The following is a 55213-nucleotide window of genomic DNA, read 5'->3' on the forward strand; positions in this document are numbered from 1 at the left end:
CAGACACAGAGCCCGAGCCCGGCCGCGGCCGTCATCGCGGCTTCGAGCGCGGCGTCGCGCCGCCCGGGCGCGCCGATGCGCGCCAGCAGCGCGCGCCCGAGCCCCCAGCAGGCCACCGCGAAGACCGCCATCGCCGCATAGTGGGCGGCCCCGAACATCAGCTTTTGAATAGGAACTCCCGCTCGCCGGTCGTTCTCGCGACGGCTTGGCGCATCACAGGTTCGGCGCCAGCAGGCGCTCCAGCTCGGCCTCGCTCTGGTGGCGTCGCGCCGCCTGGTCCTGCAGCTGGTCGTGGCCGATCTTGCCGACGTTGAAGTAGGTCGAATCGGGGTGGCTCAGGTAGAAGCCGCTGACGCTGGCGGCCGGCATCATGGCGAGGCTTTCGGTCACGCTCATGCCGATCTCGGCGCAGTTCAGCAGCTCGAACATCGGGCCCTTGACGCTGTGGTCGGGGCAGGCAGGATAGCCGGGCGCGGGCCGGATGCCGCGGTACTTCTCGTCGATCATGTCGACGTTGCTGAGCGTCTCGTCGGGCGCGTAGCCCCACAGGTCGGTGCGCACGCGGTGGTGCATCGCCTCGGCGAAGGCCTCGGCCAGCCGGTCGGCCAGCGACTTCAGCATGATCGCCGAATAGTCGTCGAGGTCGTCGATGAAGTACTTCTCCTTCTTCTCGATGCCGATGCCCGCGGTGACCGCGAACATGCCCACGTAGTCCTTGAGCCCGCTCTCGCGCGGCGCCACGAAGTCGGCCAGGCAGCGGCTCGGGCGCGTCACGCCCTCGATCACCTGTTTCTCGGCCTGCTGGCGCATGCCCCACCAGGTGAGCGCGGGCTCGCTGCGCGACTCGTCGGTGTAGAGCACGATGTCGTCGTCGCGCTCGGTGTTGGCGGGCCAGAAGCCGATCACGCCGCTGGCCGTGAGCCAGCGGCCTTCGATCAGGCGCTTGAGCATGCGCTGGCCGTCGGCGTAGACCCGCACCGCCTCGGTGCCGACCACCTCGTCCTTCAGGATGGCGGGGAACGGCCCGGCCAGGTCCCAGGTCTGGAAGAAGGGCCCCCAGTCGATGTACTTGGCGAGTTCGGTCAGGTCGAAGTTGCGGAACACGCGCCGTCCGATGAACTTCGGCACCGGCGGCACATAGCCGGCCCAGTCGACCGGCGTCTTGTTGGCGCGCGCCTTGGCCAGCGGCCACAGCGCCACCTGCTTCTTGTTGGCGTGCTGGTGGCGCACCTTGTCGTAGTCGGCGTTGAGCTCGTCGATGTAGTTCGCCGCCTGGTCCGACAGCAGCGACTGCGCCACGCTCACGCTGCGCGAAGCGTCGGGCACGTAGACCACCGGGCCTTCGTAGTGGGGCGCGATCTTCACGGCCGTGTGGACCCGGCTGGTGGTGGCGCCGCCGATCATCAGCGGGATCTTCTTGATGCGGAAATGCTCGTCCTTCTGCATCTCGCCAGCGACGTACTGCATCTCCTCGAGGCTGGGCGTGATCAGGCCCGAGAGCCCGACGATGTCGGCGCCCTCGACCTTCGCGCGCGCCAGGATCTCGTGGCAGGGCACCATCACGCCCATGTTCACGACCTCGAAGTTGTTGCACTGGAGCACGACCGTGACGATGTTCTTGCCGATGTCGTGGACGTCGCCCTTGACCGTCGCGATGACGATCTTGCCCTTGGTCCGGACGTCGCGGCCGGCGGCCTCGTCCTGGCGCTTTTCTTCCTCGATGTAGGGAATGAGATGCGCCACCGCGGACTTCATCACCCGCGCCGACTTCACCACCTGCGGCAGGAACATCTTGCCCTGGCCGAACAGGTCGCCGACGATGTTCATGCCGGCCATCAGCGGGCCTTCGATCACGTGCAGCGGACGCCCCCCGGTCGCCAGGATCTGCTGGTAGGCCTCCTCGGTGTCCTCGACGATGAAGTCGGTGATGCCGTGCACCATGGCGTGCGACAGGCGCTGGTTGACGTGCACCGGCTGCTCGGGTGTGCCGCGCCATTCGAGCTTCTTGCTCTCGTCCTTGGCGCCGCTCTTGGCGGTCTCGGCCACTTCGACCAGCCGTTCGCCGGCGTCGGGGCGGCGATTCAGCACCACGTCCTCGACCCGCTCGCGCAGCTCGGCCTCGAGGTCGTCATAGACGCCGACCATGCCGGCGTTGACGATGCCCATGTCCATGCCGGCCTGGATCGCGTGGTACAGGAACACGGTATGGATGGCTTCCCGCACGGGGTCGTTGCCGCGGAAGCTGAAGCTCACGTTCGAGACGCCGCCCGACACCTTGGCGCCGGGCAGGTTCTGCTTGATCCAGCGCACCGCGTTGATGAAGTCGACCGCGTAGTTGTTGTGCTCCTCGATGCCGGTGGCGATCGCGAAGATGTTCGGGTCGAAGATGATGTCCTCGGGCGGAAAGCCGATCTCGTCGACCAGGATGCGGTAGGCCCGCTCGCAGATCTCGATCTTGCGCTCGTAGGTGTCGGCCTGGCCCTTCTCGTCGAAGGCCATCACCACCGCCGCCGCGCCGTAGCGGCGCAGCAGCCGGGCCTGGTGGCGGAACTGGTCCTCGCCCTCCTTCATGCTGATCGAGTTGACGATGCCCTTGCCCTGGATGCAGCGCAGGCCGGCCTCGATCACCTCCCACTTCGAGCTGTCGACCATGATCGGCACGCGGGCGATGTCGGGCTCGCTGGCGATCAGGTTCAGGAAGCGCACCATCGCGGCCTTGCTGTCGAGCATGGCCTCGTCCATGTTGATGTCGATGACCTGGGCGCCGTTCTCGACCTGCTGGCGCGCCACCGCCAGCGCTTCCTCGAACTGGCCGTTGAGGATCATCCGCGCGAAGGCCTTGGAGCCGGTGACGTTGGTGCGCTCGCCGATGTTGACGAACAGCGCGCCCTCGCCGATCTGCACCGGCTCGAGGCCGGACAGCTTCATCGGGGGCGGAATCTGGGATGCGGAAGAATCGGTTGGCATGGGCTCACCTGCAGGACGTTGGGGTCAGGCGAGCGTCGTTGCACTCCAGGGACTGGAAGCCCAAGCCTGACGCGGCCGTCCGGGCTGACGGCGGCGCTGCAACGCTCCTTGGGAGCCGGGGATTTTACGCCGGCTGGGCGGCGCCGGCGGCCGATGCCGGCAAGCCGAAGATGGCGTCGAAGGCCCAGTTGAAGACGAAGGTGTAGACCAGGAAGAAAACCACCAGCCCGAGGTCCATCACCAGCGCCTCCCAGAGGCTGACGTCCAGCCACCAGGCGAACATCGGCACCAGGAAGGCCACCAGGCCGCCCTCGAAGCCGATGGCGTGGGCGATCCGGCGGCGCACGCTGCGCCCGCGCACCGCCTGGCCGGACTCCCAGCGCTCGAACAAGGCATTGAACGTCAGGTTCCAGAGCACGGCGATGACCGACGCGATTACCGCCAGCACGCCCGAATGGCCCAGGCCCTGGCCCGACATCAGCGCCAGGCCCGCGCTGGCCGCCACGATGGCGATGCCCTCGTAGAGGCTGATGTAGACGACGCGGCGCTTGAGCCCTTGCATGAAATCGATCCTTTGTTGGTTGGCGTTGAAGAGGACTTTATGTTTGTTCGTCTGATATATAAAGTCATCTTCTTTCAGATATATTGATAGATTGGGGTGACCATGGGTTTTTCCAGCGACAACGTGGCGGTGTTTCTCGCGGTGGTCGACCATGGCTCCTTCTCGGCGGCCGCCCGGGCGCTGGGCCGGGTGCCCTCGGCGGTCAGCATGGCGATCGCCAGCCTCGAAGCCGAACTCGACCTCAGCCTGTTCGACCGCAGCGGCCGCGAGCCGCAGCCGACCGCATCGGCCCGATCGCTGGAGCCGCAGGCGCGCCTGCTGGCGGCGCAGCTCAAGCAGCTTCAGGTGCAGGCGCTGGCGCTGACGCAGGGGCTGGAGAACCGGCTCACGCTGGCCATCGCGCCCGAGCTGCTGGCCGCGCCCTGGAGCGGACCGCTGGCCGCCCTGGCGGCCGAATACCCGCTGCTGGAAGTCGAGGTGCTGGCCGCGCCGCAGGCCGATGCGCTGGCCCTCCTGCACAGCGGCCGGGCCCAGCTGGCCCTGGTGTTCGAGCGCCCCAGCCTCGACGGCCGGGAGGGTTTCCAGGAGGTGGCCAGCGACACCATGGTGGCCGTGATGGCGCCCGACCATCCGGTGCTGGCCGCGGCCGGCGGCCGGCTGCGCGAAGAGCACCTGACGACCACGCGGCAGATCGTGGTCGCCGGCCGCGACCTCGCCACCAGCGACCCGCGCTTCGTCTTCGCGCGCCATGTCTGGCGCACCGACAACGCGCTGGCCGCGCTGAGCCTGATCACCGCCGGCCTGGGCTGGGGCTGGCTGCCGCGCAATTTCGCGCGGCCGCACGTGGCGGCAGGCGCACTGGTCGAGATTCCGTTCGAGAACCTGTCGAACGGGCTCGACCTGTGGGTCGACGTGGTGTGGTCGCGCGAGCGGCCGCTAGGCCTGGGGGCGCAGCGCTTCGTGGCGCTGATCGCCCGCAAGAAGGACTGAGGCCGGCAGTCAGCTAGCCACCGCGGCCGCCGCCTCCACCGCCGTGACCGCCGCCGTGACCGCCACCTCCACCTCCGTGCCCCCCGCCCTGGCCGCCACCGTGGCCGCCGCCATTGCCGCCCCCATGGCCACCTCCGCGACCACCCCCATGGCCGCCGCCGTTGCCGCCCCCATCGCCGCGTCCGCCGCGATGGCCGCCGTCACCGTATCCACCCCCCGGCGGCCTGCCGCCGGTCTGGAAGCCCGGCCCGGGCGGACGTGCATCGGGCGGACGTGGACCGCCGCCATGCGGCGGCCGCACGCCCTGGGACGGCGGAGGCCGGAAGCCGGGAGCCGGCGGCGGCCGGAACCCAGGCGATGGCGGCGGACCGAAGCCAGGCGACGACGGCGGCCGGAAGCCCGGCGGATGCGGCGCATAGCCCGGCCAAGGATTGGGACGCCAGCCCGGCACCGGCGGCGGCGGTGGGCGCCAGCCGGGCGCCGGCGGCGGCGGCGGCCGGCCGCCCCACCAGCGCGGCTGGTTGTACCAGGGGCGGTCGCGGTAGTAGTTGGACCAGTAGCTGCCGATGGCGAAGGTCACGAGCGGCACGCCGATGACCGCGCCATAGGTCGCCAGCGGGACGCGCTGCTCCTGGTAGGCGTATTCGAGGCTGGCCGCATAGGACCAGCCGCGCAGGCCGTCCGGCAGCACCACGTCGCACCAGCCGTAGCCGGCGGTGCAGCCCATCACCTGCAGCGACTGACCGGGCCCGAGCGTGGCCACCAGCGGGTAGGTATCGCCGGGACCGGCGCGCAGGTTGACCGGCCCGCGGGTGAATGCCTGCTGGGCCGACACGGCCAGCGGCACCGCCAGCGCGATGGTGGCCAGGCCGAACCATCGCATTGCCTTGTTGTTCATGAAGATTTCCTTTGCGTGTCCAGGGTAGAGAGGGCTTGCGCCCGATGTCAATCAGCCACGGCCTTCATCCAGAACGCCGCAGCGCGCGTCTCCGCGCACACGCGGAACGTCTGGAGACCTTCTTCATCCCGGCTTCACATGCGCCGGGCGCGGCGAGCTCAGGCGGCTTCGCTGTAGAAGGCGGTGCGGTGCAGGCTGCGGCCGGCCAGCGGTGCCACCGCCTGGCCGATGGCCGCGATGTGCTCCGGCGTGGTGCCGCAGCAGCCGCCGACGATGTTGACCAGCCCCTCGGCCGCGAACTCGTGCAGCAGGCGCGAAGTGACGTCGGGGGTCTCGTCGAAGCCGGTCTCGCTCATCGGGTTGGGCAGGCCGGCGTTGGGGTAGCAGCTGATGAAGGTGTCGTCGGCGACGCGCGCCAGCTCCTGGATGTAGGGCCGCATCAGCGCGGCGCCCAGCGCGCAATTGAGGCCGATGGCCAGCGGCCGTGCATGGCGCACGCTGTGCCAGAAGGCGGTGACGGTCTGGCCGCTCAGGATTCGGCCGGAGGCGTCGGTCACGGTGCCGCTGATGATCAGCGGCAGCCGCTCGCCGCTGGCCTCGAAGTACTCGTCGACGGCGAACAGCGCCGCCTTGGCGTTCAGCGTGTCGAAGATGGTCTCGACCAGCAGCACGTCGGAGCCGCCTTCGACCAGGGCCTCGACCTGCTCGTAGTAGGAAGCCCGCAGCTCCTCGAAGTTCACGTTGCGCGCACCGGGGTCGTTGACGTCGGGGCTGATGCTGGCGGTCTTGGGCGTCGGGCCGAGGGCGCCGGCGACGAAGCGGGGCTTGTCGGGCGTGCTGAACTTGTCGCAGGCGGCGCGTGCGAGCTTGGCGGATTCGAGATTCATCTCGCGCGCGAGGTCGGCCATCTTGTAGTCCTCCTGCGCGATCCGGGTGGCGCCGAAGGTGTTGGTCTCGATCAGGTCGGCGCCGGCCGCGAGATAGCCCTCGTGGATGTCGCGGATGACGTCGGGCCGGGTCAGCGAGAGCAGTTCGTTGTTGCCCTTGACGTCGCGCGGGAAGTCCTTGAAGCGCTCGCCGCGGTACTGCGCCTCGGTCAGCCTGAAGCGCTGGATCATGGTGCCCATGGCGCCATCGAGGATGGCGATGCGTTGGGCCAGGATGGCAGGGAGTTGCTGGGCGCGGGTATAGACGACGGGCTTCATGACCCGATTGTAGGAAGCACCGCCGCACCCGCCGCGGCGGCGGGTCTTGTCAGGCCGGCGCGCCGGCGATCTCGGCCAGGGCGCCGAGGAAGCGCGCGTTCTCTTCCGGCGTGCCGATCGAGACCCGGATGAAGGTCTCGAAGCCGGACTCCTTCCACGGCTTGACGATGATGCCGCGCGCCAGCAGCGCTTCATTGACCGGGCCGTTCGGACGCGCCAGGTCGATGAACAGGAAATTGGCCGCCGAAGGCGCGACGCGCAGGCCCGGCCAGGCCATCGCACGCAGCGCCCGGGCCATCGCGTCGCGCCGCTTCACCGTCTCGGCGACCGCATGGACCATGAAGGCCTCGTCGCCCCAGGCGGCCAGCGCGGCGGCCTGCGCCGCCAGGTTGACGTTGAAGGGCGTGCGCACCCGGTCCAGCAGCTGGACCAGCGCGGCATCCGACGCGATGCCGTAGCCGACCCGCAGGCCCGCCAGCCCCCAGGCCTTGGAAAAGGTGCGCAACACGATCCAGGGCCGCTGCTGCGCGCGCAGCGCGGCCAGCGCGTCGGGAAAGCCGGGCGCGGTCCGCGCGTATTCGTAGTAGGCCTCGTCGAGCACCAGCAGCGTGGCCGGCGGCATGGCGGCGAGCAGCCGGTCGAACGCGCCCGCATCGAACATGCAGCCCACCGGATTCGACGGGTTCGCCAGCATCACCAGCTTCGGGCCGCGCGCCAGGGCCTCGCACCAGGCCTCGATGTCGAAGCCCAGCGCGGGCGTCAACGCCAGCGCTTCGACCTGCGCGCCCATCATGCGCGGGTAGATCTCGTGCAGGCCGAAGGCGGGCCGCTGCGTGAGCACCCGGTCGCCGGGCGACAGGAAGGCCTGGCACAGCATCTGGAGGATGTCCTCGGAGCCGTTGCCGATCACCACCTGCTCGGCCCGGGCGCCGCTGCCTTGCGCGATCGCGGCGCGCAGCGCGCTGCAGTTCGCATCGGGGTAGATGCCGACCTGCAGCGCCAGGTCGACCAGCGCGCGCGCCACCGCGGGACTGGCGCCGAAGGGGTTCTCGTTGCTGGCCAGCCGCGCGATCTCGCTGACCCCGTAGCGCGCGCGCACCGCCTGCGACGACGGGCCGGCGTTGTAGGCGGGCAGCGCAGGCACCTCGGGGCGCGCGAGCGCGTGGATGGCGGACGTGCTCATCGGTCTTGCTTGTGTTCGACGAAGTCCAGCACGGCTACGAGCAGCCGCCGCACATGCGGCTGCACGCGCTGCGCCACCTCGGGCAGGTAGTCGAAGGGCAGGGCTTCCTGCATGTAGCTGCACTGCGTCATCTCGAGCTGCACCGCGTGCACGCCCTGCCCCGGCTGGCCGTGGTGGCGCGTGATGTAGCCGCCCGTGAAGCGGCCGTTGAGCACCGCGCTGAAGCCGCTCGCCTCGCCGGCGATCTGCTTCAGCCGCTGCGCCAGCGCCGGGTCGCAGCTCGCGCCGTTGGCGGTGCCGAGGTTCAGGTCGGGCAGCCTGCCGTCGAAGAAGCGCGGCAGCACCGAGCGGATCGAGTGCGCGTCCCACAGCGCGGCGATGCCGTGCTCGGCCTTGAGGCGGGCCAGTTCGGCCGCGAGCTGGCGGTGGTACGGCTGCCAGACGGCCTCGCGGCGCGCGGCGATCTCGGCCTCGCCGGGCACATCGCCGGCCGCATAGAGCGGCGTGTCGTCGAATGTGTCGACCGGGCACAGGCCGGTGACGCTCTGGCCCGGATAGAGGCTGGCGCCATCGGGCGGGCGGTTCAGGTCGACCACGTAGCGCGAGTGCGTGGCGACCAGCACCGAGGCGCCGAGTTCGTCCGCGAAGTCGTAGAGGCGTTCCAGATGCCAGTCGGTGTCGGGTACCTGCCGCGCCTCGTCGGTGAGGCGCGCCGCGAGCTCGGGCGGCACGTGGGTGCCGACATGCGGCATCGAGATCAGCAGGGGGCGCCGGCCGGCACGGAAGCGGAACGGCGGCTCGGTGGTGATGAAGCGCATGGGTCTCAATCCTTCAGAAGTTGGCTGCGCGCGGCGACGAAAGCGGCCGCGGCCTGGTCGTGCAGGGCATGCCGGCCGGCGGCGACACGCGGCTGGCCGGCGACCCACACGGCATCGATCGCCGAGGTGCGGTGGCTCGCGAAGACATGGGCCGAGAGCATGTCGGGCGCGGCGAGGCCCTGCAGCGCGATGTGCGCGGCATCGAGCACCACGAAGTCCGCCTGCTGGCCCGGCGCCAGGCCGCCGATCGCGCGGCCCGCGGCCCGCGCGCCGCCGCGCAAGGCCGCCAGCGTGAGCGCGGTCGCGACCTGCGGCTGCGCCGCATCGGCGCCGACATTGCGCTGGCGCGTGGCCAGGCGCTGGCTGTATTCGAGCAGCATCAGCTCCTCGGCCGCGTTGACGCAGGCATGGCTGTCCGAGCCCACGCCCCAGGCGCCGCCATGGCTGCGCCAGGCCGCGAAGTCGAAGAGGCCGTCGCCGAGGTTGGCCTCGGTCGTGGGGCACAGGCCGGCGACTGCGCCGCTCATGGCCGCGCGCCGGTACTCCTGCGCGTCCATGTGCGTGGCATGCACCAGGCACCAGCGCGCATCGACCGGCGCATGGTCGAGCAGCCAGGCGACGGGCCGCTGGCCGCTCCAGGCGACGCAGTCGTCGACCTCCTGCGTCTGCTCCGCGATGTGGATGTGGATCGGCGCCGAGGCGTCGAGCGCATCGAGGCCGGCGAGCGCGGCGCGCAAGGCATCGGGCGGCACCGCGCGCAGCGAATGCGGCGCCAGGCCCAGGCGTGCGCCCTGCGCATCGCAGGCCGGCTTGAGCGCTTCGAGCAGGCCCAGCATCGAGTCGGTCGAGCGGATGAAGCGGTGCTGGCCCGGGTTCGGCGGCTGGCCGCCGAACCCGCTGGTCTGGTAGAGCACGGGCAGCAAGGTGAAGCCGATGCCGGTGCGCTGCGCCGCGCGCAGCAGCGCCAGGCTCAGCGTGGCGTCGTCGGCATAGGGGCGGCCGTCGCCGTCGTGGTGCACGTACTGGAACTCGCAGACGCCGGTGTAGCCGGCTTCGAGCATCTCGGCATAGAGCCAGGTCGCGATGGCTTCCATCGGCTCGGGCCCGAGGCGGGCGGCGAAGCGGTACATCAGCGTGCGCCAGCTCCAGAAGCTGTCCTGCTGCTCGGCGCGGTGCTCGGTGAGGCCGGCGAAGGCGCGCTGGAAGGCGTGCGAGTGCAGGTTCGGCATGCCGGGGATCAGCGGGCCGTGCACCGTGGTGGCCCCGGATGGCCGTGCCGCATCGGCTTGCACCTGCGTCAGCCGGCCGCTGTCGTCCCATGCCAGCAGCACGTTCTTCGCCCATCCGGTCGGCAGCAGCGCATCGGCCGCGAACAGGGTGCGCGTCATGCGGCCACCCCCGCGGCGATCCGGCCCTGCCGCACCGCGGTGCGCAGCGGGCGCTGGCCGAACCAGTACGCGAGCTCGGCCGCGTCCTCGACGTTCCACAGCACGAAGTTGGCCGGCTGGCCGACGTGCAAGGCGCCGTGCGTGTGCTGCAGGCCCAGCGCGCGGGCCGCATGGCGGGTCACGCCGGCCAGCGCCTCGGGCACGGTGAGGCGGAACAGGGTGCAGGCCATGTTCACCATCAGCAGCAGGCTCAGTGCCGGCGAGGTGCCGGGGTTGTGGTCGGTCGAGACGGCCATCGGCACGCCCGCGGCGCGCAGCGCCTCGATCGGTGGCAGATGGGTGTCGCGCAGCGTGTAGTAGGCGCCGGGCAGCAGCACGGCGACCGTGCCGGCCGCGCGCATCGCTTCGATGCCTTCGGCCGACAGGTGCTCGATGTGGTCGCAGGACAGCGCACCGTAGCGCGCCGCCAGCGCGGCCCCGCCCATGTCCGACAGCTGCTCGGCATGCAGCTTGACCGGCAGGCCCAGCGCCTGCGCGGCCTGGAACACGCGCTCGGTCTCGGCCAGCGAGAAGGCGATGCGCTCGCAGAAGACGTCGACCGCATCGACCAGCCCTTCGGCCGCCAGCGCCGGCAGCATCTCGCGGCAGACGAGGTCGATGTAGTCGCCGCTGCGCCCCGCGTATTCGGGCGGCAGCGCATGGGCGCCGAGAAAGGTGGTGCGCACCGTCACGCCGTAGGCCCCGGCCAGCCGCCGCGCGACACGCAGCTGCTTGCGTTCGTGGTCGAGCGCGAGGCCGTAGCCCGACTTGATCTCGATCGCGCAGACGCCGTCGGCCAGCAGTTGTTCGAGCCGCGCCGCGGCCTGGGCGAACAGCAGGTCTTCATCGGCCTCGCGCGTGGCGCGCACCGACGACACGATGCCGCCGCCGGCCTTCGCGACCTCTTCGTAGCTGGCGCCGGCCAGCCGCAGCGCGAATTCGTTGGCGCGCTGCCCGCCGTAGACCAGGTGGGTGTGGCAGTCGACCAGGCCCGGCGTGACGAGCGCGCCGCCGCCATCGAAGCGCCGCAGGCCGGCATGCTGGGCGGGCAGCGACGCACGTTCGCCGATCCATTCGATCCGGCCGTCGAGGACGACGATCGCCGCATCGGCAGCCAGCGCGCGGTCGTCGGCCAGCGCCCCGGGCGCGAGCCGCAGCCGCTCCCAGACACCGTCGGCGGAAAGAGACGCGGAATGAGTCATGGTGTTCAGGTGGAAGGAGTGAGCGCCTCGAAGCGGACCGCGACCAGCGCGGCCTCGGCATCGAGGGGGGTCGCGTGCCATCCGGCCGGGCCCTGGGCCCACCAGAGTCCCGCGCCGGGTTCGAGGGTGGTCGTGTCGTCGCCCTGCAGCTGCCATCGGCCGCGCAGCGCGAGCAGCAGGCCGGCCGGTGCCGCCCCGACCGGGCTGTCGCCGGCCAGCACGCGCACTTCGGCGCGCAGGCGGCCGCGCCGCGTCATCACGTTGAAGTCTGTCGAGGTGCCGCCGAGCAGTTCGCAATCGAGCGCCACGTCGCCTGCAAAGGCGAAGGGCGCATGGGGCCGATCGAGCCGGTGGTCGATCCGGCCGTCGCCCGAGCGCAGCCGCACGCCGCTGCCGTCGAGCAGCATGATCACGCGGTCGACGCCGGCAAAGGAGGAAAACGGCCCCGCCTGGTCGATGGTCGCGATGCTCACCCGCCAGTCGAAGCCGTCGATGCCGGCGCCCTCGGGCCAGGCGGCGATCTCGCGCGTGGTCCCGCCGCCGTTCTTCCACGGCGTGGCGGCCAGCGCAGCGGTGTCGAAGCGATGGATGCGCACGGCCGGCCTGGCTACTTGACCATCGGCAGGTTGAGCCCCTGCTTCTTCGCGGTCGCGACCGCGATGTCGTAGCCGGCATCGGCATGGCGCATGACGCCGGTGGCCGGGTCGTTCCACAGCACGCGCTCGATGCGCTTGGCGGCGGCCTCGGTGCCGTCGCAGACGATCACCACACCCGAGTGCTGCGAATAGCCCATGCCGACGCCGCCGCCATGGTGCAGGCTGACCCAGGTCGCGCCGCCCGCTGTGTTGAGCAGCGCGTTGAGCAGCGGCCAGTCGGAGACCGCATCGCTGCCGTCCTTCATGCTCTCGGTCTCGCGGTTCGGGCTGGCGACCGAGCCGGTGTCGAGGTGGTCGCGGCCGATCACGATCGGGCCCTTGAGTTCGCCCGACTTGACCATTTCGTTGAAGGCCAGGCCGGCCAGGTGCCGCTCGCCCAGGCCGAGCCAGCAGATGCGCGCCGGCAGCCCCTGGAAGGCGATGCGCTCGCGCGCCATGTCGAGCCAGCGGTGGGTGTGCTTGTTGTCCGGGAACAGTTCCTTGATCTTGGCGTCGGTCTTGTAGATGTCTTCCGGGTCGCCCGAGAGCGCGACCCAGCGGAACGGGCCCTTGCCTTCGCAGAACAGCGGCCGGATGTAGGCCGGCACGAAGCCCGGGAAGTCGAAGGCGTTCTTGACGCCTTCGTCGAACGCCACCTGGCGGATGTTGTTGCCGTAGTCGACCGTCGGGATGCCCATGGCCTGGAAGTCGAGCATCGCCTGCACGTGCACGGCGCAGGACTTGGCGGCTGCCTGGCGCAGGGTCGGGTGCTGCGTGGCGTCGGCCTTGGCGGCCTCCCATCGGGCCAGGGTCCAGCCGATCGGCAGGTAGCCGCTCGCGAGGTCGTGGGCCGAGGTCTGGTCGGTCACGAGGTCGGGCTTGAGGCCGCCGGCCTGGGCGCGCCTCACCAGCTCCGGCAGGATTTCTGCCGCATTGCCCAGCAGGCCGATCGAGATCGCTTCCTTCGCGGCCGTGTGCTGCTTGATGAGCGCGATCGCGTCGTCGATGTCCTTGGCCTGCTTGTCGAGGTAGCGCGTGCGCAGCCGGAAGTCGATGCTGGCCTGCTGGCATTCGATGTTGAGCGACACGGCGCCGGCCAAGGTCGCGGCCAGCGGCTGCGCGCCGCCCATGCCGCCGAGGCCGGCGGTCAGGATCCACTTGCCCGCGAGGTCGTTGCCGTAGTGCTGGCGGCCGGCTTCGACGAAGGTCTCGAAGGTGCCCTGCACGATGCCCTGGCTGCCGATGTAGATCCAGCTGCCGGCCGTCATCTGGCCGTACATCATCAGGCCCTTGCGGTCGAGCTCGCTGAAGTGCTCCCAGGTGGCCCACTTGGGCACCAGGTTCGAATTGGCCAGCAGCACCCGCGGCGCGTTCTCGTGGGTCTTGAACACCCCCACCGGCTTGCCCGACTGGATCAGCAGGGTCTCGTCGTCATTCAGCTGCTTGAGCGATTCGAGGATCTGGTCGAACGAGGCCCAGTCGCGCGCGGCGCGGCCGATGCCGCCGTACACCACGAGGTCCTGCGGACGCTCGGCCACCTCGGGGTCGAGGTTGTTCTGCAGCATGCGGAATGCGGCTTCGGTGAGCCAGCTCTTGCAGTTCAGCGTGCTGCCGCGCGGCGAGCGGATGACGCGGCTCGCGTCATGGCGGGGATCGGTGGCGGCGGCGAGGAATTTGTCGGGTGCGTTCATGGCGAGATGTCCTTTCGATGAGCGGGATCGTTGATTCAGGCGTGGCTGGGGAGGATGGCCTGCACCGCTTCGGGCCACTGGCCCTGGCGTGCCCACTGGCGCATGGCTTCGATGGTCGGTGCGAAATAGATGTCCTGGTCGATGAAGGGAACCCGCTCGCGGATGGCGGCGAATTCGGCTTCGAGCAAGGGCGAGCTTTTCGGTCCCCTTTTCAGTTCGATCCCTTGCACGGCGGCCATCGCCTCGATGCCGACCACGACCGCGGTGTTGTCCACCATGTCGCCGAGCCGGCGGCCGGCGAAGGTCGCCATCGACACATGGTCTTCCTGGTTGGCCGAAGTCGGCAGGCTGTCGACGCTGGCCGGATGGGCCAGCGACTTGTTCTCCGAAGCCAGCGCCGCCGCCGTGACCTGGGCGATCATGAAGCCGGAGTTGACGCCGCCGTCGCGCACCAGGAATGGCGGCAGGCCCGACAGTCCGCTGTCCAGCAGCAGCGCCATGCGGCGCTCGGAGATGGCGCCGATCTCGGCCACCGACAGCGCGATGATGTCGGCCGCGAAAGCCACCGGCTCGGCGTGGAAGTTGCCGCCCGAGATCACGTCGCCGTTGTCGAACACCAGCGGGTTGTCGGAGGCCGCATTGGCCTCGATGCGCAGCACGCGCGCCGCATGGGCGAGGTTGTCGAGGCAGGCGCCCATCACCTGCGGCACGCAGCGGATCGAGTACGGGTCCTGCACCCGGCCGCAGTCGGCATGCGAGGGCAGGATCTCGCTGCCTTCGAGCAGCGCGCGCACCGCGCCCGCCACTGCGATCTGGCCCGGCTGGCCGCGCGCGGCGTGGATGCGGGCATCGAAGGGCTTGATCGAGCCCTGGATCGCCTCGAGCGACAGCGCACCCGCCATCAGGCCGGCCGCGAACACATCCTCGGCGCCGAACAGCCCCGCCAGCGCCAGCGCGGTCGACACCTGCGTGCCGTTGAGCAGCGCCAGGCCTTCCTTGGGACCGAGCACGAAGGGCGCGAGGCCGATACGGCGCAGCGCGTCGGTGCCGCCGATGACTTCGCCGTCGGGCGCCGTGACCTCGCCCTCGCCGATCAGCACGCAGGCCAGGTGCGCCAGCGGCGCCAGGTCACCGGAGGCGCCGACCGAGCCCTTCGATGGAATGCGCGGCAGCAGGCCGGCGTTCGACAACGCCAGCAGCGCGTCGACGATCTCGGGCCGTACGCCCGAATGGCCGCGCGCCAGGCTCACGGCCTTGGTCGCGAGCACCAGCCGCACCACGCCGGCCGCCAGCGGCTCGCCGGTGCCGGCGCTGTGCGACAGCACCAGGTTGCGCTGCAGCTCGGCCAGCCGCTCGGGCGGGATGATGGTCTGGGCCAGCTTGCCGAAGCCGGTGTTGATGCCGTAGACCACTTCGCCGGCAGCCACGATGCGCTGGACCGTGGCCTGGGCCGCCCGCAGGCCGGCGCGCGCCGAGGGATCGAGCGCGAGCTGCACGCCGCCGGCATGCACGCGGCGCAAGGTGGCGAGGTCGACCGCGCCGGGCGCGAGGACGATGGTCGCGGCATCGAGGGTGGGCATGTTCATGGGGTTCTCCTGTCTATACAAGTAGGCGCGCGCGAACGCGAAGGGGGTGTGCGCCGGTTCAGCCGAACGAAGGGTTGCCGTCGGCCCGGAAGCGGCTGCCGAGCCGGTAGCGCGAGGCCGGATGCAGGCAGCGCACCACCGTCACCGGCAAGGTGCGGGTCCAGGTGCGGCGCGTCAGCAGCAGGCAGGGGTCGGTCACCGGCATCGCCAGCCGCTCGGCCTGCTCGGGGGTGGGCAGCACGGCGTCCACCACATGCTCGATCTGGTCGAAGGGCACGTTGCGCACCAGGTATTCGCTCGGCGGCACCAGCGAGAAATCCTGGTCGAGGAAGTCGGGCACCACGCGCGGGTTGACGTAGCGGTCTTCCAGCTGCACCGGGATCTCGTTTTCCATGTGCAGGCAGACCGTGTGGAACACCGACTCGCCGGGCCGCAGGTCGAGCCAGACCGCCACGTCGGGCGCGGCCGCGATGCGCTCGGCGGCGAGGAACTCGCAGCGGTAGTCGTGGCCGCGGTCGCGGATCTCGCTGGCGATGTTGGCGATCTGCAGCAGGGTCGACTGCGGCTTGTCCTCGGCGACGAAGCTGCCGACACCCGCCACCCGCACGATGCGCCCCTGCTCGACCAGTTCGCGCAGCGCGCGGTTGACCGTCATGCGCGCCACGCCGAACTGCGCCACCAGCTCGCTCTCGGACGGCAGGCGGTGGCCGGCGCCCCAGGAGCCGTCCTGGATCTTGTGGGTGATGAAGGCCTTGATCTGCTCGTACAGCGCCAGCGCGGGCGACGTCGAGGCCGCCGCGCGCCCAGGCGCGGTGCGATGGGCGTCGGAGACTTTGCGGAGGCTGGCGGCGGTCATTCGGTCTTTCTCGGGACTGGGGATCAATGCTCGGCGGCGGCCATCGATTCGGCGCGGATCTCTTCGGTGAGCCGGGCCTTGATGTCCATGAACTCGGGCGAGGTCTTGATGGTGTAGTGGCGCGGGTGGCCGAAGTCGACCGGGATCTCGGTCTTGATGCGGCCGGGCCGGGCGCTGAACACGGCCACGCGGTTGGCCATGAAGATCGCCTCGTCGATGTCATGGGTGACGAACAGCACCGTCTTGCGGGCCGACTCCCAGATGCCGAGCAGCAGCTCCTGCATCAGCACGCGGGTCTGGTTGTCGAGCGCGCCGAAGGGCTCGTCGAGCAGCAGCATCTTGGGGTCGTTGGCCAGCGCGCGCGCGATCGCGGTGCGCTGCTGCATGCCGCCCGACAGCTGCTTGGGGAAATGGTTCTCGAAGCCGCGCAGGCCGACCTTGGCAATGAAGAAATCGCTGCGCTCCTTCTGGTCGGCCTCGGACATGCCGCGTTCGCGCAGGCCGAAGCGGATGTTCTGCGCGATCGTGAGCCAGGGGAACAGGGTGTAGCTCTGGAACACCACGCCGCGGTCCGCGCCCGGCCCTTCGATGGTCTGGCCGTCGAGCAGCACGCGGCCTTCGGTCGGGTAGTCGAGGCCGGCGACGATGCGCAGCAGGGTGGACTTGCCGCAGCCCGAGGGGCCGAGGATGGTGACGAAATCGTTCTCGCGCACCTCGAAGTCGATCGGCAGCAGCGCCTGCGTGGTCTGGCCGCGCGTGCCGGTGAAGGTGCGCGAGACGCCGCGAATGGAAAGCTGGTTCATCAGATCGTGCTCCAGGCGAAGAGGCGGCGGTTGAGCGCCTTGAAAGCGAAGTCGGAAATGAGCCCGATGACGCCGATGACGATGATCCCGAAGATGATCTGGCCGGTGTTCAACAACGCCTGGCTGTCGGTGATCATGTGGCCGATGCCCGACGACGAGCCGATCAGCTCGGCCACGATCACGTAGGTCCAGGCCCAGCCCAGCACCAGGCGCAGCGTCTCGGCGATGCCCGGCGCGGCGCCCGGGATCAGCACCCGCAGCACGATGCCGCGGCTGTTGGCGCCCAGCGTGTAGGCGGCCTCGACCAGGTCGCGCCGCGCGCTGCCGACCGTGACCGCCACCATCAGCGTGATCTGGAACACCGAGCCGATGAAGATCACCAGCAGCTTCTGCGTCTCGCCGATGCCGGCCCAGAGGATCAAGAGCGGAATGAAGGCCGAGGCCGGCAGGTAGCGGCAGAACGAGACGAAGGGCTCGAAGAAGGCCTCGACGCTCTTCCAGGTGCCCATCGCGATGCCCAGCGGCACCGCCACGACGGTGGCCAGCACGAAGCCGCCGAACACGCGCCAGACGGTCATGCCGATGTCGTGGCCGAAGTTGAACTCGGTGAAGAGCAGCACGGCTTCCTTGACCATCGTGACCGGGCTGGCCAGGAAGGTCGGCGACACGAAGCCGCCGAGCGTGAAGAGCGCCCAGACCGCGACGAAGAGCACGAAGAAGCCGACGCCCAGCAGCCAGCGCGCCCGCGCGCCGACGGGCTCCAGCGGCGCCAGCGCACGGCGCCGCCGCGGCGCCGTCGATGCGGCCGGCACCGCTGCGTGCACCGGATGGGATGAGTTCATGACAGGCGTCGCGCTCATGGTGATCTCGCTCTGCTTACTTGATGAAGCTGGTGTCGAAGGTCGCGTTCAGGTCGTCCGGCGCCTTGCGGATCACGCCCGACTCCAGCAGGATCACCTGCGCGTCCTTCATGAACGGGACGATGTCGTTGGCGAAGAACTTCTGGTTCGCCGCCTTGTCCGACCAGCGCAGGTTGGCCGACGACTTGGCGAACTGCTCGCCGCTCTGCTTGACCGCGGCGCCCATGATCTCGTTGGCCTTGGCCGGGTCGGTCTTGATCATGTCGAGGGCCTCGAAGTACGAATTGGCCAGCGCCTGGGCGGCCTTGGCGTTGGACTTGAGCCAGGTCGGGGCGCAGCCGACCGTGTCCATCACCATCGGGTAGTCGAGCGTGGTGGCCAGGATCTTGCCGGCGGCGGGGTTGGCGCGCACGGTCGAGAGGTAGGGCTCGTAGGTCATCGCGCCGTCGTTCTGGCCGGCCACGAAGGCCTGGGCGGCGGGCTGCGGCTCGAGCGAGACCAGCTTCACGTCCTTCATGCTCATGCCGTTCTTGTTGAGCATCCAGGCCAGGCCGAAGTACGGCGCGGTGCCCGGCGCGCTGACGCCGATCGCCTTGCCCTTCAGGTCGGCGAAGCTCTTGACGTCGTTGCGCACGGCCAGGCCGTCGGCGCCGTAGGACTTGTCCATCTGGAAGATCTGGACGATCGGCACGCCGTTGGCGTTCCAGGCCACGTGCGTCTCGACCGTGGTGGCGGCGCACTGGATCGCGCCCGAGGCCAGCGCCAGGTGGCGGTCCTTCTGCGGGATCATGCGCAGGTCGACCTCCAGGCCGTTCTTCTTGAAGATGCCCGCCTTGTCGGCCAGCGTCAGCGGCGCGAAGCCGGTCCAGCCCGACATGCCCAGCGTGATCTTGGTGTCCTCGGCATGGGCGCTCGCCGCCATGCCCGCGATGCATGCACCAGCCGCCACCAGCGAAGCGATTTTTCCGACCGTCTTGACCATTCAGGTTCTCCTGTTGCGTTTCAAAAGTTTTCGGCTAGCCGCGCAGGAAAAAGTATTCGTCGTCCAGCAGGGCCACCGAGTGTCATTCCCCGTGCTGCACCTGTATATACAGGTTAACCCGGAATCCCGGTCGATGGCAAGTGGTGCTTTGCCCCTTCGCAGTGCGCGAAAGCGGTTTCATGCACCAAAAGTTGTCTAGACAGGAGCAGCTGCGGCGAACATGGCCATGGGTCGCAAGCGCCGTGCCAGGGCGGGACGGGCCGGCCACTCCATAATTCACGTTGGCGCCAACGTCAGTTCCAGCCCCGATGCCTGCCACCTTCGTTCCCCCGGACCCCGACTACGCGCAACGCGTGCGCCAGAGCTTCGAGCGCCAGGGCGCCATGGCCACGCTCGGCGCCCGGCTGGGCGAGATCGCGCCCGGCCGGGTGGCGATCGAACTCGAATGGGCCGCCGGCCTGACCCAGCAGCACGGCTTCCTGCATGCCGGCATGGTGGCGACCGCGCTCGATTCGGCCTGCGGCTACGCCGGCTTCACGCTGATGCCGGCCGACGCCGCGGTGCTGACCATCGAATACAAGATCAACCTGCTCGGGCCCGCCAAGGGCCAGACCTTCCGCATGGTCGGCAGCGTGGTCAAGCCCGGGCGCACGGTCACGGTGTGCGAGGGCCATGCCTACGCGCTGGACGAGGGCCGCGAGAAACTGGTGGCCACCATGGCGTGCACGCTGATGGCGGTTTTCGGCCGCGAAAACATCCGCAGCTGACAGCCGGCAGGCGCCGCCAAGCGACAATGAGGGCCGGCCCGCCGCCGCATGCTGGCGGGCCGGCCCTCATCCAACGCCGAACCGTGTCCGCCTTGCCCCTCGCCTCTCCCGACTCCGCGCCTTCGTCCGGCGCCGACGATCCGCAGTCGATCCTCCACGAGATCTTCGGCTACGCGCAGTTCCGCGGCCCGCAGCAGGCGATCGTCGACCACGTCGTGGCCGGCGGGGACGCCCTGGTGCTGATGCCCACCGGCGGCGGCAAGTCGCTGTGCTACCAGATCCCCGCCATCGCCCGTCAGCGCGCCGGCCATGGCGTGACCGTGGTCGTGTCGCCGCTGATCGCGCTGATGCACGACCAGGTCGGCGCCCTGCACGAGGCCGGCGTCGATGCCGCCTTCCTCAATTCCACGCTCGACTGGGAGCAGACCCAGGACGTCGAGCGCCGCATGCTGCGCGGCGAGATCACCCTGCTGTACGCGGCGCCCGAGCGGGTCAACACGCCGCGCTTCCTGTCGCAGCTCGATTCGCTCCGGGAGCGCGGCAAGCTGGCGCTGTTCGCCATCGACGAGGCCCATTGCGTGAGCCAGTGGGGCCACGACTTCCGGCCCGAGTACCGCGCGCTCACGGTGCTGCACGAGCGCTATGCCGGCGTGCCGCGGATCGCGCTCACCGCCACCGCCGACGCGCTCACGCGCGCCGACATCGTCGAGCGGCTGCAGTTGGAGGAAGCGCGCCAGTTCGTCTCCAGCTTCGACCGGCCGAACATCCGCTACACCATCGTCGAGAAAAAGGAAGCCACCACCCAGCTGCTGCGCTTCATCGAGCGCGAGCACGAGGGTGACGCGGGCGTGGTCTATTGCCAGTCGCGCAAGCGCGTCGAGGACGTGGCCCAGACCCTGGTCGACGCCGGCATCAACGCCCTGCCCTACCACGCCGGGCTCGACGCCGCGTTGCGCCAGAAGCACCAGGACCGCTTCCTGCGCGACGAAGGCATCGTGATGGTCGCCACCATCGCCTTCGGCATGGGCATCGACAAGCCCGACGTGCGCTTCGTGGCCCACCTCGACATGCCGAAGAACATCGAGGGCTACTACCAGGAGACCGGCCGCGCCGGCCGCGACGGCGCATCGGCCGACGCCTGGATGGCCTACGGCCTGCAGGACGTCGTCAACCAGCGCCGCATGATCGACGAGAGCCCGGCCGGCGAGGAGTTCAAGCAGGTGATGCGCGGCAAGCTCGATGCGCTGCTGTCGCTGGCCGAAGCCAGCGACTGCCGGCGCGTGCGGCTGCTCGGCTATTTCGGCGAAAAAAGCACGCCCTGCGGCAATTGCGACAACTGCATCACCCCGCCCCAGGTGTGGGATGGCACGGATGCGGCGCGCAAGCTGCTCTCCACCATCTACCGGGTGCAGCAGCAAAGCGGCATCAGCTTCGGTGCCGGCCACATCATGGACATCCTGCGCGGCAAGGCCACCGAGAAGGTCAAGCAGTTCGGCCACGAGCGCGTCAGCACCTTCGGCATCGGCGACGACTTCAGCGAGGCGCAGCTGCGCGGCGTGCTGCGCCAGCTGATCGCCACCGGCGCGCTCTCGGTCGACGCCCAGGCCTACAACACCCTGCAGCTCACCGACGGCTCGCGGGCCGTGCTCAAGGGCGAGGTCCAGGTGATGCTGCGCGAATCGATCTCCTCGCCGGCCGAGCGCAAGTCGCGGCGCGAAAAGAGCGCGCGCGGCGCGCCCTCGCCGGCCGCCGCCACGCTCGACGCCGCCGGCCAGGCCCGCTTCACGGCGCTCAAGGCCTGGCGCGGCGAGGTCGCGAAGGAGCACAACCTGCCGGCCTACGTGATCTTCCACGACGCCACCCTGGCCGCGATCGCCGAGCGCGCGCCCGCGACGCTCGAAGACCTGCAGGGCATCAGCGGCATCGGCAGCAAGAAGCTCGAGGCCTACGGCACCGACGTGCTGCGCGTCTGTGCCGCCTTCTAGGGCCGTGAAATGATCCGGTTCTCGCGCAGGGGTGAGCGGATCAGGTAGGGCGTTTCGGCAGCCGCCGCCTTGCCGAGCGCGCTGCCGCCCCGGGCCTGCGGCGCGGCCGGGCAGGCGCCCGTGCTGCGAAAGCTCAACGCGGCGGCGAGCCGGCTCTCGGCGGCGTCGCCCAGCGCATGGCCGAAGTCGTCCGCCACCGTGCAGGTGGGCGCGAAGCCGTCGCCATAGTCGCCGAAGCCCTGCTGGTTCACGCCCTGGAACTGGATCGCGAAATAGGTCGTGCCGCAGTTGTCCTGCGGGTAGAAGCCGTACGGCTTGCCACAGGTGCCGCCACCGATCAGGTTCACCGTGATCCCGATACCGCGCAAGCCGTTGACCACCGATTCACTGGCCGAACAAGTGTCGGGCCCCGCCAGCACGGTGACGCGCGACAGGCCCAGCTGCGGCAGCGGCTGGCCGGCCGAGGCCGAGAAGCCGCGCGTGGTCGCATGGAAGGGCACGATGGCCTGCGCCGCCGTGATCCGGAACGGGTTCTTGCTGTTGAACTGCAGCACCTCGAAGACCGCGCCGCGGGTGGCCGCCGGCGTGGCGACCATGTAGGCCAGTTCGCTGGCGATGTCCAGAAAGCCGCCGCCGTTGTAGCGCATGTCGATCACGAGGTCGGTGACCGACGCGGCCTTGAACTGCTCGATCGCCGCGATCAGCTGCGCTTCAGCGCCCGAGGTGTGGTCGTTGAACAGCAGGTAGCCGACCGGGCCGCTGTCGGTGGCGATCGTCTTCACGTTCTGCACCGAGGTGCGGGTGACGGCGGCCGCCGTCAGGCTCGCGCTGCGCAGGCTGCCGTCGGGCGCCTGCAGCCTGAAGCTGTGGGTCTCGCCGACCCGCGTGGGCGACAGCGCGGCGTTGAGTGCCGCCGCGTCCGCGCCCGCCACCACGTCGATGCCGTCGATCTCGACCAGCCTGAGGCCGCGATCGAAGCCCGCCTGGGCCGCCGGCGAGCCGGGCTCGGTGAAGGCCACGCGGATGTCGCGCGGTGGCACGGCGCTCAGGAAGGCGAGTTCGAGTCCGTAGCCGATCAGGACGCCGCCTTGCGACAGGGCCCGGTATTGCGCGGTGTCGGCGGTGAAATGGTAGCGGTCCTTGGGCCTGCCCGAGGGGGTCGACAGCGGTGTCTTGAGGACGTTGAAGTAGGCGAGCGGCGTCGCGTACTCGCTGGCCACCACCGTGGTGGGCACTTCGGCATACCAGAGGTAGGTTTCGTCGATCCAGGCCCGCAGCCAGCGCTTCTCGGTGGTCGCCGAACCGGGCTGGTCGGGAAACGATGCGCCGGTGTCCGGATCGATGCCGCCGCGCGGCGCCGCGCACTGGCCCTGCACGCTGGACGAAGGGACGATCGGGTCGTCGCCCGGGGCCACGGCGGCCGGCGCGGCCAGCGGCAGGGCGGCGGCGCCGCCGCCGCCGCCGCCGCCGCCGCCGCCACCCCCGCCACAGGCGCCGAGCAGACCCAGCAGCGCCAGCGCGGCGGCGCCCAAGACACGGCGCGCCGCGCCCATTCGCCGGACAGTCCGGACAGCCCTCATCGATCGCTCCCCCTCGTGCGCGGCCAGTCGCGCTTTTCTTGTGTGCAACCTTACTGGACGAAGCCGATGCCGCGCGACTCGCGCACTTCGGGCTTGATCCGGTGCTCGGCATCGAGCTGGTCGAGAAACTCGTCGGCCGAGAAGGCCACCGACAGGATGTCGGTCTGGCGCTTGACGGCCGCGAAGTCGCCCGGACACAACTGCGGCAGCCTGGCGAGCCGAAGCTTGATGTCATGGGTCAACCGGGCTGCATCGCCGGCCAGCGCCTCGGTGACGAACATCCGCTCGCGCTGCTCGCCCGTCAGCGGCATGAACTTGATCTTGAAGGTGAAGCGGCGCAGCGCCGCCTGGTCGAGCCGGTCGAGCAGGTTGGTGGTGCAGACGAAGATGCCGTCGAAGCGCTCCATGCCCTGCAGCATCTCGTTGACTTCGGTCACCTCGTAGGTGCGCTGGGCTCCGCGGCGGTCCTGCAGGAAGCTGTCGGCCTCGTCGAGCAGCAGCACCGCCTTCTCGGCCTCGGCCTCCTTGAACATGGCCGCCATGTTCTGCTCGGTCTCGCCGACGTATTTGCTCATCAGGTCGCTGGCCTGCTTGATGATCAGCGGCCGGCCGATCGCCTTCGCGATGTGCTCCGCCAGGGCGGTCTTGCCGGTGCCGGGCGCACCATAGAAGCACAGCGTGCCGTGGCCGCGGGCCTTCAGGGCCTCGACGATGCGCGGGATCTCGAAGCGGGTCTCGACATTGAGCATGTCGAGGTCGTAGGTCGTGACGCTGCGGCGCGCGCCCAGGGCATCGGGCGTGCCGAGCGCGAGATCGGCGTTCTTGAGCTGGCGCTCGATCAGGTTCTCGACCGAGCCGCCCTCGGTCATCGCCAGCTCGGCGAAGCGCACCGCGGTGCGGATCTGCGCCGGTGTCAGGCCCTTGCGCCCGGCCAGCTTGGCGGTGAAGGCCTCGGACACCGAGACGCCTTCGAGCGTCTTGCGCACCAGCTGCTCGCGCGCGCCGGGTGGCGGCGACTTGAGCTCGAGGTGGTAGGCGAAGCGGCGCCGGAAGGCCGGGTCGATCTGCTCGATGCGGTTGGTGACCCACAAGGTCGGCACCGCGTTCGATTCGAGGATCTGGTTGACCCAGGCCTTGCCGCTGACGCTGCCGCTGGCCGGCGAGGGAATCTGTTCGGCGCGCGCCATCAGTTGGGCGGCCTCGGTGCTGATCGGCGGAAACACGTCCTCGACCTCGTCGAACAGCAGCGCCGACTGCTCGCTGCCCTTGAGGAACACCTGTGCGATCTGCAGCGAACGGTAGCGGTCGCGGCCCGACAGCGAGTTCCCATCGCGGTCGGCATACTCGACCTCGAACAGCTCCAGCCCCGCGGCCTGCGCCACCACCTTGGCGAGTTCGGTCTTGCCGGTGCCGGGCGGGCCGTAGAGCAGCACGTTGACGCCGGGCTCCTTGCGCGCGACCGCCGCCCGCAGCAGGGTGACCAGCATCCGGGCCTCGTCCTCGACGAAGGAGAAGTCGTGCACCGAGAGGCTGCTCTTGGCGGACGGGCGGGTGAACACCGCCATCAGCTCGTTGCGGTCGCGGTACTCGCGCATCAGCACCGGCGGCAGCTTCTCGCTGACCTTCATGAGGTCGGCCAGGTCGGTGATGTTGTGCTCGGAGATCAGGTTCTCGACCAGCCCGATGCGCTCCAGCCGCGAGCCCGCGCGCAGCGCCTCGCCGACTTCGCTGGCATTGACGCCGGCCACCTCGGCGATCGCGGCGTAGGCCTCCGGCGCGTTGTTGACCTTGAACTCGACCAGCAGCGAACGCAGGTCGCGCTGGTAGCGCGCCAGGGTGCCGTAGAGCAGCAGCGCGCGCTCGGCCTTGTTGAGCTGCAGCAGGCCGGCCAGCGCATCGATGTTCTTCTCGACCAGGGTCGACTGCTTGCGCAGCGCATGGGTGAGCCAGTCGCGCGTGACCGACAGCACCGACAGCAGGTCCTTGGGCTGGTCCTTGGCGTATTCGTCGAGGTAGAAGAACAGCGTGCCTTCTTCGTAGGGCCCGCGCCAGACGCCGTGGCGGTCGAGCAGCGTGCGGCCGTCGAAATCCTCGACCCCTTTCCAGACCTCGTTGCCGACGCAACGCCGGCCGAGGAACTCGCGCAGCCGGTGCAGCACCGGCAGCGGCCAGACCAGATGGCGGCCGGTGAGCGACAGCAGGCCGTTGAGGTCGCGGCGCACGTTGAAGCGCGGGCCCTGCTTGGCCGCGAGCGTGAGCACGAAGTGCGAACACATGAGTTCGAGCACCGGCGCTTCCTTGAGTCCGGGCGACGGCAGTGCATGGCCGCGGGAAGCCGCAGCCACTGCATCGACACCGGAACGCTTGACCATCTGGCAACCTCCCCCGAGGGGATGTGTGAATCTGGAAGCGACCATAACGCAGAGTATTGGCTTCGGGAAGCCTGCGGACACGAAATACCAGGATGTTGCGATTCCGTCCACAATGGCGCCGATGGTTGGAATCGAAGACATCGAGCGCGCGGCCCTGCGTCTCCACGGGCAGTTGCTAGAAACCCCCTGCGTCGAATCGCGGACCCTGTCCGAGATCGTCGGCGCCCAGGTCTTCCTGAAGTTCGAGAACCTGCAGTTCACCGCCTCGTTCAAGGAGCGCGGCGCATGTAACAAGCTGGTCGACCTGGCCGAAGGCGGCACCCGTGGCGTGATCGCCATGTCGGCCGGCAACCACGCGCAGGGCGTGGCCTACCACGCGCAGCGCCTGGGCCTGCGAGCCCTGATCGTCATGCCGCGCTTCACGCCGGGCGTGAAGATCGAACGCACGCGCGGCTTCGGCGCCGAAGTGGTGCTGCACGGCGACACGCTGGACGCCGCCCGCGCGCACGCGCTGGCATTGGCCGAACGCGAGGGATTGGCCTTCGTCCACCCCTACGACGACGAGGCGATCATCGCCGGCCAGGGCACGGTGGCGCTCGAGATGCTCGACGCGGTCCCCGACCTGGACGTGCTGGTGGTGTCGGTCGGCGGCGGCGGCCTGGCCGCGGGCATGGCGCTGGCCGCCAAGGCGCGCAAGCCCGGCATCCGCATCGTGGGCGTCCAGACCTCGCGCTTTCCGGCCATGGTGAACGCGGTGCAGGGCACCCACCATCCCCAGGGGACCAGCACCATCGCCGAGGGCATCGCCGTCGGCACGCCCGGCGTGCTGACGCGCGACATCATCGCCCGGGAGGTCGACGAGCTGCTGCTGGTCGACGAGGGCGACATCGAGCAGGCGGTGCTGATGCTGCTGGAGATCGAGAAGACGCTGGTCGAGGGCGCGGGCGCCGCCGGCCTGGCCGCGCTGATCCGCCATCCCGACCGCTTCCGGGGCCAGCGCGTGGGCCTGGTGCTGTCGGGCGGCAACATCGACCCGCTGCTGCTGGCGGCGATCATCGAGCGCGGCATGGTGCGCGCCGGCCGGCTCGCCCGCGTGCGGGTCAGCGCCCGCGACGTGCCGGGCTCGCTGGCCCATATCACGGCCACTGTCGCAGAAGCGGGCGCCAACATCGACGAAGTCCACCATCAGCGCGCCTTCACCATGCTGGCAGCGCAGAACGTCGACGTCGAGCTGGTGCTGCAGACCCGTGGGCGGGAGCATCTGGCGGCCGTGCTGGAGGCCCTGGCGGCGGCAGGCTTCGAAGCCGTCGAGCAGCGCTAAGAACGGGTCGGCCGGCTCTTCGGAATTTTCGGTTCGTTCGCCTGAAAGGGCTCCCTCGCGCTCGACCGGAAGGGTTGGCGCCGCTTCGCCATTAGCCTCGGGGCGACATGATCGAACGCGGAATCCACGCCTTCCGAGGGCAAGGCGTCCTCCTGCTGCAAGGACCGGTAGGACCTTTTTTCAGCCGCCTGGCCCAGGACCTGAAACTGGCCGGCGCCCGCGTCTTCAAGGTCAACTTCAATGCCGGCGACCGCCTGTTCTACCGGCGCGGCGCCTTCTCGTTCAAGGGCGCGATGGCCGACTGGCCGGCCTGGCTGGAAGCCCTGCTCGACGAGTTGGACATCGACGTGATCCTGCTGTTCGGCGATTGCCGCCCGATCCACGTGGTGGCACACGAGATCGCCATGCGGCGCGGGCTGGAGGTCGGCGTGTTCGAAGAGGGCTACCTGCGCCCGCACTACATGACCTTCGAGCGCCACGGCGTGAACGGCCACTCGCAGGTGCCCCGCCAGCCGTCGTTCTACCTGGCGCAGCCCGAGGCCGCCCGCCCCCGCCGCAAGGCACTGGGCAACACCTATTGGCACATGGCGGGGTGGGCGTTCCTGTATTTTTCGATCGGCAGCCTGGGCAAGCCCTGGTTTCCCCGCTATGAGCACCATCGCACGCTCGCGCTGACCGAAGCCTGGCCCTGGGTCCGCTCGGGCTGGCGCAAGCTCAAGTACAGGGCGCTGCAGCACGGCATGCTGGAGCGCCTCTGCACTCGCTGGGACAAGCACTTCTTCCTGGTGCCGCTGCAGGTCTTCAACGACGCGCAGATCTTCGTGCATTCGAGCTTCGACTCGGTGGAAGCTTTCGTCGAGGAGGTGCTCGTCTCGTTCGCCCGCCACGCCCCCGCCGACACCGCCCTGGTGATCAAGCACCACCCCATGAGCCGCGGCTACACCGACTACGCCGCCCTGGTACGGCGGCTCGCCCGGGCGCACGGGATCGCCCAGCGCTGCTTCTACATCCACGACCAGCATCTGCCGACGCTGCTCAGGCACGCCCGCGGCGTGGTGGTGGTCAACAGCACGACGGGGCTGCAAGCCCTGGAGCACCACGTTCCGGTCAAGGCCCTGGGCGAGGCGATCTACGACATGCCGGGCCTGTGCCACCAGGGCCCGCTCGACGCCTTCTGGCATGAAGCGCCCCACAGCGGGCCCGACCGGGTGCTGCTGCGGCGCTTCGTCAATTTCCTGATCGCCCGCAGCCAGCTCAACGGCAGCTTCTACAAGGCTTGGCCGAAGGCGGCAGCGAAATCCGAGAACCCGTGGTGCGCCACCGACTGGGGGGATTGGCTCGATCGCTCGCCCCCGGGGCCGGCAAAAGGTCTGGCAACCCCCTAGACCGAGGCCCGCGGCCCAGCCGGTAAAATGGCCCCAGTCTTGAGAACCCAAGGAAGCCAGATGTCGAACCCCACCCCCATCGAACCCGGCCACGCCGCCGCCGTCGAACAAGACGCGGTCGAGTCGATCGTGCCCCTCATGCCCCTGGTGCTGCCGCTGGTGGGCGGGGTGCTGATGCTCCTCCTGGCCTCCATCGCCATCTACATGGCCTGAACCCGGCGGCGCCACCGCGCGGCATTGCATGCCGCCAGCGGGGTGCCCCCTGCCGCAGCCGGGCCGGCCGTCACTGCCACGACCCATCCCCCGGTCCGCACGGTCTTCCATCCAGCCCCTCCCTAGACGGAAGCGTTTTCTCCAACGGATCTCGATCGCCCCGTGGCCTCGCGTCCCGTTCGAAAAGACGATTTACAACTTAGGAGATAGACGATGAACGCACCGCTGAAGGGTCTTGCCATGCAGGCACCCTCCTACGTCAAGAACGCGAAACTGATCGCGTGGGTGGCCGAGATGGCTGCCCTGTGCAAGCCCGAGCGCATCCACTGGTGCGACGGCAGCCAGGAAGAATACGACCGCCTCTGCCAGCAGATGGTCGACGCCGGCACCTTCAAGAAGCTCGATCCGGCCAAGCGCCCCAATTCCTTCCTCGCCACCTCCGACCCGAGCGACGTCGCCCGCGTCGAAGACCGCACCTTCATCTGCTCGGCCCGCAAGGAAGACGCCGGCCCGACCAACAACTGGATGGCGCCGGCCGAGATGCGCGCCACCCTGCAGCCCCTGTTCGACGGCTGCATGAAGGGCCGCACGATGTACGTGGTGCCGTTCAGCATGGGCCCGCTGGGCTCGCCCATTGCCCACATCGGCATCGAACTGTCCGACAGCCCCTATGTGGCGGTCAACATGAAGATCATGACGCGCATGGGCCGTGCCGTGTTCGACGTGCTGGGCGACGACGGCGAGTTCGTGCCCTGCGTCCACACGGTCGGCGCACCGCTGGAAGCCGGCCAGAAAGACGTGGCCTGGCCCTGCAACAAGACCAAGTACATCGTCCACTACCCGGAGACGCGCGAGATCTGGAGCTACGGCTCGGGCTATGGCGGCAACGCCCTGCTCGGCAAGAAGTGCTTCGCGCTGCGCATCGCCTCGAACATGGGCCGCGACGAAGGCTGGCTGGCCGAGCACATGCTGATCCTCGGCGTGACCAATCCGCAGGGCCAGAAATACCACGTGGCGGCCGCCTTCCCGAGCGCCTGCGGCAAGACCAACTTCGCGATGCTGATCCCGCCGGCCGGCTTCGACGGCTGGAAGGTCACGACCATCGGCGACGACATCGCCTGGATCAAGCCCGGCGCCGACGGCAAGCTCCACGCGATCAATCCCGAAGCCGGCTACTTCGGCGTCGCGCCCGGCACCAACATGCAGACCAATCCGAACTGCATGGCCAGCCTCGACCGCGACGTGATCTTCACCAACGTCGCGCTGACCGACGACGGGGACGTCTGGTGGGAAGGCATGGGCGAAGCACCGGCCCACGCGATCGACTGGCAAGGCAAGGACTGGACGCCCGCGATCGCCAAGGAGACCGGCGCCAAGGCCGCCCATCCGAACGCCCGCTTCACGGTGGCCGCCATCAACAACCCGGCGCTCGACGCCGCCTGGGACGATCCGAAGGGCGTCGCCATCGATGCCTTCATCTTCGGCGGCCGCCGCTCGACCACGGTGCCGCTGGTGACCGAGGCCCGCAACTGGGTGGAGGGCGTCTACATGGCCGCGACCATGGGCTCCGAGACCACCGCCGCGGCCGCCGGCCAGCAGGGCGTGGTGCGGCGCGATCCGTTCGCGATGCTGCCCTTCGCCGGCTACAACATGAGCGATTACTTCCAGCACTGGCTGGACCTCGGCAAGAAGCTCGAAGCCTCGGGCGCTAGGCTGCCGAAGATCTACACCACCAACTGGTTCCGCAAGGGCGAGGACGGCAAGTTCGTCTGGCCGGGCTACGGCGAGAACATGCGCGTGCTCAAGTGGATGATCGACCGCATCGAGCACAAGGCCGAAGGCAGCGAGCACGTGTTCGGCGTCAGCCCGCGCTACGAAGACCTGAACTGGACCGGGCTGGACTTCAGCGCCAAGCAGTTCGACACCGTCACCAGCATCGACAAGGCCGCCTGGCAGGCCGAGCTCGAGCTGCACGCGGAACTGTTCGAGGAGTTGTCGCACCATCTGCCGCAGGAGTTGCCGGCGACGAAGGCAGCGATCGAGAAGCGCCTGGCCGCCTGAGCCCGGCGAGCGCCCACGAAAAAGCCGCCCGAGGGCGGCTTTTTTGCGTCATGCCCGAGGGCAGGATCAATAGTACTGGCCGAGGTTGACGCGGCGCATGGCTTCGTGGAGCGTCGGGGTGCGAACCTCGGCGGAGCGCTTCGCGATCCGGGCGAGCGACTGGTCCTTGGCCGTGACCAGCGGCTCGGCGTCGGCCACTTGCTGGTGCGTGGCGATGACGTGCAGCTCGTTCAGGATGCGCGGGTCGTGCTTGGCGTAGGCCAGGAAGCGCTCGTCGGCGCGCGCTGCGGCGCGGCGCTGGGCCACGTTCCGGCCGGCGGCGATGGCGCGGACCGCCAGCGAACGTGCCGTGCCGGCGAAGAAGGCCAGTCCGATGAAGGCCACGGCCCACAGCACCAGCCAGGCCACCATCAGGCCGCCTTCCTGGGTGATCGACACCAGCCGGTCGGCGACCACCAGCAGCGAGGACACGATCGCGGCCAGCAGCAGGGCGGCCAGGCCACGCGCGCCGTCGAAGCCGCGGCGGGCTGCGCGCACCTGTTCGAACGCCGCCTCGGCGCGAACGATGCCGGGATGGGTGGCGGGCTGGTCAACGTGGATGAAGCTGGTCATGGTGTTCCTCCTGAAAGGACGAGTGGCCGAAGCCGATGCCCTGATATTAGGGGTTACCCTAATGTTTTGCCACTTTATCCTGCTGATGTTTATCATTCACGTTGCTTATGGACGTAAACTTTCGCACGCTCGACCTCAACCTGCTTCGCGTCTTCGACGAAGTGATGGCGGAGCGCAATCTCACGCGCGCGGCCCGCAACCTGGCGATCACCCAGCCGGCGGTCAGCAATGCGCTGCGGCGCCTGCGCGAGGTGCTGGGCGATGAACTGGTCCGGCGCGCCGGCGCGGGGGTCGAGCCCACGCCGCGGGCGCTGGCGCTCTGGCCGACGGTGCGCGACGCGCTGCGGCAGCTCCAGCACACGCTGGCGCCGGGCGAATTTGATGCCGGCATCGCCGACACGACCTTCCTGCTGGCGATGGCCGACGCCACCGCCGCCGAGCTGATGCCCGGGCTGATCCGGATCGTCGAGGAGGAGGCGCGCGCCGTGTCGCTGCGCGTGCTGCCGCTGACCACCCGCGATCCGCGCCGGATGCTGGAGCAGGAGGAGGTCGATGTCGCGATCGGCTACTTTCCGGCCGTGATCGCCAGCCTGGCGGCGCGCGGGCAGTCCGGCGTCGGCGAGCCCTTCGAGACCCAGCGGCTGTATGTCGGGCAGTACGTGTGCGTGATGCGCCGGGGCCATCCGCTGGCCGACGCCCCGCTGACGCTCGACAGCTTCTGCGCCGCGCGCCACCTGCTGGTCAGCTTCTCGGGGCGGCCCTACGGCTTCATCGACCAGACCCTGGGCGCGCTGGGGCGCGAACGGCGCATCGTGGTCACGGTGAACCAGTTCTTCACGGCCGGGCGCGTGGTGGCCAATTCGGACCTGCTGACGGTGATGCCGAGGCACTTCGCCCGGGTGACCGGGATCGACGACCACCTGGTGCTGCGCGAGCTGCCCTTCGACCAGCCCCTGGTGCACGTGGATGCGCTCTGGCATCGGCGGGCGCAGCATGCGCATGCGCACGGCTGGCTGCGGCAGGCGCTGCTGCGATCCGCGCAGGCCGCGTTCGCGGGCGCTTAGCGGACGACGCTGAGCCAGGCGCTGGCGGCGGCGCGCAGTTCCTGCGCGTGATGGGCGTCGAGACCGGCGCGGCGGTCGGCGTTCTGCATCAGGATGGCGGCCGGGCTGGCATCGACAGCCTGCAGGGTCGGACGGAAAAAACGGGCCACGAGGGCAAGAAGGTGAAACATGATGGTGCGCTGCCCCAATGGGCGGCGCCGAGTGACGATGAATCAAGAATAAGGGTTTTCCCCATGTATTCAAGTTGGGCGCCATGCACAAAACGCATAACCTCATCCGCTAGACTGCATCCGCACCCATGAAGCTTCAGCTGCTCTCGGACCTCCACATCGAGGTCCATCCGCATCTCCAGGTTGCGCCGGCGGTCGGCGCCGACCTGCTGGTGCTGGCCGGCGACATCGGCTCCTACCAGGCCGGCTCGTCGCTGGCCGAACCCGATTTCGGCCTGGCCCGCTTCTCGCCGCGCCACGGCTGGCCGACGCCGGTGATCTACGTCCCGGGCAACCACGAGTACGACAACGCCGATTTCGATGACGTCCACCAGCGGCTGCGCGCGACCTGCGAGGCGCTGGACATCCTCTGGCTGGAACGCGAAACGCGGGTCATCGACGGCGTGCGCTTCGTCGGCACCACGTTGTGGGCCGACTTCGACGCCCTGGTCGAGCCCGGCGACGGCCTGGCCGAGGCCCTCAAGAAGCGCGGCAAGGCGATGCGCGCCGCCAACTTCTATTTGCAGAAGGCGGCCACCACGCGCGGCGGCCAGATCTTTCTCGCCGACGCCCTGAGGGAGCAGGCGCTGGCCTGCCAGGCCTGGCTGCGCGAGGCGCTCGCCCAACCCTTCGAAGGCACGACGGTGGCGATCACGCATTTCGCGCCGAGCCTGGCGAGCGCCGATCCCCGCTATGGCCTGAGTCCGGGCACGGCTGGCTTCTGCAACAGCCTCGACGAACTGCTGCCTCAGGCCGACCTGTGGTTGCACGGCCACCTCCATTGCCAGTTCGACTACCTGAAGGACGGGTGTCGCGTGGTCGCGAATCCGCTCGGCTACCTGGGCAAGGGGGAGCAGGACAACTTCGACCCGGCGCTGCTGGTCGAGGTGCCGCGCCCCCGCGCATCCGCTGCCGGGCGCTAGGCGTGCTCAACGGCCTGTGGCTCGGCTTCTTCCTGACCGCGGTGGCCGCGGCGCTCGGCCGCTGGCTGCTGGGCGGCGACGCCGGCGTGTTCGCCTCGATGGTCGAAAGCCTGTTCGCGATGGCCAGGCTGTCGGTCGAGGTCATGGTGCTGCTGTTCGGCACGCTGACCCTGTGGCTCGGCTTCCTGCGCATCGCCGAGGCGGCGGGCGTCGTCGACCGGCTGGCGCGGCTGCTCGGCCCGCTGTTCCGCCGGCTGATGCCCGAGGTGCCGGCCGGGCACCCGGCGCTCGGCCTGATCACGCTCAACTTCGCCGCCAACGCACTCGGACTCGACAACGCCGCCACGCCGATCGGACTCAAGGCGATGCGCGAACTGCAGACCCTGAACCCGAGCGCGAGCAGCGCGAGCAACGCGCAGATCCTGTTCCTGGTGCTCAACGCCTCCTCGCTGACCTTGCTGCCGGTGACGATCTTCATGTACCGGGCGCAGCAGGGCGCGCCGGATCCGACGCTGGTGTTCCTGCCGATCCTGCTGGCGACCAGCGCCTCGACGCTGGTCGGGCTGCTGTCCGTGGCCTTCATGCAGCGCCTGCGGCTGTGGGATCCGGTGGTGCTGGCCTACCTGCTGCCGGGCGCGCTGCTGCTCGGCGGCTTCATGGCGCTGCTGGCGACCCTGTCGGCCGCGGCGCTGGCCGCGCTGTCCTCGCTGCTGGGCAACCTGGTGCTGTTCGGGCTCATCATCTTCTTCCTGGCGGTCGGCGCGCTGCGGCGGGTGAAGGTCTACGAGTGCTTCATCGAAGGCGCCAAGGAAGGCTTCGACGTCGCCAAGAACCTGCTGCCCTACCTGGTCGCGATGCTCAGCGCGGTCGGCGTGCTGCGCGCCTCGGGAGCGCTCGACATGGCGCTCGAAGGCATCCGCTGGGTGGTCGCGCGCACCGGCTGGGACACCCGCTTCGTCGACGCCCTGCCGACCGCGCTGGTCAAGCCCTTCTCGGGCAGCGCGGCGCGCGCGATGCTGATCGAGACCATGCAGAGCCACGGCGTCGACAGCTTCGCGGCCCAGGTCGCCGCCACCATCCAGGGCAGCACCGAGACCACGTTCTATGTGCTGGCGGTGTATTTCGGCGCGGTCGGCATCCAGCGGGCACGCCATGCGGTCGGCTGCGCGCTGCTGGCGGAACTGGCCGGCGTGGTGGCCGCGATCGCGGTCGGCTACTGGTTCTTCGGCTGAGCGTTCCGGCCGGCGCCAGCGACCGCGCGGCCGATCGGCCAAAATGGACCTCCAACTGCCCCCCTCTTCCGTGACCGCTCCCGCCCAGGCGCAACCGCCTTCCTTCTCCATCGACGAGTTTCGCGCCTCGCTCGGCATGTTCGCCACCGGCGTGACCATCGTCACGGCGCGGGCGGCGAACGGGGCCCTGGTGGGCCTGACCGCCAACTCCTTCAACTCGGTCTCGCTCGATCCCCCGCTGGTGCTGTGGAGCCTGGCGCGCAGCGCGGCCTCGATGGCGGCGCTGAGCACCGGTTCGCACTATGCGATCAACATCCTCGCGGCCAACCAGAAGAGCCTGGCCGAGCGCTTCGCGGCCAAGGACATCGACCGCTGGGCCGACGTCGACTTCACCGAGGGCGTCGGCGGGGCGCCGGTGCTGGTGGGCGCCGCGGCCAGCTTCGAGTGCTTCAACCGCAGCCGCTACGACGAGGGCGACCACGTGATCTTCGTCGGCGAGGTCGAGCGCTGCATGCACAGCGCGGGCGCCTCGCCGCTGCTGTTCCACGGCGGGCGCTTCTACACGGAGCATCCGCTTTGAAGGCCGCGCCGGCCGTGCTGCTGGCGGTGGCCTGCGCCGTCGAACCCGCGCCGGCCCAGGAGCCGCCACGGCCGCTCAAGCAGAACTGGTTCGACGACCCCTTCTTCCAGGTCGCGTCGGGCATGCGCAGCTGCCCGGTGCCCGAAGGGCCGCTCTTGACCGCCGAGGAGCGGCGCGCGCAGATGCACTCCCGCCTCGAACGCGGCACCAGCTGCTGGCTGGCCGGCCGCTGCGCCGACAGCAACGCCTACCGCTACGACAAGCCGCTGGCGCCCAAGGTGCAGGCGGCGCTGGCCGCGGTGCCGGGCGTGCGGCGCGCCAGCGTCTGGGTCGTGATCCAGCGCCGCTGGGTCTACCTGCAGGGCTGCGTGCCCTCGCGCGCCATGGCCGCCGCGCTGGACCGCGCCGCCCGCAGCGTGCCCGACGTGGAGGTGGTGCTGCCCGAACTGATGGTCGGCACGCGCGGCCACCCGCCCTATGCGCTCGCGTCCCCCTGACACCGCCCCGCCGGCCCCCGGCGGCGCCACGAGAAGAACAGAACCCCCCGGAATGATCGAACGCAAGGAACACCTCGACACCCGCGCCACCGCCCTGCTGATCGCCTGCTGCGCGTTCTGGGGCCTGCAGCAGATCCTCATCAAGACCACCGTCGGCGAGGTGCCGCCGCTGTGGCAGGCCTCGATCCGCATGACGGGCGCGGTGGTGCTCCTGTGGGCCTGGTGCGCGCGGCGCGGCGTGCCGCTGTTCGAGCGCGACGGCACGCTGCCCGGCGGCCTGCTGGCGGGCGCGCTGTTCGCGGGCGAATTCACCTGCATCTACCTCGGGCTGCAGCTCACCACCGCCTCGCGGCTCACGGTGTTCCTCTACACCTCGCCCTTCGTGGTGGCCGTGCTGCTGCCGCGCTGGGTGCCGGCCGAACGGCTGCGGGGCCTGCAGTGGGTGGGGCTGGCGATCGCCTTCGCGGGCGTGGTGGTGGCCTTCAGCGAGAGCTTCGGCCACAGCACCTCGGCGCAGCTGCGCGGCGATGCCCTGGCGCTGGCCGGCGGCGTGCTGTGGGGCCTGACGACGCTGGCGATCCGCGCCACCCGGCTCGCCACCGCCAGCGCCGAGAAGACGCTGTTCTATCAAATCGCCGTGACGGCGGCGGTCTCGCCGCTGCTGTCGCTGCTGCTCGGCGAGCGCTGGGGCTTCGCGTATTCGGGCTACGCCTGGTTCTCGATCGGCCTGCAGACCGTGATCGGCGCCTTCGCCAGCTACCTGGCCTGGATGTGGCTGCTGCGGCACTATCCGGCCACGCGGATCTCTTCCTTCACCTTCCTGACGCCGCTGTTCGCGCTGGTGTTCGGCGTCGTGCTGCTGGCCGAACCGCTGACCTTGCAGCTGGTGCTGGCGCTGTGCGGCGTGGCGCTCGGCATCGTGCTCGTGAACCGGCGCCCGGGAGCCAAGCCATGAATTTCCAGCCCGTGCTCGACGCCATCGAGGCCGAGATCCGTCCGCTGCTGGGCGCCGAGGGCCAGGTGGCCAGCTACATCCCGGCGCTGGCGCGGGTGCCGGCGCAGCAGTTCGGCATCGCCCTGCGGACCTGCGAGGGCCAGGAGGCCGCGGCCGGCGATGCCGACACGCCGTTCTCGATCCAGAGCATCTCGAAGCTGTTCACGCTGACCCTGGCGATGCGCCGACTCGGCGATGCGCTGTGGGAGCGCATCGGCCGCGAGCCCTCGGGCAACCCGTTCAATTCGCTGGTCCAACTGGAGAACGAGCAGGGCAAGCCGCGCAATCCCTTCATCAATGCCGGCGCCATCGCGGTGGCCGACCGGCTGGTGAGCCTGGGGCACGCCCAGGCCGACCTGATCGCGCTGATGTCGAACCTCTGCGGCGAAGCCGTCGCCTACGACGAGGAGGTCGCCGCCTCGGAAGCCGTGACCGGCTTTCGCAACGTCGCGCTGGCGAACTTCATGAAAAGCTTCGGCAAGATCGACAACGACGTGCGCGAGGTGCTGAGCCTCTACTTCCACCAGTGCGCGATCCGGATGTGCTGCCGGCAGCTGGCGCGTGCCGCCGGCTTCCTGTGCCGCGACGGCGCCCACCCGATCGACGGCGAAGCCGAGGTCACGAGCGAGCGCCATGCGCGCCGCATCAATTCGCTGATGCTCACCTGCGGCACCTACGACGCCGCCGGCGACGTCGCCTTCTCGATCGGCCTGCCGTGCAAGAGCGGCGTCGGCGGCGGCATCGTCGCCGTGGTGCCCGACAAGCTGACGCTGTGCGTCTGGTCGCCGGCCCTCGACGGCAACGGCAATTCGCTGCTCGGGCTGAAGGCGCTCGAGCTGTTCACGGCCCGCACCGGCCTTTCCATTTTTTGAATGCCTTCATGACAGACACTGCCACCCCGATCCAGGAAGCCACCCTCTGGAGCGACGCGCTCTGGACCGCCCGCGTGATCAAGAACGAGGACGACGACGGCTGGGCCGTCGCGATGACCCGCCAGGGCGACCCGGAGCCCGCGCTGGTCGGTCCCTGGACCATGGGCCGCGACAAGAAGAACCCGAAGCCGCTCGACGCGCCGGCCTTCCACACGCTGGTGAAGACCGCCAACGAGGTGCTGCGCCGCCACGAGCAGCAGCTGCATGCGCGACTGAACAAGCATGTCAGCGTGGGCGCCGGCTCCGGGCGCATCCGCGTGTCGCTGCAGATCGTGCCCGACGAGGACAACCCGCACGCGATGCTGCGCGCGCATGACGAATCCGGCAGCGAACTCGCCGAGCTGCGCGTGAAGCCGGACTTCAGGCTCAGCGCCGCCAGCGCCGAGGCCTGGATCGAGAGCGGCTTCGACAAGCCCCGCTGAACCAGCGGGCCATCGGCGTTCTGGTCTACGCTACGCCATGCCCCTCCTTCCCGCCCTCCTGCTGTTCCTCCACCTGCTCGCCGCCGCCTTCTGGGTCGGCGGCATGGCGACGATGCACTTCGCGGTCCGCCCCGCCGCGGTCGCGCGGCTCGAGCCGCCGCTGCGGCTGCCGTTCATGGCGGCGGCGCTGTCGCGCTTCTTCGTCGGCGTCTCGAGCGCCATCGGCGTGCTGCTGGCGAGCGGCCTGCTGCTGGTCTGGGCCGGCGGCGGCTTCGCGCGGATGCACTGGAGCGTGCATGCGATGTTCACCCTCGGGCTGGTGATGATGGCGTTGTTCCTGCACCTGCGCTTCGCGCCCTATCCGCGGCTGCTGCGCGCGGTGGCGGCCGGCGAGTGGCCGGTGGCGGCCGCGAACCTGAACCTGATCCGCAAGCTGGTCGCCACCAACCTGGCGCTGGGCGTGCTCGTGTTCGCGCTGGCGGTGGTCGGGCGGGCGCTCTGAGCGGCAACGCCGCGAACGCGCTGCCTACCGCTGGCTGAACCGCTCGAGGATCTGGAGCACGCATTCGGTCGCTCCGTCGAGCGTCGCGCGCGGCCGGTGCGCGATGCCCAGATGCCGGGTCAGCTTCGGGCTCAGCGGCAACACCTGCAGCCGCTCGTTGAAGTCCGCCCCCACCGGCTGGTGCAACGGCAGCACCGCCGCACCGTAGCCGGCCGCCACCAGCGCGAGCATCGCCGCGTCGAAGTTGAGCTCGATGCGCGGGCGCGGCGATTCGCCGATCGCCGCGAACCATTCCATCGTCAGCCGGTACATGTGGGTGGTCGCGTCATTGAAGATCAAGGGCTTCTCTGCCAGCCAACGCGGCGTGGCCCGCTTCGGCGCCGCCCACTTTTTCGGCACGAAAGCCATCATCGACTGGCTGCGCCAGCGCGTGACCGTCAGGTCGCGCATCGGTGGCTGCGGAATCGCCACCAGGCCGATGTCCAGCGTACCCATCGCGAGGCGCGACATGGCCTCGGACGAGCCGAGGATGCAGACCTCGACATCGATGCCGGGGTGGTCGCGCTCCAGCTCCTCGAGCACCTGCGGCAACAGTTCGACCACGATGCCCGTCGAAGTGCCCAGCCGGACGCGGCCCGTCCGCCCTTCGGCCTGGCGCCGCACGGCGTCCACGGCGTCGTCGGCATCGCGCAGCAGGCGCCGCGCGCGCTCGACCAGTGCGGCGCCCGCAGCCGTGGGCGCGATGCGCCGGCCGCCCCGCACCACCAGCCGGGTGTCCAGGCGCGATTCGAGTTCGCTGACGTGCAGGCTGACCGTGGGTTGCGCCAGGTGCAGGGCCCGGGCGGCGGCCGAGAAGCTGCCGAGGTCGGCGATGGCCACCAGGGTGCGCAGTTGGTCGAGGTTGAGTTGCCGCATCAGGAAAGCTGATTGGAAGTGACAGGATTCTCAACTTCCACAATAGCACGCGGGCCTGCAAGATGGCTTTCCATTCAAGGAGCCATGCCATGCCGCCGACCCGGTCCGCCCTCGTCACCCGCCTGTTCGGAGGGGTTCGCGCGCTGCGTCGCTGCTGGCTGGACCAGCGCCTGCTGCGGTCGATGAGCGAGATCGAGTTGCGCGACCTGGGCGTGGGCCGCAGCGAGATCCCGTGGCTGCTCAGCGATGCTGCGGCACCGCCGCGCGCGCCACGCAGCCATGCGCCGTGTGCTGCGGATGCTCGGCCAGCAAGGCGGCCGTGACGCCATTGGTCCAGCCGAAACCGTCCTGCAGCGGGTACTCGCCGCCGGCGCCGCCCGCGGTGTCGTCGCGCTCGACGCGCCGCAGGGCATATTTCTCGACCAGCTTGCCTTCGCGCTCGTAGAGCGCGGCCACGGTCGCGAGCCAGCGCCTGGCGATGGTGCGCGACAGCGCCTCGTGGCCGTAGTCGGCCAGCCCGCGGACCGCCATCCATTGCAGCGCCGCCCAGCCGTTGGGGCGGTCCCATTGCTGGTCGCTGCCGCACTCGGTGGTCGACAGCCCGCCGTGCGCCAGCAGCCGCTGCGACAGGGTCTCGGCCAGCGCCTCGGCCTGGGCGGCGGTCGCGAGGCCGACGAACAGCGGCACCACGCTGGCCGCGGTCAGGCAGCTGCGGCGCGTGCCCTGCCGCCAGTCGTGGTCGAAGAAGGCGCCCTGCTGCGGGTCCCAGAAGAGCGCGCCGATGGCGTCGCGGCGCGCCTCGGCCTGCTGCGCATGGGCTTGCGCGGCGGCGGCGTCGCCGGCCTGCGCGCTCAGGGTGGCGAGCGTGCATTCGAGCTGGTGCAGGAAGGCGTTCAGGTCGACCGGCAGGATGTCGGTGGTGCACAGCGAGGCCAGCGAGGCGGCCGTGGCGGCGCGCACATGGGCGCCGCAGGGCTGGGCGTCGCCCGGCGGCGGCGGCTCGCGCATCCAGCGGGTGCTGAAGTCCCAGCCCGACTCGCAGGCCGCGCGGATGTCGCGGTAGATCAGGGCCGGCTCGCGATCGCAGGCCTGCGCCGTGGCCACGTCCTCGATCCACGACTCCTCGCGCGGCGTGTCGCGCTCGTCCCAATAGCGGTTGAGCAGGACGCCGCCGGGCAGCCGCACCACGCGCCGGCTGGCCTCGCCCGGGGCCAGGCCCTCGCTGCCGGCCATCCACCACGCATGCTCGCGCCGCAGCTGCGGCAGAAAGTCGAGCGCATCGACCGCGCCCTGCCGCTGCGCGAGTTCGACCATCAGCGCGAACACCGGCGGCTGCGAGCGGCCGAGGTAGTAGCTGCGGGTGCCGTTCGGCACATGGCCGTGGGTGTCGATCAGGTAGGCGAAGTTCTCCACCATGCCGCGCACCAGCGGCCGGTGGTGTTCGCCGGACAGGCCCAGCAAGGTGAAGTAGGAATCCCAGTAATAGAGCTCGCGGAAGCGCCCGCCCGGCACCAGGTACGGGTGCGGCAGCTGCAGCAGCGAGGAGCGCGGCGGGTGCACCTGGGGATGCCGCGTCAGCACCGGCCACAGGTCGGCGATGTGGGCCGCGATCGGCTGCCCCGGCACCGAGACGTAGTCGCTGGGCGCCGGCTCGATCAGTTCGAAGTTGGCCTGCACGAAGGCCGCGAGATCGAAGCCGGCTTCGCCGCACTGCGCCCGGTAGGCCGCGAGGATGGCTTCCGGCTCGGCGCGCGGCGCGCAGTCGACGAAGGTCTTGCTGTCGGCGAAGACGCGGCCCGACTGGACCGCGACGAAGAGTTCCTGGTAGCGGTCGGCCGGCGTCAGGGTGTCGGGCGCGGGCGCCGCCGCGGCGCGCGTCGAGCGCTTCGCGGTGGAAGCGCCCGGCGCGGTCAAAGCACGCCTGCCGTTCGCAATGCCGCGCGCTGCGCCGCGTCGATGCCGAGTTCGGCGAGCACCTCGTCGGTGTGCTGGCCCAGCGCCGGCGGCGCGTTGCGCAGCACCGGCGGCGTGGACTGCAGGCGCAGCGGGCTGGCCACGCCGACGATGTGTTCGATGCCGTCGCCGGCGTCGCGCGGCAGCGTCACCGCCAGGCCGCGCGCCTTGACCTGGTCGTCCTCGAAGGCCTGGGCAATGTCGTTGATCGGGCCGCAGGGCACGGCCTTGTCCTCGAGCAGCGCGATCCACTGCGCCGTGCTGCGGGTGCGCGTGACGGACTCCATCTGCGGGATCAGCACTTCGCGGTGCTTGACGCGCAGCGTGTTGGTGGCGAAGCGTGGATCGGCGGCCCACTCCGGCTGCCCGGCGGCTTCGCAGAAACGAGTGAACTGGCCGTTGTTGCCGATCGCCAGCAGCATCGCACCGTCGGCGGTGCGGAAGTCCTGGTAGGGCGCCAGGCTCGGATGGCTGTTGCCCTGGCGCTGCGGCGCCACGCCGGTGTTGAGGAAGGCGCTGGCCTGGTTGGCCAGGATCGCCATGCCGACGTCGAGCAGCGCCATGTCGATGTGCTGGCCCTCGCCGGTGCGGTGCCGGACCTCGATCGCGGCCAGGATCGCGGTGCTGGCGTAGACGCCGGTGAACAGGTCGGTGAGCGCGACGCCGACCCGCAGCGGCCCGCCGCCGGGCACGTCGTCGGGCCGGCCGGTGATGCTCATCATGCCGGTGGTGGCCTGGATCATCAGGTCGTAGCCGGCGCGCATGGCATGCGGGCCGTCGTGGCCGAAGCCGGTCACGCTGCAGTAGATGAGGCGCGGATTGGCGGCGCGCAGGCTCTCGTGGTCGAGGCCGTACTGCTTGAGGCCGCCGGTCTTGAAGTTCTCGACCAGGATGTCGCTCTCGGCCGCCATGCGCTGGAGCAGCGCCTGGCCGTCGGGCGTGGCCATGTCGATCGTGACCGAGCGCTTGTTGCGGTTGCAGGCCGTGAAGTAGGTCGCCTGGTGGGTGTCGTTGCCGTCCGCATCCTTGAGGAAGGGCGGGCCCCAGCCGCGGGTGTCGTCGCCGACGCCCGGGCGCTCGATCTTGATCACGTCGGCGCCCAGGTCGGCCAGGATCTGGGTGCACCACGGCCCGGCGAGCACGCGCGACAGGTCGAGCACCTTGAGGCCCGCGAGGGCGCCTGGCGTGGCGGCGGGGGCGGTCATCAGTTCGCGAAGGCGGCGATGCCGGTTTGCGCACGGCCCAGGATGAGGGCGTGGATGTCGTGCGTGCCTTCGTAGGTGTTGACCACCTCGAGGTTCACCAGGTGGCGCGCCACGCCGAACTCGTCGCTGATGCCGTTGCCGCCCATCATGTCGCGCGCCAGGCGGGCGATGTCGAGCGCCTTGCCGCAGGAGTTGCGCTTGAGCAGCGAGGTGACCTCGACCGAGGCCGTGCCTTCGTCCTTCATGCGGCCCAGGCGCAGGCAGCCCTGCAGGCCCAGCGTGATCTCGGTCTGCATGTCGGCCAGCTTCTTCTGGATCAGCTGGTTGGCGGCCAGCGGGCGGCCGAACTGCTTGCGGTCGAGCGTGTACTGGCGGGCGCGGTGCCAGCAGTCTTCGGCGGCGCCGAGCGCGCCCCAGGAGATGCCGTAGCGGGCGCTGTTGAGGCAGGTGAACGGGCCCTTCAAGCCCTGCACCTCGGGGAAGGCGTTTTCTTCCGGGCAGAACACGTTGTCCATCACGATCTCGCCGGTGATGGAGGCGCGCAGGCCGACCTTGCCGTGGATCGCCGGGGCGCTCAGGCCCTTCGCGCCCTTCTCGAGCACGAAGCCGCGGATCGGGCCGACCGTGCCGCTCTCGCTGACTTCCTTGGCCCAGACCACGAAGACGTCGGCGATCGGGCTGTTGCTGATCCACATCTTGGCGCCGCTGAGCGCATAGCCGCCCGGCACCTTCTTGGCGCGCGTGACCATGCTGCCGGGGTCGGAGCCATGGTCGGGTTCGGTCAGGCCGAAGCAGCCGATCCATTCGCCGGTGGCCAGCTTGGGCAGGTACTTCTGCTTTTGCGCCTCGGTGCCGAATTCGTTGATCGGCACCATCACCAGCGAGCTCTGCACGCTGGCCATCGAGCGGTAGCCCGAATCGACGCGCTCGACTTCGCGGGCGATCAGGCCGTAGCAGACGTAGTTGAGGCCGGGGCCGCCGTACTGCTCGGGGATGGTCGGACCCAGCAGGCCCAGGGCGCCCATCTCGCGGAAGATGGCCGGATCGGTTTCACCGGTACGGAAGCCTTCGATCACGCGCGGGGCGAGGCGCTCCTGGCAGTAGGCGTTGGCGGCATCGCGCACCATGCGCTCGTCGTCCGTGAGTTGCTGGTCGAGCAGGAGGGGGTCGTCCCATTGAAAAGCGGCGTGGGCCATCTGAAAGTCTCCGATGAGGGGGTGCTGGAAGTCGGCCCTGATCGTAAGCGCCAGGGACAGGGAGCGCAAACGACGATTGCACACCCAGTTATGAGTTTGCCGCACTTCAAAGCACAATGTGCCACCCTACCGCCGCTGGCGCGACCTGCCCATCAACTATGTAGCTCCCGCATACCATGCGCCGAAAGATCCCCTCCACCCAGGCCCTCATCTGCTTCGAGGCCGCCGCCCGCCACGAAAGCTACACGCGGGCGGCGCAGGAACTGGCGCTGACGCAGAGCGCGGTGTCGCGCCAGATCACGGCGCTGGAAGACTTCCTCGGCATGGCGCTGTTCCGCCGCACCCGCCACGGCGTGGCGCTGACGCCGGCCGGGGCCGACTATGCGCGCCAGATCGCGCGCCAGCTCGACACCATGGAGCGCGACACCCTCGACGCCATGGCCCGGCAGGGGCTGGGGGGCTCGCTGCAGCTGGCCGCGGTGCCGACCTTCGCCACCCGCTGGCTGATCCCGCGGCTGCCGGACTTCGCGGCCCGGCATCCCGACATCACGGTCCACATCGAGACCCGCACCCGGCCCTTCCTGTTCAACGAGACGCCCTTCGATGCGGCGCTCTACACCGGCACGCCGGCGCAGGCGGCCAACTGGGCCGGCACGCGCTCCACGGCGCTGCTCAGCGAGGACGTGCTGCCGGTCTGCAGCCCGGCGCTGATAGCGCCGCATGGCCAGCTGTCGCCGGCGGACGTCGCCCGGCTGCCGCTGCTGCAGCAGAGCACCCGCCCCGACGGCTGGCGCCAGTGGTTCGATGCCCAGCAGGTCGAGGCGCCGCGCGCCCGCAGCGGCCCGCGCTACGAGCTGTTCTCGATGCTCGCCGAGGCCGCGGCGCACGGCCTCGGCGTGGCGCTGATGCCGCGCCTGCTGATCGAGGCCGAGCTCGATCGCGGCGAGCTGGTCGTGGCCTGCGACCGGCCGCTGCGCGGCGAGCGCAGCTACTTCCTGGTGACGCCGGCGGCGCAAGACGAACGGCCGGCGCTGACGCTGTTTCGGGACTGGCTGCTGGCGCAGGCGGGTGCCGACGCCGGCGCGCGCTGACCGGCCGCCAGCGTTCAGCTCGCCAACGCCGACGCGCCGACCGCGGCCACCAGGGCATCCTGCGTGGACTGCATGCCGGAGACCCCGATGCCGCCGATCACGGCGCCATCCTTGACGAGCGGGAGGCCTCCTTCCAGGGGACAGGCGCCCTCGGTCGCGAGCAGCCTCAGGCCGATGCCACCCGCGGCCAACGCCTCTTCGAACGCTCTGGTTGGCCTCTTGAACCGCACCGCGCTGGCCGCCTTGTGCTGCGCGATCGCCACGCTGCCGGTTTGCGCGTGATCCATCTTGTAGAGCGCCACCAGGTTGCTGCCGCTGTCGGTGACCGCGATCACCATGGGCCAACCCTGCCTGCCCGCTTCATCCATCGCCGCCGATGCGACCCGGCGGGCCTCCTCCAGCGTGATCGGAAAACCATAGGGAATCGGCTGTGCGAGTTGATTCATTGCGTGCTCCATGTATAAGGAATGTCGTGATGCTACGGACCGTCTTCATTCGTGAGAACTCTCAAGATGCGCACAAGTGATGTGCAAAAATACCCCATCGCCGGAGCGCCCTTCGCCGCCTGGGACGACGTCCGCTTCTTCATCGAGGTCGCGCGCCAGGGAAGCCTGTCGGGGGCCGCACGGACCCTGGGCGTCGAGCATTCGACCGCGGCGCGCCGGATCGCCGGCCTCGAATCCGGCATCGGTCTGCGGCTGTTCGACCGGCTCGCCACCCGCTGGCGACTGACGCCGCAAGGCGAGGCGCTCCTTCCGGCGGCACGCCGCATCGAAGCCGAAGCCCTTGCATTCGGCCGCACCGCGGCTTCCGCCACCGCCGCCGGCGCGACGGTCTGTGTCTCGGCGCCGCCGATGTTCGCCAGCCACTTCCTGGTGCCGCAGTTGGCGACGCGCTTCGACCGCTGGCACGACATCCGGCTCGAGATCGTCGGAGAAGTCCGCTTCGCCGATCACCAGCGCCGCGAAGCGGATCTGGCGCTGCGCTTCATGCGTCCGACGGAGACCGGGTTGGCCGGGCGCAAGCTCGGCGAGCTGGACTTCCGGGTCTACGCCACCGCGGACTGGCTCGGCCGCCCCGAATCGGCCTGGCGCTTCGTCGGCTACAACGACCCGCTCGCGGACGTGCCGCACCAGAAGGCGCTGGCGGCGTTCGCCGGATCCAGGCCGTTCGTGCTTCGCAGCAACAACCTGGGCGCACTGCACAGCGCCTGCCGCTCGGGCCTGGGCCTGGCCATGCTGCCCGGCTTTCTGGCGCATGGCGACGAGCGGCTGGTCGAAGTGCAGGGCGCACCGAGCTCGACGCGCGAGTTGTGGTCCGTGGTCCACCCGGACGTGCGTCGGGATCCCCGCGTCAAGCGGATCAAGGACCTGATCGCGGAGCTGCTCGCCGAGACGCGGGGAAATTGAAGCCGAGGCAAGGCCGGCCAGGCTGCCTAGACGCTCGATGCCGTGCGCCGCGCGCCCCGCCCGGCCTTCGCGCCCGGCGGTGGCGGCCGATGCACAGCCGCCATCGCCTCCAGTCCGGCCATCGCGTAGCGGATGAAATCGTCGGCCAGACCGCCGCTTTCTTTGGCGACCGCTGGCAGCACCCGGGCCGGCACCTCCTTCGGCGCCACCAGGATCACCAGGCAGGGCAGCAGCGCGAACATCAGGCCGCGCTGGACCGCGGGGTGTTCGGGCGGCAGGCCCAGCACCTGGCCGATCAGGCCCAGCAGCACCCGGGACTTGGGCCGGATCGCCTGGTCGATCAGCACCGAGACCGCGGCCGTCGGCGTCATGATCTCGCGCAGCACGACCCGGAAACCCCAGGGCGCCGCGCCCTGCGCCGCGAAGCCGATCAGACGGGTCAGCAGCAGGCGCAGCTTCTGGGCCGGCTCGCCCGGACCCTGGGTCAGGGCCAGCAGGTCGTCCAGCGCCATCACCTGCCGATGGGCCTCGAGCAGCACCGCCTCGTACAGGCTCTCGCGGCTGCCGAAGTGGTAGTTGACCGACGCCATCGGGGTGCCGGCGCGCTCGCAGATCTCCTTGCTGGTGCCGTCGGCAAAGCCGCGTTCGGCGAACACCTGGCCGGCCGTTTCGAGCAGCAGGGCGCGGGTGGCGTCGCCATCGGGGCGCGGCGTGCGCGCGGCGGGCTTCTTCTTGGCGGGGGCGGGCATGCGGGCCGTCGAGCGTAAGTTTGAATTTAAATTCGGATTCTCGCAGCGAGTCTACTGCAGCCACCCCCGCCCTTCGTGGATGATCCTGCGCATGACATTGGATTACCTGGATTTCGACTACAGCGAAGACACCGAGGGCGTCGGCGTGTTCGACGCCATGGCGAGCACCGGCGCCCAGGAGGTCGCCGCCGTGCAGGCCGAGGTGGTGCTGGTGCTGGACTGGGCGCATGCCGGCTTCGGCGCGCCGCGCGGGCCGGTCGGCGACGGCGGCGACTGGGACTACGACCTGCAGGGCGTGCAGGAGAGCAGCGTGGCGCAGTCGATGGTCTTCGACCCGACCGAGCGCCGACTGCGCGTGCAGCCCGGCGCGCCGGGCGTGGTGCGGCACACGGTCACCTTGTCGATCAGCGGGACCGAGGCCTTCTGCGCCGCCTTCCGCGAAGCCTTCGCGCTCGGCTAAGCTCTGGCCATGGCCTTTGCAGGCCAATGTTAGCGCCACCATCCGACACCACCTTGAACGACTCCCACGCGCCGCCACGCCCGAGCCGCCGCAGCAGCGGCGGCATCACCCTCGACGATGTCTCCAAGCTCGCCGGCGTGTCCGCGATCACGGTCTCGCGGGCGCTGAACACGCCGGACCTGGTTTCGCCCAAGACCCGCGAGAAGGTCCGGCTGGCGGTGGAACGCACGGGCTACGTGCCGAACCTGCTGGCCGGCGGCCTGGCCTCGAACCGCAGCCGGCTGGTGGCCGCGCTGGTGCCGACGATTGCCGGGCCGGTGTTCCTGGAGACCATCCAGGCCCTGACCGAGGCCCTGGCCGAGGCCGGCTACCAGCTGATGCTGGGTCAGGCCGGCTACCACAACTCGCGCGAGGACGCGCTGATCGACGCCATCGTCGGACGTCGGCCGGACGGCATCGTGCTGACCGGCATCATGCGCTCGGCCGAGGGCCGCCGGCGCCTGCTGGCCTCGGGCATCCCGGTAGTCGAGACCTGGGACCTGACGCCGACGCCGGTCGACATGCTGGTCGGCTTCTCGCATGAGAAAGTGGGCGCTGACATAGCGAATTACATCCATCGCAAGGGCTATCGCCACCCGGCCGTGGTCACGGGCGACGACCAGCGCGCCAACCTGCGCCGGGCCGGCTTCGAGCAGGCCTGGCAGGCGCTGGGCGGCGCCGCGCCCCGGGTGCAGACCGTCCCCGCGCCGACCACGCTGGGTGGCGGCCGCACCGCCCTGAGCGAGTTGCTGGCGGCGGATCCGGCGGTCGACGTGCTGGTCTGCAGCTCGGACGCGCTGGCGCACGGCGTGATCACCGAGGCCCAGGCGCGCGGCCTGCGGGTGCCCCAGGACATCGCCGCCATGGGCTTCGGCGACCTCGCCTTCGCCCGCCATGCCCATCCCGCCATCTCGACGGTGCGGATCGACGGCACCGCCATCGGCCGGCAGGCCGCGCGCTTCATCATCGACCGCGCCGAAGGCCGGCCCGTCGAGCAGAAGGTGCTCGACCTCGGCTTTTCGCTGATCGAGCGCGACAGCGCCTGAAGCCGCGCCCCTCCGGCGCGCAAATACCCTGTTGACTCCGAGCCCGTCCGCGCCTTAAGATAAAAATGACAGCGCTAACATTCAGAGAGGCAACCCCGATGAGCGATCCGCAATCCCCCACGCCGGCCGACCCGGGCGACGGCCGCAAGAAGCCCGAGCAGCTGCGCTCCCACCGCTGGTACGGCACCAAGGACCTGCGCGGCTTCGGCCACCGCTCGCGCACCGCGCAGATGGGCCTCTCGCGTGACGACTACCTGGGCAAGCCGGTGATCGCGATCCTCAACACCTGGAGCGACATGAACTCCTGCCACACCCACTTCCGGCAACGGGCCGAAGAGGTGAAGCGCGGCGTCTGGCAGGCCGGCGGCTTCCCGGTGGAGATCCCGGCCATGAGCCTGGGCGAGGCGTTCCAGAAGCCGACCACCATGCTGTACCGCAACCTGCTCGCGATGGAGGCCGAGGAACTGCTGCGCTCCTACCCGGCCGACGGCTGCGTGCTGATGGGCGGCTGCGACAAGACCACCCCGGGCCTGGTGATGGGCGCGCTGGCCATGAACCTGCCGACCATCTTCGTGCCCGCCGGGCCGATGCTGCGCGGCGACTACAAGGGCCAGTTCCTGGGCTCGGGCTCCGACACCTGGAAGTACTGGGCCGAGCTGCGGGCGGGCAACATCAGCGAGCAGGACTGGCAGGACGTCGAGGACGGCATCGCGCGCTCGCCCGGCACCTGCATGACCATGGGCACGGCCAGCACCATGACCAGCGCCACCGAGGTGCTGGGGCTCACGCTGCCCGGCGCCTCCTCGATTCCGGCGGCCGATTCGCGCCACGCGATGATGGCCACCCACACCGGACGCCGCATCGTCGAGATGGTCTGGGAGGACCTGAAGCCGCTCGACCTGCTGACCGCGGCCTCGTTCGACAACGCCGTGACCGCGGTGCTGGGCCTGGGCGGCTCGACCAACGCGATCGTCCACCTGATCGCGATGGCGCGGCGCGCCGGCGTGGCGCTCGACCTGGCGCGCTTCGACGCCCTGGCGCGCAGCACGCCGGTGATCGCCAACCTGCGGCCCGGCGGCAAGTACCTGATGGAAGACTTCTACTACGCCGGCGGCCTGCGCGCCTTCCTGCGCCAGATGGGCGAGCTGATCGACGGCAGCCAGCGCACCTGCAACGGCCGCACGCTGGGGCAGAACATCGAGGGCGCCGAGGTCTACAACGCGGACGTGATCCGGCCGCGCGCCGAGGCCCTGCTCGAGAGCGGCGGGCTGGCCGTGCTGCACGGCAACCTGGCGCCGAACGGCGCGGTGATCAAGCCGGCGGCGATGGAGCCCCAGCTGCGCCGCCACACCGGCCCGGCGCTGGTGTTCCGGAACTACGACGACCTGGCGGCGCGCATCGACGACCCCGAGCTGCCGGTCACCCGCGACAGCGTGATCGTGCTGCAGAGCGCCGGCCCGCAGGGCGCGCCCGGCATGCCCGAGTGGGGCCAGCTGCCGATCCCGCAGAAGCTGCTGAAGGAAGGCGTGCGCGACATGGTGCGCATCAGCGATGCCCGCATGAGCGGCACCAGCTACGGCGCCTGCGTGCTGCACGTGACGCCCGAATCGCATGTCGGCGGCCCGCTGGCGCTGGTGCGCGACGGCGACCTGGTGACGCTCGACATCGAGGCCCGCCGCATCGACATGCAGGTGAGCGAGGACGAGCTCTCCCGCCGCCGCGCCGATTGGCACAAGCCGATCCCGAAGTTCAGCCGCGGCTACGGCGTGATGTTCCTGAAGCACGTGCAGCAGGCCGACACCGGCTGCGACTTCGACTTCCTGGCGCCCGACTACCGCGCGGACGCGGCCGATGGCCAGCCCGGAGGCGAGCCCGAGATCCATTGATCGAAACGCGACCGGTCCAGCCGGCGCCCGCGGCCAGCGATGCCGCCCCCATCCATTCATCCCGGAGCGAGACACATGAACCCTGCCATCCCCCGCCCACCCGCCTCAGCGCGGCGGCTCTGCGCCCTGGCGCTGCTGCTGGCCGGCGCCACCCTGGCGCAGGCGCAGACGGCGCCCGCCGGCGAGCCCTACCCGAGCCGCACCGTGACCATCGTCGTGCCCTTCCCGGCCGGCGGCGGCACCGACCTCGGCGCCCGCCTGCTGGCCCAGAAGCTGGCGCAGAAATGGGGCCAGGGCGTGGTGGTCGACAACCGCGGCGGCGCGGCCGGCCTGGTCGGCGCCGACACGGTGGCCAAGGCCAGGCCCGACGGCTACACGCTGCTGATCGGCAATGTCGGCACCCAGTCGATCAACCCGTCGCTCTACAAGAAGATGCCCTACGACCCCGACCGCGCCTTCGCGCCGGTGTCGCTGGTGGCGGACCTGCCCTTCGTGATGATGGTCAGCCCGACGCTGCCGGCGAAGAGCGTCAAGGAGTTCGTCGCCCTGGCCAAGGCGACGCCCGACAAGCTCATGTTCGCCAGCTCGGGCAGCGGCGGCTCGCCGCACCTCACGGGCGAGATCTTCGCGGCCGCGGCCGGGGTCCGCATGACGCACGTGCCCTACAAGGGCGGCACGCCGGCCATGACCGACCTGATGGGCGGCCACGTCGACGTGCTGTTCGCCTCGATCCTCGAGTCGGCCAGCTACATCAAGGCCGGCAAGCTGCGCGGCCTGGCCGTGACCGGCAGCACCCGCTCGCCGACCTTGCCGGACTTGCCCACGCTGGCAGAGGCCGGCGTGCCCCATGCGGTCTCGGGCTCGTGGATCGGGCTGCTGGCGCCGGCCGGCACGCCGCAGGCGGTGATCGACAAGCTGGCCGCCGACGTCAAGAGCGTGCTCGCGGTCGAGGCCACCCGCCAGACCCTGGTCGAGCAGGGCGCGGTGCCGCGCGGCACCGGACCGGACGAGCTGAAGGCGTTGATCGAGGCCGACCGTGCGCGCTACGGCCGCGTGATCCGCGACAAGAACATCGGCGTCGAATGAGCATGGCCCCCACCTCCCTCCCGCGCCGCGCCGCGCTCCAGGTCCTCGGCGCCGCCGGCCTGGCGGCCGCCCTCCCCGCCGTCGCCCGCGCCCAGTCGGCCGACGCCTGGCCGAGCCGCCCGATCACCTACGTGGTGCCCTTCACGCCCGGCGGCTCGACCGACGTGATCGGCCGCCTGATCGCCCAGAAGCTCGCCGAGGCGCTGGGCCAACCGGTGGTGGTCGACAACAAGCCCGGCGCCGCCGGCGCCAGCTACGTGGCCAAGGCCAAGGCCGACGGCTACACGCTCTTCGGCGGCACCATCAGCACGCATGCGATCAACGCCAGCCTCTACAAGAACCTGCCCTACGACCCGGTGAAGGACTTCGAGCCGATCTCGCTGGTGGCCTTCCTGCCGAACGTGCTGATCGTCGATCCGAACCTGGGCGTGCGCTCGGTGGCCGAGCTGATCGCGCTGCTGAAGAAGGACCCCGCGAAGCGCAGCTTCGCCTCGTCGGGCGCCGGCACCTCGACCCACCTGGCGGGCGAGATGCTGGGCGACATGATCGGCGTCAAGCTGACCCACATCCCCTACAAGGGCACGCCGCCCGCGATGCTGGACGTGTCTTCCGGCCAGGTGACCTTCATGTTCGACCAGATCACGGCCGCCTTGCCGCTGGTGCAGGCCGGCAAGCTCAAGCTGCTGGCGGTCACCACGTCCAAACGCATGGCGCTGGCGCCCGAGCTGCCGACCATGTCGGAGGCCGGCGTGCCGGGCTTCGAGATGGCCTCCTGGCAGGCGGTGTATGCGCCGAAGAACCTGCCGCCGGCGATCTCGCAGCGGCTGGCGGCCGAGATCACGCGCATCCTCCAGCAGCCCGAGGTGCGCGACAAGCTCACGAACCAGCTCGGCATGGAGGTGGTGGCCGGTTCGCCCGCCCAGCTGGCGGCGCTGATGCAGAAGGAAATCCCGCGCTGGGGCGAGCTGGTGCGCAAGTCCGGCGCCACCGCCAACTGATCCACATCCCCGACCCGACCCGACGAAGAAGCATGACCATGACCGACACCCCCCGAACACCCCTGTCCGACGCCACCCGGGAACTGCTGCGCCACGTGAGCGTCGCCACGCTGTGCACCCAGCTGTTCAAGCGCGGCTTCCGCAATGTCTACCTGCAGGGCGTGGGCCGGCTCACCACACCCCGCGGCGGCAACCTGGTCGGCCCGGCCTTCACGATGCGCAACATCCCGGCGCGCGAAGACCTGGACCAGATCAGCGCCTTCGACGATCCGAACCATCCGCAGCGCAAGGGCATCGAGAGCGTGCCGCCCGGCCACGTGCTGGTGATCGACTGCCGCGGCGAGACCCGCGTGGCCTCGGGCGGCCAGATCCTCACCACCCGGCTCAAGGTGCGCGGCGCGGCCGGGCTGGTGTCGGACGGCCCGGTGCGCGACAGCGGGCCGATCTCGCAGATGGACTTCCCGGTGTACTGCGCCGGCGGCAGCGCGCCGCTGAACCTGATCCACCATCACGCGATCGACCTCGACGTGCCGATCGGCTGCGGCGGCGTGGCGGTCTATCCGGGCGATGTGGTGGTCGGCGACGACGAAGGCGTGGTGGTGGTGCCGCAGCACCTGGCCGAGGAGGTGGCGCGCGACGCCACCGAGCAGGAAAAGATGGAGGCCTTCATCCTGGCGCGCATCGAGGGCGGCGCGAAGCTCGCGGGCACCTACCCGCCGAACGCCGAGACGCGGGCCGCCTACGAAGCCTCGCGCCACACGAAAGGCGGCTGAGATGCAGCGCCGCCCATTCGCGCTCGCCGCGGCCGCCGCCTTCGGCTTCTGCTGCTCGCTGCCGTCGTTCGCGCAGACCTATCCGACCAAGCCGATCACTCTGGTCGTGCCGGCCTCGCCCGGCGGCGCGATCGACCTGAGCGCCCGGCTCATCGGCCAGAAGCTCACCGACGCCTGGGGCCAGTCGGTGGTGATCGACAACCGCGCCGGCGCCACCGGCATCATCGGCACCGACCTGGTGGCCAAGAGCCCGCCCGACGGCCAGATGCTGGCGCTGGTGGCGAGCAGCCACGCGATCAATCCGGGCATGGTGAAGAAGCTGCCCTTCGACACCGTCAGGAGCTTCGAGCCGGTGGTGCTGACCCACGTGGTGCCGCTGGTGCTGGTGGTGTCGCCGACCCTGCCGGTGAACTCGCTCAAGGAATTGATCGCCTACGGCAAGGCGAACCCGGGCAAGCTGAGCTTCGCCTCCAGCGGCAGCGGCGGCGCGCCGCATTTCTCGGGCGAGCTGTTCAAGAGCCTGACCGGCATCGAGATGACGCACATCCCCTACAAGGGCAGCACGCTCGCCCACCCCGACCTGATCAGCGGGCGCACCGCGCTGATGTTCGACACCGTGGCCGCGGTCAACGTGCAGGTCAAGGCCGGGCGGCTGCGGCCGCTGGCGGTGACGACGGCGCAGCGCTCGTCGATCCTGCCCGATGTGCCCACCATGAAGGAGGCCGGCCTGGCCGGCTACGAGACCAGCACCTGGGGCGGCCTGCTGGCGCCGGCCGGCACGCCCAAGGCGACGGTCGCGAAGCTCAACACCGAGGTCAACCGGATCCTCGCCCTGCCCGACGTCAGGAAGACGATGCTGGACAACGGCATCGAGCCGGGCGGCGGCACGCCGCAGCAGTTCAGCGACTTCATCGGCACCGAGATGGTCAAGTGGGCCCAGGTCGCCAAAGATGCCGGGATCCAGCCCGAATGAAAGCCAACCCACCCATGCGACACCGTGTCCTGCAGCACGGCCGGCTGCTGCCGGCCCTCGAAACCCGCCTGGCGGCGCAGTACGAACTCCATCCGCTCTGGCAGGAGGCCGACCCGCAGGCCTTCCTGGCCGCCCACGGCAGCGGCTTCACCGGGCTTGCGACCTCGGCCCGCTTCGGCGCCGACGCGGCGCTGATCGCGGCGCTGCCGGCGCTGAAGGTGATCTCCAGCTTCGGCGTCGGGCTCGACACCATCGACCTCGATGCGGCGCGGCGGCGCGGCATCGAGGTCGGCTACACGCCGGAGGTGCTCAACGACTGCGTGGCCGACACCGCCTTCGCGCTGGTGATGGACGTGGCGCGCCGCATCAGCGCCTCGGACCGCTTCGTGCGGCGCGGCGACTGGCTCAAGGGGCAGTTTCCGCTCGCCACCAAGGTCTCGGGCAAGCGGCTGGGCATCCTCGGCATGGGCCGGATCGGCCGCGTGATCGCGCGCCGCGCCGCCGGCTTCGACATGCCGGTGCGCTACCACAACCGGCGCCCGCTGGCCGACGTCGAACAGGGCTACGCCGCGAGCCTGAAGGAACTGGCCGAGTGGTCGGACTTCCTGGTGGTCGCCAGCGCCGGCGGCGCCGAGACGCGCGGCCTGGTGTCGCGCGAGATCCTGGCGGCGCTCGGGCCCGAGGGCTTCCTGGTCAACATCTCGCGCGGCAGCGTGGTCGACCAGGCCGCGCTGGTGGAGGCCCTGCAGCAGCAGCGGATCGCAGGCGCCGGCCTCGACGTGTTCGAGCACGAGCCGCAGGTGCCCGAGGCCCTGTTCGGGCTCGACAACGTGGTGCTGCTGCCGCACCTGGCGAGCAACACGCACGAGACGCGTGCCGCGATGGCGCAGCGGGTGGAGGACAACCTGGCGGCCTTCTTCGGCGGCCGGCCGCTGGTCAGCGCGGCGGCCTGAAGGGCGAACTGGGGCGCCAAAGCCCCGTTGTTCGCCCGATTCCAAAAGCGGCGCCGGACCCACAATCGGGCATGAGCATCCACAGCCTGCACTTCACGGGACCGGATCTGGGGCCCTGCGTGCTGGGCCAGCCCATGCTCGCGCATTACGGCGAGACCCACATCG

General features: G+C 70.1%; 53 protein-coding genes and 1 riboswitch (2 of these 54 only partly in view). Of the genes, 27 read left to right on the top strand and 26 right to left on the bottom strand.

Annotated elements, in window-relative coordinates; genetic code table 11:
• From QTI33_RS22685 to QTI33_RS22695, 3 genes are all read right to left on the bottom strand, one after another.
• Positions 1 to 158, bottom strand: partial view of a phospholipid carrier-dependent glycosyltransferase gene (locus QTI33_RS22685; RefSeq protein ID WP_286508589.1) — the 5' end (the start) only. It extends 1609 nt beyond the left edge of the window; the window shows 158 of its 1767 coding nt (coding positions 1-158); the start codon lies at positions 156 to 158; the stop codon falls past the left edge of the window.
• A 55-nt stretch (positions 159 to 213) separates the two neighbouring features.
• Entirely contained in the window at positions 214 to 2967 is a 2754-nt protein-coding gene (gene metH / locus QTI33_RS22690; RefSeq protein WP_286508590.1) for a methionine synthase, read from the bottom strand.
• Positions 2968 to 2990: 23 nt separating this feature from the next.
• Positions 2991 to 3083: riboswitch (S-adenosyl-L-homocysteine riboswitch) on the bottom strand.
• Between the two features lie 8 nt (positions 3084 to 3091).
• The gene (locus QTI33_RS22695; RefSeq protein ID WP_286508592.1) at positions 3092 to 3529 is read right to left on the bottom strand and encodes a PACE efflux transporter; all 438 of its coding nucleotides are present in this window, start codon (positions 3527 to 3529) and stop codon (positions 3092 to 3094) included.
• Positions 3530 to 3631: 102 nt separating this feature from the next.
• On the opposite strand from QTI33_RS22695, the gene QTI33_RS22700 reads away from it, so the two are divergent.
• Entirely contained in the window at positions 3632 to 4519 is an 888-nt protein-coding gene (locus tag QTI33_RS22700; RefSeq protein WP_286508593.1) for a LysR family transcriptional regulator, read from the top strand.
• 13 nt (positions 4520 to 4532) lie between these two features.
• On the opposite strand, the gene QTI33_RS22705 is transcribed toward QTI33_RS22700, so the two are convergent.
• The 13 genes from QTI33_RS22705 to QTI33_RS22765 all read right to left on the bottom strand — a co-directional run bounded on the left by QTI33_RS22705 (position 4533) and on the right by QTI33_RS22765 (position 18665).
• Positions 4533 to 5417, bottom strand: a complete 885-nt coding sequence (locus QTI33_RS22705; protein WP_286508594.1) for an SH3 domain-containing protein — start codon at positions 5415 to 5417, stop codon at positions 4533 to 4535.
• 158 nt (positions 5418 to 5575) lie between these two features.
• Positions 5576 to 6622 carry a homocysteine S-methyltransferase family protein gene (locus QTI33_RS22710; RefSeq protein WP_286508595.1) on the bottom strand — a complete coding sequence of 349 codons (1047 nt, stop codon included), beginning with the start codon at positions 6620 to 6622 and terminating at the stop codon, positions 5576 to 5578.
• A 49-nt stretch (positions 6623 to 6671) separates the two neighbouring features.
• Positions 6672 to 7805, bottom strand: coding sequence for a histidinol-phosphate transaminase (locus tag QTI33_RS22715; RefSeq protein ID WP_286508597.1), 1134 nt, complete (start codon positions 7803 to 7805; stop codon positions 6672 to 6674).
• On the bottom strand, positions 7802 to 8623 hold the full coding sequence (hutG, locus tag QTI33_RS22720; protein ID WP_286508598.1) for an N-formylglutamate deformylase: 822 nt from the start codon (positions 8621 to 8623) through the stop codon (positions 7802 to 7804). The genes QTI33_RS22715 and hutG overlap by 4 nt, the downstream gene beginning before the upstream one ends.
• A 5-nt stretch (positions 8624 to 8628) precedes the next feature.
• Positions 8629 to 10011, bottom strand: coding sequence for a formimidoylglutamate deiminase (locus QTI33_RS22725; RefSeq protein WP_286508599.1), 1383 nt, complete (start codon positions 10009 to 10011; stop codon positions 8629 to 8631).
• Positions 10008 to 11252 (bottom strand): imidazolonepropionase, encoded by a 1245-nt coding sequence (gene hutI, locus QTI33_RS22730; RefSeq protein WP_286508600.1) that lies wholly within the window; start codon positions 11250 to 11252, stop codon positions 10008 to 10010. The genes QTI33_RS22725 and hutI overlap by 4 nt, the downstream gene beginning before the upstream one ends.
• Before the next feature lie 5 nt (positions 11253 to 11257).
• Entirely contained in the window at positions 11258 to 11842 is a 585-nt protein-coding gene (locus QTI33_RS22735) for a HutD/Ves family protein (protein ID WP_286508713.1), read from the bottom strand.
• Positions 11843 to 11859: 17 nt separating this feature from the next.
• The gene (gene hutU, locus QTI33_RS22740; protein ID WP_286508601.1) at positions 11860 to 13578 is read right to left on the bottom strand and encodes a urocanate hydratase; all 1719 of its coding nucleotides are present in this window, start codon (positions 13576 to 13578) and stop codon (positions 11860 to 11862) included.
• 35 nt (positions 13579 to 13613) lie between these two features.
• The gene (hutH, locus tag QTI33_RS22745; RefSeq protein ID WP_444814877.1) at positions 13614 to 15164 is read right to left on the bottom strand and encodes a histidine ammonia-lyase; all 1551 of its coding nucleotides are present in this window, start codon (positions 15162 to 15164) and stop codon (positions 13614 to 13616) included.
• Between the two features lie 58 nt (positions 15165 to 15222).
• Positions 15223 to 16020 carry a histidine utilization transcriptional repressor HutC gene (hutC, locus tag QTI33_RS22750; RefSeq protein ID WP_286508602.1) on the bottom strand — a complete coding sequence of 266 codons (798 nt, stop codon included), beginning with the start codon at positions 16018 to 16020 and terminating at the stop codon, positions 15223 to 15225.
• A gap of 23 nt (positions 16021 to 16043) precedes the next feature.
• Positions 16044 to 16823 carry an ABC transporter ATP-binding protein gene (locus QTI33_RS22755; protein WP_286508603.1) on the bottom strand — a complete coding sequence of 260 codons (780 nt, stop codon included), beginning with the start codon at positions 16821 to 16823 and terminating at the stop codon, positions 16044 to 16046.
• Complete coding sequence (locus tag QTI33_RS22760) at positions 16823 to 17665, bottom strand: ABC transporter permease (RefSeq protein WP_286508715.1); 843 nt, start codon at positions 17663 to 17665, stop codon at positions 16823 to 16825. The genes QTI33_RS22755 and QTI33_RS22760 overlap by 1 nt, the downstream gene beginning before the upstream one ends.
• Positions 17666 to 17699: 34 nt before the next feature.
• Positions 17700 to 18665, bottom strand: a complete 966-nt coding sequence (locus QTI33_RS22765) for an ABC transporter substrate-binding protein (protein ID WP_286508604.1) — start codon at positions 18663 to 18665, stop codon at positions 17700 to 17702.
• Between the two features lie 308 nt (positions 18666 to 18973).
• Between QTI33_RS22765 and QTI33_RS22770 the strand changes: the two genes are divergently transcribed.
• Both QTI33_RS22770 and recQ read left to right on the top strand, forming a co-directional pair.
• Positions 18974 to 19432, top strand: coding sequence for a PaaI family thioesterase (locus QTI33_RS22770; RefSeq protein WP_286508605.1), 459 nt, complete (start codon positions 18974 to 18976; stop codon positions 19430 to 19432).
• 92 nt (positions 19433 to 19524) lie between these two features.
• Entirely contained in the window at positions 19525 to 21417 is a 1893-nt protein-coding gene (gene recQ / locus QTI33_RS22775) for a DNA helicase RecQ (protein WP_444814879.1), read from the top strand.
• Here the strand turns inward: recQ and QTI33_RS22780 are convergent.
• Together QTI33_RS22780 and QTI33_RS22785 are read right to left on the bottom strand one after the other, a co-directional pair.
• Complete coding sequence (locus QTI33_RS22780; protein WP_286508608.1) at positions 21414 to 22970, bottom strand: S41 family peptidase; 1557 nt, start codon at positions 22968 to 22970, stop codon at positions 21414 to 21416. The genes recQ and QTI33_RS22780 overlap by 4 nt on opposite strands.
• Positions 22971 to 23047: 77 nt before the next feature.
• On the bottom strand, positions 23048 to 25369 hold the full coding sequence (locus tag QTI33_RS22785; protein ID WP_286508609.1) for an ATP-binding protein: 2322 nt from the start codon (positions 25367 to 25369) through the stop codon (positions 23048 to 23050).
• A 121-nt stretch (positions 25370 to 25490) separates the two neighbouring features.
• On the opposite strand from QTI33_RS22785, the gene QTI33_RS22790 reads away from it, so the two are divergent.
• The 4 genes from QTI33_RS22790 (at position 25491) to QTI33_RS22805 (ending at position 30349) form a co-directional block, all read left to right on the top strand.
• Positions 25491 to 26690: a threonine ammonia-lyase gene (locus QTI33_RS22790; RefSeq protein ID WP_286508610.1), complete on the top strand. Its 1200-nt coding sequence runs from the start codon at positions 25491 to 25493 to the stop codon at positions 26688 to 26690.
• A 107-nt stretch (positions 26691 to 26797) separates the two neighbouring features.
• Positions 26798 to 28075: a capsule polysaccharide biogenesis protein gene (locus tag QTI33_RS22795; protein WP_286508612.1), complete on the top strand. Its 1278-nt coding sequence runs from the start codon at positions 26798 to 26800 to the stop codon at positions 28073 to 28075.
• Positions 28076 to 28135: 60 nt separating this feature from the next.
• On the top strand, positions 28136 to 28288 hold the full coding sequence (locus QTI33_RS22800; protein ID WP_286372168.1) for a hypothetical protein: 153 nt from the start codon (positions 28136 to 28138) through the stop codon (positions 28286 to 28288).
• A gap of 213 nt (positions 28289 to 28501) precedes the next feature.
• A complete protein-coding gene (locus QTI33_RS22805; protein WP_286508613.1) occupies positions 28502 to 30349 on the top strand; it encodes a phosphoenolpyruvate carboxykinase (GTP) in 1848 nt (615 codons plus the stop codon).
• Between the two features lie 66 nt (positions 30350 to 30415).
• Here QTI33_RS22805 and QTI33_RS22810 read toward each other — a convergent pair whose 3' ends face one another.
• Positions 30416 to 30961: a hypothetical protein gene (locus QTI33_RS22810; RefSeq protein WP_286508614.1), complete on the bottom strand. Its 546-nt coding sequence runs from the start codon at positions 30959 to 30961 to the stop codon at positions 30416 to 30418.
• A 107-nt stretch (positions 30962 to 31068) separates the two neighbouring features.
• On the opposite strand from QTI33_RS22810, the gene QTI33_RS22815 reads away from it, so the two are divergent.
• Positions 31069 to 32025: a LysR family transcriptional regulator gene (locus QTI33_RS22815; RefSeq protein ID WP_286508615.1), complete on the top strand. Its 957-nt coding sequence runs from the start codon at positions 31069 to 31071 to the stop codon at positions 32023 to 32025.
• Here QTI33_RS22815 and QTI33_RS22820 read toward each other — a convergent pair.
• Positions 32022 to 32174, bottom strand: coding sequence for a hypothetical protein (locus QTI33_RS22820; RefSeq protein WP_286508617.1), 153 nt, complete (start codon positions 32172 to 32174; stop codon positions 32022 to 32024). The two genes, QTI33_RS22815 and QTI33_RS22820, sit on opposite strands and share 4 nt — an antisense overlap.
• 149 nt (positions 32175 to 32323) lie before the next feature.
• Between QTI33_RS22820 and QTI33_RS22825 the strand changes: the two genes are divergently transcribed.
• Genes QTI33_RS22825 through QTI33_RS22860 form a run of 8 tightly spaced genes read left to right on the top strand, consistent with a single transcriptional unit; the run spans position 32324 to position 38316 of the window.
• On the top strand, positions 32324 to 33157 hold the full coding sequence (locus QTI33_RS22825; protein WP_286508618.1) for a metallophosphoesterase: 834 nt from the start codon (positions 32324 to 32326) through the stop codon (positions 33155 to 33157).
• Positions 33158 to 33159: 2 nt separating this feature from the next.
• Entirely contained in the window at positions 33160 to 34389 is a 1230-nt protein-coding gene (locus QTI33_RS22830; protein WP_286508619.1) for a spore maturation protein, read from the top strand.
• 43 nt (positions 34390 to 34432) lie between these two features.
• A complete protein-coding gene (locus tag QTI33_RS22835) occupies positions 34433 to 34969 on the top strand; it encodes a flavin reductase family protein (protein ID WP_286508620.1) in 537 nt (178 codons plus the stop codon).
• Positions 34966 to 35466, top strand: coding sequence for a BON domain-containing protein (locus QTI33_RS22840; RefSeq protein WP_286508622.1), 501 nt, complete (start codon positions 34966 to 34968; stop codon positions 35464 to 35466). Before QTI33_RS22835 ends, QTI33_RS22840 begins: the two co-directional genes overlap by 4 nt.
• Positions 35467 to 35518: 52 nt before the next feature.
• A complete protein-coding gene (locus QTI33_RS22845; RefSeq protein WP_286508623.1) occupies positions 35519 to 36421 on the top strand; it encodes a DMT family transporter in 903 nt (300 codons plus the stop codon).
• On the top strand, positions 36418 to 37332 hold the full coding sequence (locus QTI33_RS22850) for a glutaminase (RefSeq protein WP_286508624.1): 915 nt from the start codon (positions 36418 to 36420) through the stop codon (positions 37330 to 37332). Before QTI33_RS22845 ends, QTI33_RS22850 begins: the two co-directional genes overlap by 4 nt.
• An 8-nt stretch (positions 37333 to 37340) precedes the next feature.
• A complete protein-coding gene (locus QTI33_RS22855) occupies positions 37341 to 37814 on the top strand; it encodes a hypothetical protein (RefSeq protein ID WP_286508626.1) in 474 nt (157 codons plus the stop codon).
• Between the two features lie 37 nt (positions 37815 to 37851).
• The gene (locus QTI33_RS22860) at positions 37852 to 38316 is read left to right on the top strand and encodes a CopD family protein (protein ID WP_286508627.1); all 465 of its coding nucleotides are present in this window, start codon (positions 37852 to 37854) and stop codon (positions 38314 to 38316) included.
• Between the two features lie 24 nt (positions 38317 to 38340).
• Here the strand turns inward: QTI33_RS22860 and QTI33_RS22865 are convergent, their stop codons facing one another.
• From QTI33_RS22865 to QTI33_RS22880, 4 genes are all read right to left on the bottom strand, one after another.
• On the bottom strand, positions 38341 to 39231 hold the full coding sequence (locus QTI33_RS22865) for a LysR family transcriptional regulator (protein WP_286508628.1): 891 nt from the start codon (positions 39229 to 39231) through the stop codon (positions 38341 to 38343).
• Between the two features lie 240 nt (positions 39232 to 39471).
• Positions 39472 to 41145, bottom strand: a complete 1674-nt coding sequence (treF, locus tag QTI33_RS22870) for an alpha,alpha-trehalase TreF (RefSeq protein ID WP_286508629.1) — start codon at positions 41143 to 41145, stop codon at positions 39472 to 39474.
• Positions 41142 to 42389 (bottom strand): CaiB/BaiF CoA transferase family protein, encoded by a 1248-nt coding sequence (locus QTI33_RS22875; protein ID WP_286508630.1) that lies wholly within the window; start codon positions 42387 to 42389, stop codon positions 41142 to 41144. The genes treF and QTI33_RS22875 overlap by 4 nt, the downstream gene beginning before the upstream one ends.
• On the bottom strand, positions 42389 to 43585 hold the full coding sequence (locus tag QTI33_RS22880; protein ID WP_286508631.1) for an acyl-CoA dehydrogenase: 1197 nt from the start codon (positions 43583 to 43585) through the stop codon (positions 42389 to 42391). Before QTI33_RS22880 ends, QTI33_RS22875 begins: the two co-directional genes overlap by 1 nt.
• A gap of 176 nt (positions 43586 to 43761) precedes the next feature.
• Here QTI33_RS22880 and QTI33_RS22885 point away from each other — a divergent pair, with 176 nt between their 5' ends.
• Positions 43762 to 44676, top strand: a complete 915-nt coding sequence (locus tag QTI33_RS22885) for a LysR family transcriptional regulator (protein ID WP_286508632.1) — start codon at positions 43762 to 43764, stop codon at positions 44674 to 44676.
• Positions 44677 to 44690: 14 nt separating this feature from the next.
• Here the strand turns inward: QTI33_RS22885 and QTI33_RS22890 are convergent, their stop codons facing one another.
• A complete protein-coding gene (locus QTI33_RS22890) occupies positions 44691 to 45122 on the bottom strand; it encodes a GlcG/HbpS family heme-binding protein (protein WP_286508633.1) in 432 nt (143 codons plus the stop codon).
• 66 nt (positions 45123 to 45188) lie between these two features.
• On the opposite strand from QTI33_RS22890, the gene QTI33_RS22895 reads away from it, so the two are divergent.
• Entirely contained in the window at positions 45189 to 46085 is an 897-nt protein-coding gene (locus QTI33_RS22895; protein ID WP_286508634.1) for a LysR family transcriptional regulator, read from the top strand.
• A 26-nt stretch (positions 46086 to 46111) separates the two neighbouring features.
• Here the strand turns inward: QTI33_RS22895 and QTI33_RS22900 are convergent, their stop codons facing one another.
• The gene (locus QTI33_RS22900; protein ID WP_286508635.1) at positions 46112 to 46834 is read right to left on the bottom strand and encodes a TetR/AcrR family transcriptional regulator; all 723 of its coding nucleotides are present in this window, start codon (positions 46832 to 46834) and stop codon (positions 46112 to 46114) included.
• A gap of 91 nt (positions 46835 to 46925) precedes the next feature.
• On the opposite strand from QTI33_RS22900, the gene QTI33_RS22905 reads away from it, so the two are divergent.
• The 9 genes from QTI33_RS22905 to QTI33_RS22945 form a co-directional block, all read left to right on the top strand.
• A complete protein-coding gene (locus QTI33_RS22905; RefSeq protein WP_286508636.1) occupies positions 46926 to 47294 on the top strand; it encodes a hypothetical protein in 369 nt (122 codons plus the stop codon).
• A 26-nt stretch (positions 47295 to 47320) separates the two neighbouring features.
• Entirely contained in the window at positions 47321 to 48379 is a 1059-nt protein-coding gene (locus tag QTI33_RS22910; RefSeq protein ID WP_444814878.1) for a LacI family DNA-binding transcriptional regulator, read from the top strand.
• Between the two features lie 98 nt (positions 48380 to 48477).
• On the top strand, positions 48478 to 50265 hold the full coding sequence (araD, locus tag QTI33_RS22915; protein ID WP_286508639.1) for an L-arabinonate dehydratase: 1788 nt from the start codon (positions 48478 to 48480) through the stop codon (positions 50263 to 50265).
• A gap of 75 nt (positions 50266 to 50340) precedes the next feature.
• The gene (locus QTI33_RS22920) at positions 50341 to 51351 is read left to right on the top strand and encodes a Bug family tripartite tricarboxylate transporter substrate binding protein (RefSeq protein ID WP_286508640.1); all 1011 of its coding nucleotides are present in this window, start codon (positions 50341 to 50343) and stop codon (positions 51349 to 51351) included.
• Between the two features lie 2 nt (positions 51352 to 51353).
• Positions 51354 to 52349: a Bug family tripartite tricarboxylate transporter substrate binding protein gene (locus tag QTI33_RS22925; RefSeq protein ID WP_286508641.1), complete on the top strand. Its 996-nt coding sequence runs from the start codon at positions 51354 to 51356 to the stop codon at positions 52347 to 52349.
• 32 nt (positions 52350 to 52381) lie between these two features.
• Positions 52382 to 53122: a ribonuclease activity regulator RraA gene (locus QTI33_RS22930; RefSeq protein ID WP_286508642.1), complete on the top strand. Its 741-nt coding sequence runs from the start codon at positions 52382 to 52384 to the stop codon at positions 53120 to 53122.
• A gap of 1 nt (position 53123) precedes the next feature.
• Positions 53124 to 54095 carry a tripartite tricarboxylate transporter substrate binding protein gene (locus tag QTI33_RS22935; protein WP_286508643.1) on the top strand — a complete coding sequence of 324 codons (972 nt, stop codon included), beginning with the start codon at positions 53124 to 53126 and terminating at the stop codon, positions 54093 to 54095.
• 14 nt (positions 54096 to 54109) lie between these two features.
• Positions 54110 to 55048, top strand: coding sequence for a 2-hydroxyacid dehydrogenase (locus tag QTI33_RS22940; protein WP_286508644.1), 939 nt, complete (start codon positions 54110 to 54112; stop codon positions 55046 to 55048).
• Between the two features lie 71 nt (positions 55049 to 55119).
• On the top strand, positions 55120 to 55213 hold the 5' portion of the coding sequence (locus QTI33_RS22945) for a hypothetical protein (RefSeq protein ID WP_286508645.1). Its footprint extends 497 nt past the window's final position; only the first 94 of its 591 coding nucleotides appear in the window; it begins with the start codon at positions 55120 to 55122; its stop codon lies beyond the right edge, outside the window.

Origin of the sequence: Variovorax davisae, from assembly GCF_030316845.1 — a bacterium.
In the GTDB taxonomy this organism is placed as follows: Bacteria; Pseudomonadota; Gammaproteobacteria; order Burkholderiales; family Burkholderiaceae_C; genus Variovorax; species Variovorax davisae.

Excerpts from the sequence above, each read along its gene's own strand:
- metH (WP_286508590.1), bottom strand. The coding sequence starts at position 2,967 with ATGCCAACCGATTCTTCCGCATCCCAGATTCCGCCCCCGATGAAGCTG.
- QTI33_RS22695 (WP_286508592.1), bottom strand. The coding sequence starts at position 3,529 with ATGCAAGGGCTCAAGCGCCGCGTCGTCTACATCAGCCTCTACGAGGGC.
- QTI33_RS22700 (WP_286508593.1), top strand. The coding sequence starts at position 3,632 with ATGGGTTTTTCCAGCGACAACGTGGCGGTGTTTCTCGCGGTGGTCGAC.
- QTI33_RS22705 (WP_286508594.1), bottom strand. The coding sequence starts at position 5,417 with ATGAACAACAAGGCAATGCGATGGTTCGGCCTGGCCACCATCGCGCTG.
- QTI33_RS22710 (WP_286508595.1), bottom strand. The coding sequence starts at position 6,622 with ATGAAGCCCGTCGTCTATACCCGCGCCCAGCAACTCCCTGCCATCCTG.
- QTI33_RS22715 (WP_286508597.1), bottom strand. The coding sequence starts at position 7,805 with ATGAGCACGTCCGCCATCCACGCGCTCGCGCGCCCCGAGGTGCCTGCG.
- hutG (WP_286508598.1), bottom strand. The coding sequence starts at position 8,623 with ATGCGCTTCATCACCACCGAGCCGCCGTTCCGCTTCCGTGCCGGCCGG.
- QTI33_RS22725 (WP_286508599.1), bottom strand. The coding sequence starts at position 10,011 with ATGACGCGCACCCTGTTCGCGGCCGATGCGCTGCTGCCGACCGGATGG.
- hutI (WP_286508600.1), bottom strand. The coding sequence starts at position 11,252 with ATGACTCATTCCGCGTCTCTTTCCGCCGACGGTGTCTGGGAGCGGCTG.
- hutU (WP_286508601.1), bottom strand. The coding sequence starts at position 13,578 with ATGAACGCACCCGACAAATTCCTCGCCGCCGCCACCGATCCCCGCCAT.
- hutH (WP_444814877.1), bottom strand. The coding sequence starts at position 15,164 with ATGAACATGCCCACCCTCGATGCCGCGACCATCGTCCTCGCGCCCGGC.
- hutC (WP_286508602.1), bottom strand. The coding sequence starts at position 16,020 with ATGACCGCCGCCAGCCTCCGCAAAGTCTCCGACGCCCATCGCACCGCG.
- QTI33_RS22755 (WP_286508603.1), bottom strand. The coding sequence starts at position 16,823 with ATGAACCAGCTTTCCATTCGCGGCGTCTCGCGCACCTTCACCGGCACG.
- QTI33_RS22760 (WP_286508715.1), bottom strand. The coding sequence starts at position 17,665 with ATGAACTCATCCCATCCGGTGCACGCAGCGGTGCCGGCCGCATCGACG.
- QTI33_RS22765 (WP_286508604.1), bottom strand. The coding sequence starts at position 18,665 with ATGGTCAAGACGGTCGGAAAAATCGCTTCGCTGGTGGCGGCTGGTGCA.
- QTI33_RS22770 (WP_286508605.1), top strand. The coding sequence starts at position 18,974 with ATGCCTGCCACCTTCGTTCCCCCGGACCCCGACTACGCGCAACGCGTG.
- QTI33_RS22780 (WP_286508608.1), bottom strand. The coding sequence starts at position 22,970 with ATGGGCGCGGCGCGCCGTGTCTTGGGCGCCGCCGCGCTGGCGCTGCTG.
- QTI33_RS22785 (WP_286508609.1), bottom strand. The coding sequence starts at position 25,369 with ATGGTCAAGCGTTCCGGTGTCGATGCAGTGGCTGCGGCTTCCCGCGGC.
- QTI33_RS22790 (WP_286508610.1), top strand. The coding sequence starts at position 25,491 with ATGGTTGGAATCGAAGACATCGAGCGCGCGGCCCTGCGTCTCCACGGG.
- QTI33_RS22795 (WP_286508612.1), top strand. The coding sequence starts at position 26,798 with ATGATCGAACGCGGAATCCACGCCTTCCGAGGGCAAGGCGTCCTCCTG.
- QTI33_RS22800 (WP_286372168.1), top strand. The coding sequence starts at position 28,136 with ATGTCGAACCCCACCCCCATCGAACCCGGCCACGCCGCCGCCGTCGAA.
- QTI33_RS22805 (WP_286508613.1), top strand. The coding sequence starts at position 28,502 with ATGAACGCACCGCTGAAGGGTCTTGCCATGCAGGCACCCTCCTACGTC.
- QTI33_RS22810 (WP_286508614.1), bottom strand. The coding sequence starts at position 30,961 with ATGACCAGCTTCATCCACGTTGACCAGCCCGCCACCCATCCCGGCATC.
- QTI33_RS22815 (WP_286508615.1), top strand. The coding sequence starts at position 31,069 with ATGGACGTAAACTTTCGCACGCTCGACCTCAACCTGCTTCGCGTCTTC.
- QTI33_RS22825 (WP_286508618.1), top strand. The coding sequence starts at position 32,324 with ATGAAGCTTCAGCTGCTCTCGGACCTCCACATCGAGGTCCATCCGCAT.
- QTI33_RS22835 (WP_286508620.1), top strand. The coding sequence starts at position 34,433 with ATGGACCTCCAACTGCCCCCCTCTTCCGTGACCGCTCCCGCCCAGGCG.
- QTI33_RS22845 (WP_286508623.1), top strand. The coding sequence starts at position 35,519 with ATGATCGAACGCAAGGAACACCTCGACACCCGCGCCACCGCCCTGCTG.
- QTI33_RS22850 (WP_286508624.1), top strand. The coding sequence starts at position 36,418 with ATGAATTTCCAGCCCGTGCTCGACGCCATCGAGGCCGAGATCCGTCCG.
- QTI33_RS22855 (WP_286508626.1), top strand. The coding sequence starts at position 37,341 with ATGACAGACACTGCCACCCCGATCCAGGAAGCCACCCTCTGGAGCGAC.
- QTI33_RS22860 (WP_286508627.1), top strand. The coding sequence starts at position 37,852 with ATGCCCCTCCTTCCCGCCCTCCTGCTGTTCCTCCACCTGCTCGCCGCC.
- QTI33_RS22865 (WP_286508628.1), bottom strand. The coding sequence starts at position 39,231 with ATGCGGCAACTCAACCTCGACCAACTGCGCACCCTGGTGGCCATCGCC.
- QTI33_RS22875 (WP_286508630.1), bottom strand. The coding sequence starts at position 42,389 with ATGACCGCCCCCGCCGCCACGCCAGGCGCCCTCGCGGGCCTCAAGGTG.
- QTI33_RS22880 (WP_286508631.1), bottom strand. The coding sequence starts at position 43,585 with ATGGCCCACGCCGCTTTTCAATGGGACGACCCCCTCCTGCTCGACCAG.
- QTI33_RS22885 (WP_286508632.1), top strand. The coding sequence starts at position 43,762 with ATGCGCCGAAAGATCCCCTCCACCCAGGCCCTCATCTGCTTCGAGGCC.
- QTI33_RS22890 (WP_286508633.1), bottom strand. The coding sequence starts at position 45,122 with ATGAATCAACTCGCACAGCCGATTCCCTATGGTTTTCCGATCACGCTG.
- QTI33_RS22895 (WP_286508634.1), top strand. The coding sequence starts at position 45,189 with ATGCGCACAAGTGATGTGCAAAAATACCCCATCGCCGGAGCGCCCTTC.
- QTI33_RS22900 (WP_286508635.1), bottom strand. The coding sequence starts at position 46,834 with ATGCCCGCCCCCGCCAAGAAGAAGCCCGCCGCGCGCACGCCGCGCCCC.
- QTI33_RS22905 (WP_286508636.1), top strand. The coding sequence starts at position 46,926 with ATGACATTGGATTACCTGGATTTCGACTACAGCGAAGACACCGAGGGC.
- QTI33_RS22910 (WP_444814878.1), top strand. The coding sequence starts at position 47,321 with ATGTTAGCGCCACCATCCGACACCACCTTGAACGACTCCCACGCGCCG.
- araD (WP_286508639.1), top strand. The coding sequence starts at position 48,478 with ATGAGCGATCCGCAATCCCCCACGCCGGCCGACCCGGGCGACGGCCGC.
- QTI33_RS22920 (WP_286508640.1), top strand. The coding sequence starts at position 50,341 with ATGAACCCTGCCATCCCCCGCCCACCCGCCTCAGCGCGGCGGCTCTGC.
- QTI33_RS22925 (WP_286508641.1), top strand. The coding sequence starts at position 51,354 with ATGGCCCCCACCTCCCTCCCGCGCCGCGCCGCGCTCCAGGTCCTCGGC.
- QTI33_RS22930 (WP_286508642.1), top strand. The coding sequence starts at position 52,382 with ATGACCATGACCGACACCCCCCGAACACCCCTGTCCGACGCCACCCGG.
- QTI33_RS22935 (WP_286508643.1), top strand. The coding sequence starts at position 53,124 with ATGCAGCGCCGCCCATTCGCGCTCGCCGCGGCCGCCGCCTTCGGCTTC.
- QTI33_RS22940 (WP_286508644.1), top strand. The coding sequence starts at position 54,110 with ATGCGACACCGTGTCCTGCAGCACGGCCGGCTGCTGCCGGCCCTCGAA.